Origin of the sequence: Rhabdothermincola sediminis (assembly GCF_014805525.1) — a bacterium.
Lineage (GTDB): Bacteria > Actinomycetota > Acidimicrobiia > Acidimicrobiales > Acidimicrobilacustridaceae > Rhabdothermincola > Rhabdothermincola sediminis.
The window spans coordinates 1-55,502 of sequence record NZ_JACFSZ010000004.1; the positions used below are offsets into that span (position 1 = coordinate 1).

Below are 55,502 nucleotides of genomic sequence, written 5' to 3' on the forward strand. Positions count from 1 at the left end.
GGAACGAGAACCCGACCCCGTTCGTGTGGACCAAGACCGCAGACGAGATCCTCGACAAACTCGCCCGCTACTGCACCGCAGTCACCAACACCGAATATGACGGCGCTTCAACCTGACAGGACACTAGAGACGGATCAATTTTCGCGGCGCCCGTGGGCGGCGCGGACCCACCCTCAGGAGACACCCCTCATGGACATCGACACCCTGCCCGACATGCTCCGGGTCGACGAGGCCGCGGCGGTGCTGCGGATCAGTCGCAGCCGGGCCTACGACGAGGTCGCCGCATTCCAGCGCACAGGCGGCGCCGAGGGCTTGCCCTCGATTCGCATCGGCCGCACGCTGCGGATCCCCAAGCGGGCGTTGCTCGCATGGATCGACGCGCAGCTCGGCACCACCGATGCTGCCTGAGCGTCGCCAGCTTCTGATCGACCTCGACACCGCCGCCGTGGTGCACGCTCAGGCCGGACCGATCAGCTGGCTCGTGCTCGAGGCCATCGCCGCGGACGCGCCACCCGGTCGTGCGGTGGTCGAGGTGCGGTGCAGCTCGCGGTCGCTCGCCGGGATCGTTGGCGTGTCGAAGGACTCGGTGGCGCGTGCGTTCCGGTGTCTCATCGACGCGGGGATCGTCGAGCGCGTCGACCACCGCGAGGAACGCTCCGGTCGGTTCTCGTCAACGACCTACCGCGTGGATCTCGCATCTGCGGGCCTCACCGTCGTCACCGTGTCGCACCACGCCGCCCCGGTAGCGACCGCCTCAGATCTGCCGCGCACTCCCGGTGACCAGCTCAGCCTCCTGGGCCCGGCGTAGCCACCCCTCGACGCGCTCCCGCTGCCACCTCGCGTCGAGCGTCGCCTCCCTTCGGTCCCGACGCCGTCCCAGACCCCCGAAGAACAGCCACGAACTTGCATCCCGATGCCGGGACCGTCCCGCTCCCGCGTCGCCTGCTCCGGCCAGGGCGTTGTGCGCCACGGCCGGGACTGACCTGAAAGGAGCACGCCTCGTGCTCTCCCTCGGCAAGATTCAGCTCTCCGGCGAGAGCTACTACCTCAACGCCGTCGCCGACGGCATCGACGAGTACTACCGCGGTGTCGGCGAAGCACCAGGTCGTTGGGTCGGCACCGCGAGTCACTCCCTCGACCTCGCTGGCGAGGTCGAAGCGAGTGACCTGCACGCCATCTGGGCCGGCCAGAACCCCGCCACCGCGGATCCGCTGGGGCGTTTCCCGAACCGCAAGGTCGCCGGGTTCGACCTCACCTTCCGCGCCCCGAAGTCCGTGTCGCTTCTCGCCGGACTCGGCGATCCCGACACGGCCCAGGTTGTACGCGAGTCACACGACACAGCCGTCGACGCGGCGTTCGCGTACATCGAACGCGAGGCAGCCCGATCCCGTACCGGCAAGAACGGCGTCAACCAGATCGAGGTGAACGGGTTGGTTGCCGCCGCGTTCCGGCACCGCACCAGCCGCGCTGGTGACCCGCATCTCCACACGCACGTCCTCGTCGCGAACATGGCCGAAGGTGCCGATGGGGCCTGGCGGACCCTCGACGGGCGATGGCTGTACCTACACGCGTCGACCGCCGGCTACCTCTACGAAGCCCACCTCCGCCACGAGCTCACCGTCCGCCTCGGTGTCGAGTGGGGACCGATCAAGGAAGGCATCGCCGATGTCGTCGGGATCGACGACGACGTGCGAGACCACTTCTCGGATCGCCGCAAGGAGATCGAGGAACACCTCGACGAGGTCGGGTTCCGCACCGCCCGAGCGGTCCAGCTCGCCACCCTCGCCACCCGTAAGGCGAAGAAGGCGACCCTCGACGAAGGGTCGATGCGCGACGTGTGGGAGGCGAAGGCCGCCGAGATCGGCTGGGACCCCGCCGATCTTGCCCTGGCTCTCGATCGGGTCCCGCGGGCCGCCGTCGAAGCCGACCTCGGAGAACTCGCCGACGACCTGATGAGCGCCGACGGCCTCACGAAGCAGGCATCGTCGTTCGACCGTCGAGACGTCCTGCGAGGCATCTGCGGCCGGCTCCCAGCAGGCGTGACCGTCGCCGAGATCGAGGCCATGGCGGACCGGGTCCTCGACCGGACCGAGGTCATCCGACTCGTTGAGACCGACGGGCCCGGCCTGTTGTCGTCGAACGTGATCCGCCGAACTGACGGCACGATCGTCGCCGCGTCGGGGGTCGGCGACATCCGCTGGTCGACGGCCGAGTTGATCGGGATCGAACGCCACGTCGTCGGCCGAGCCACCGCCCGGACCGACGAAGGCATTGCCATCGTGCCCGACGAGGTGCTCGCCGACGTGATGGAACGACGCCCGACGCTGGCCGCGGAGCAGGCCGAGATGGTCACCCGACTGTGTACGAGCGGCAACGGGATCGATGTCGTGTGCGCCGCCGCCGGGACCGGCAAGACCTACTCGCTCGACGCGGCCCGCGAGGCCTGGGAGGCCAGCGGCCACCGCGTGATCGGCGCCGCCCTGGCCGGGATCGCCGCGCAGGAGCTCCAGTCGACCGCTGCCATCGAGTCGATGACCCTCGCGATGCTGCAGATCAACCTCAACGCCAACCGTATCCGACTCGACGACCGCACCGTGGTCGTGATCGACGAAGCCGGGATGGCGGGGACCCGCAACCTTGCCCCCATCCTCAACGCCGCCGACGAGGCCGGCGCCAAGGTCGTGCTCGTCGGCGACCCTCACCAGTTGCCCGAGATCGACGCCGGAGGCGTGCTCAGCGGACTCGCCAAGCGGCTCGACCCCATCGAGCTGACCGAGAACCGCCGCCAACGCGCGCACTGGGAACGCGATGCGCTCGACGAGCTGCGCTGCGGCGAAGTCGACTCCGCGTTCGCCGCGTACCGGGACAACGACCGGATCGTGCAGGCACCAACGGCGATCGATGTCCGCCGGGCGATGGTGGCCGACTGGTGGTCACACCGACTGGCCGGCGACACCGTCGCCATGACCACCTACCGCCGCAACGACGTCGACGACCTCAACGGCCGAGCCCGCGCCTACCTCGTCCGATCCGGTGACGTGTCGGGCCCCGAACTCGTGCTCGACGACCGCCCGTACCAAGCCGGTGACCAGATCGTCTGCCTCAAGAACAACCGCCGGCTCGGCGTCTGCAACGGCACCCGAGCGACCGTCGAGGCGGTGGATCCCGATCGCGGGACGCTCACCATCACGCTCGACGACCGGCGCGTTCTGCTGCCCCGGGAGTAGCTCGACGAAGGCAACATCGCCCACGGATACGCCACCACCATCCACAAGACGCAGGGCGCCACCGTCGACCGCGGGTTGGTGTTGGGCACCGACGAGCTGTTCCGCGAACGCGGCTACGTCGCCCTCAGCCGCGGCAGGATCACGAACCACCTCTACCTCATCGGCGCGACCGAGATCGACGACTCGACCGGCCACGGCCCGCCACCTCTCACCGACGATCCCGTCGAGGTCGTCCAACATGCACTCCACCGCCAAGGCGACAAGCGCCTTGCCATCGACACCGGCGAACCCCTCGCGTTCTGGCCCATCGAGGATCTCGTCGCCGAGAAGCAACGCCTCTCTGCCGTGCTCGCCGCCTGCCCACCCGAGCGCAGCCATGACGTCACCGCCCTCAGCACCCGACGTGAGGAGGTCCAAGGCGAGATCGAACCACTCGTCTACCGGTACAACGAACTCGCCGACCGCAAGCTCCGAGGTCCCGGCACCCGCAGCGAGATGCGCGACCTACGGGACCGGATCCGCGAGCGGTCCGACGGCCTCGACCGCCTCACCGCCGAACTGGACGACGCTCGCAGCGGGATGCGTGAGCGCGAGCAGTTCGAGACGGACCACGCGCATGAGGCTGGCTTCCTCGACGCCGTCGACCACGAGCTCGACCGGCAACTGCGAAGCCGGGCGTGGCGGACCGCCGCCGATCCGACCGACTACCACCTTCACATCCTGGGACCGGTGCCCACCGACCCTGAGCACCAGGCCATCTGGCTGCGCGGCGCCACCATTCTCGATCGCCACTACCTCGGCCTCGACCGGGACCCGACCCGGCGAGACCGCTCGTCCCTCCTCGGCGGCCCACGGGAGAAGGCCGAGATGATGGCCCGTCTCGAAGTCATGGCCATCCCCCGGGAACGAGAACCCGTCCAGCGCACGATCGAGCACGACCTCGGCCTGGACTTGTTCGGGTGACGCCGTGGGAGGCTGATCGACGTGGACACGGCTGCCGGCTTCACCATCCATGCCACCAAGAAGCTCCTCGATCGGGTGAAGCAGCCCGTCGGTGATCCGGTCCAGCCGGCCACCGAGCTGGTGAACTGGTACGCCACCGCCTTGTTCTGGAAGCCCCAGGTGGCGCTCCTCGTCAACGAGCGCACGCTGCTCCCAGTGTTCATGCCTCTCGCACCTGCCACCACGCTGGCTCGACGGTTCCCGGGCGAGCTTCGGCGTGTGCTCGACGCTCACGGCATCGATCCGCGGTTCGTCGATCACGAGATCCGATCGATGGGTGAGGGCCACTACGCCAAGACCGCGAGCCGGAGTCTGCTCGGCGTCATGAACGAGTTCACCTTCCTCGGCAAAGTCCACCGCGAGGATCACGGCGCCGAGGATGACCTGGTCGCGCTCTCGGTCCGCTTGGCCGAGACCCCGATGAGCCCGCTCTACAAGAGCCACATCAGCCCCGACCACGAACTGAAGGCACTCGTCGAAGGGGCGATGCACTGAATCGACGAATCTGAGGATCTTCCTAAGATTCATCGACTTCGATCACCAGCTACTCGTCGTAGAGGTCCGCTGCTTCCCCCTCGGCAGTCATCTCATCAAGAGCAGCGCTCGCCGCCGCGTCAGACCGTTCGCGGAATGCCAGGACTTCGGCCGTGTCCAGGCAAGGGTCAACCCCAGCAGCCCCAGCCCCAGCGCCGTGCTGCCGCAGAGTCCCGCCTTCGATCAGCTCCGAGACGAAGGACGGCCTTACGTTGAGCAACTCTGCCGCTTCCTCGATGGTGAGTAGATCGTTCACCCTCGCAGTTCCCGCTCTACGCGACTGCGGCCCGACCGGGCCCGGGGCCGGGCTCGCCGGGTCGCTGCAGAAGTTCGATCATGGTGCCGTCGCCGAAGTGGAACTCGACCACGAGCGGATTCGACTTCGGTATGACGACGTCGGCGATCTCCTTGCCGATCACCTCCTCGATTCGAAAGCCGATCTCGGGCGACCGCAGGGAGTCGAGCCTTGCCAGAGCGAATCGCAGCTGTGCGCGGACCTCGTTGGACACGCACGCAAGCCTGGCGATGTCCAGACGATCGAGCGTGCAGCGGTAGGTGAGGTCGACAACCGCCTCGGGCACCAGCCCGTCGTCGCTGGCGGGGACCGGCAGGTAGCCCAGGATCCTCCCAGCCATGAGGTTTCCATGATCCACGTCGAGGTCCGCTGGGTCGAGCAGCGGGCTCGCGGTGAACGTCCGGTCCAGTGTCTCGTCTGCTTCGGCGAGGTCAATCGCCGAAGCCTCGTCGTACCCGTCCTTCATCAACTGCCGGACTCGCCGATTCCACTCCTTGTCGAAGTGGCAATCGTGTGATGTGACCATCACGAGCGCATGCCCCGCGGCAAGGTTCAGCGGAGGACGGGACGGGCTGTCACCCGGGACCTCGAGGTGGTGCTCGTCGAGAGCGTCCCACGCGGCTGGTGTGAAGCGATCGGGAGCAATTAGCCGGCTCACACCGGCGAAGAGGATGTCGCCCTGCTTCGGTGGTCCGTCGGCCGTCGCGTAGAAACGCTCGGAAGGCATCATCGGTATCCGCGTCTCCTCAGCGTGACGTCCTGGTCAACTTCCTCGAAGAGGCGTGCATCGTCAGGTTCGATCTCGTACGTGTCCTCGGGACGCAGCGTCGGTCGACGCTCTGGCGCAGTGAGCTTCCCTGCGAGAAGGGCGGCTAGAGCCGGTTCGTACAGCGAACGTCGTGTGGGACGTCGAGTCGTCACTTGGATCGAGTGCTGTGGCTCGCCTGCCACCCGGCTGCGCCAGTTGGCGGCGTCGGCGAGCCTTCCATCGGCAATAGCGTTGAACAGTGGCTCGCCACTTCCCGTACCGAGAAGGACATCGCGCGTTCGTCCCGGGAACTCGTTGTCGATCTCCTCGACGAGGTGCCACAGGAATCGCAAAGCCTCCACGCGTTCCTGGGTCGGCCTAATTGTGCCGTTCGCCCAACCCGTCAGTGATCTCCGATCAACGCCCAGGCAGCGCGCGACCTGCTGTCGGGTCAGCCCTCCACGAAGGCAGATGAGGTCGCGGAGCTCGACAACTTCGTCGCTGAGTTCCCGGCTCAGTCCCCGTGGCGCAGTTTGAGGCGCCCCGCCCGTCACGAAGAAGAGGCTCTCCGCTCGGAAGTCCTCCGTGAAGCCGGCTGAGGCCGACGTGCCGAACGTCGTTGCAAGGAGCAACGGTGTTGCCAGAAGTACCTTTCCGGTGCGGGTTTGGACGAGCTGCGTCACAGCTTGCCTCCGTGCTCAATGAGGAAATCATCCGTCACGGCCCATCGGAAGTACCGATAGATCCGTTCGCAGAAGATTCTGCTTCGTTCGACCAAGGTTTCGGGAGACCACTCCACCGGTTCAGTGGAGTACGCGTCCAGATCGAGAACCCAGCTTGCACTGTCCGCTGGCTCGATGCCGGGATCGAAAGTCGCTCCGGGCGGAACGAAGCCCCAGCGAGCGTGCAGCGCGGATTCGTCATGCAATCGGTAGAGGTGATCTGACAAGGCGTGCAGCTCTTCCACTGACGGCTCGCCCAGTCCCACGCGGGCCGCGCCCCGGATCGGTTCGTTCACGAGCCGATCGATCGAGGCGAGCTTGCCGTCGTCGGTAAGCCTGTCGACGTAGCGGATTCCCAGCCGAGTGCAGACCTTCGGTCCGATCGTGTCATCGAGCGCCACCAATAGACGCCTTAGACGGCTGAGGAAGTCGCCCCGGCTGGTGTACTCGTGGCTGGTGAGCGCGATGAAGTCCTTCGTCAGCGCTACCTGCCAGCCATCCTTGGGTTGGGAGAATCGCCAGACCCGATGACGCTCCCGCTGCACCGGGCCCTCGGCGCCGATCAGCACGGCGCTCTCCTCAACCTGATTGAGGATCGGGTACTCCTCGCGGATCAGTTCCTGGAACGAGGCGATGAATGCTTCGTTCGTCTCGATCGAGATGATCTGCGGGAACCGGACCTGCGCGAGGGCAAGCACGAGAGGCGTCCCTGGTAGCGGGATCTCCTCGACAGCGGGACCGAACGGAGTTTCGACATAGCTCGTCATCAGTTCCCACTTTACTTCCCTTCGTCAAGGATGGGAAGTAAGATGGGAAGTGCTCCATCTGGGGCGGGGGAAGCCCCCCGCCCCAGCGGAAGCGGAAGGTACCGCTTGCTTGGTGAGACGAGCAGTCTGCGACACCGCCGCCTCCGCTGCAAGGACTCGGGAGCGGGAAGGAGGTGATCGCCATGGCAAGGAACACCCGTCAGACGGGCACGAAGGCCGCCTCGGCCGCTGGCAAGGTTCTGTCGAACCCCAAGAGCACGAAGACCGAGAAGCAGGCCGCGGCCAGCGCGCTCGCGCAGGCTCCCAAGAAGAAGTGACCCCTTGGGGGCGGTGGCAGGCGTTGCCGACGCCACCGCCCCCGATGGACCATCATCCGCTCGTCGTCGCCCCTTCCGTTCCCGTCGGGCGCTGCTTGAGCTTTGCCTCGATGAGGCCGTTGAGCGCGTCGGCGATCTCGTGGTCGCGGCCCTGGGTGGCGTGCTGGTAGATGAGGGCCGCACGCGAGGTCGACTGACCGAACCTCGCCATCAGCTCCTTCGTGCTCGCGCCCGTCATCGCGGCGAGCGTGTTGCCGGTGTGGCGGAGGTCGTGGGGCTTCATGCCCTCGATGCCCAGCTCGGTCATCGTTCGGTTCCACGCTGAGTACCACGTTGCCCGGCGCAGCGGCTGCCCGTTCGCTCCACAGAACACGAGGCCCTTCTTGCCCGGCGCTGCGTAGGTGGCGAGGTGCGCCTCTAGTTCGGGCTTGAGCATCGCTGGGATGGCCACGGTGCGGATGCCGGCGTCGGACTTCGGCGGGCCCAGGATGTGCGTGCCGTCCTTCAGTTCCTGGTACTGCTCGACCACCTTGATGCGGCCGTGTAGCAGATCGATCCGCTCGCGGGTGAGCGCCAGCATCTCGCCGAGGCGCAGCCCGACGAAGGCACCGACGAGCACCATCGCCCGGAAGCGTGGCTCGATCGTGTCGGCGATCTCGAACACCTGGGGGATCGAGGCGATCGGCCGCTCGGGTGCCTTCTCCTGGCCGGCGCCCTTGATCACGCACGGGTTCCGCACGAGCAGCTCGTCGGCCACCGCCGTGTTCAGGATGGCGTGTAGCAGCCGGTAGCACTTTGCCACCGTGGTCGGGCCCGGCTTGCCGGCCTTGAGCATCCCCGAGTGCCAGTCCCGCACCTTGCTCGGCGTGATCTTCGCCAACTCGAGGTCGCCGAGCACTGGGAGGATGTGAAGCCGCAGCTCGCCCTCGTACAGCTCGACGGTGCGAGGTCGAAGATCCGGTCGTTGCTCCAGCCACTTCGTCGAGTACTCGCGAAGCGTCACCTTCCCGGCGATCGGGTTCACCCACGTCCCGCGCTCCATGTCGGCTCGCACCGTCGATAGGTACGCCTCGGCATCGCGCTTGGTCCGGAACGTCGTCGGCGCGGCGGCCATCTTCCCGTCGACCCGGTAGCGCGCCTGGTATCGCCCGGACGGCAGCTTGCGCACGCTGCCCCACGACGCCTTGGCCTTTGTCATGCGCCCGATCATGGCACGGCCGAAGCGGTGTGGCACGCATGTGGCACATGACCGCCGAAGACGACGAAACCCGCAGGCTGGAGACCTTCAGAAAGTGCCTCTGACCTGCGGATTTCTAGCGAGCGGGTGACGGGAATCGAACCCGCGTTCTCAGCTTGGGAAGCTGATGTTCTGCCTCTGAACTACACCCGCAGAGCCCGCCCATAGTAGGCGCCCCGCTCCCCTACCGACCACGCCGCCCGCGGGTGCTGCCCGTCACCGGCACCGGAGTTCGGCGCTCAGCCGTGCTCCGCCGCCGCCGAGTGGCCGAGCGGCGGTCCACTAGCCTCGCCGCCGTGATCCTGTCTGACCGCACCATCCGTGAGGAGATCGAGGCCGGCCGCATCGTCGTCGACCCCCTCGATCCGTCGTGCATCCAGCCCAGCTCGGTCGACCTGCACATCGACCGCTACTTCCGGGTGTTCCGCAACCACACGATGGGGTTCATCGACGTGAAGCAGAACCTCGAGGACCTCACGGAGCTGGTCGAGATCGGCGAGGATGACGTCTTCATCCTCCACCCCGGCGAGTTCGTGCTCGGAAGCACCAGCGAGCGTGTGGCCCTACCGAACGACCTGGTGGCGAGGCTGGAGGGCAAGTCGTCGCTCGGTCGCCTGGGCCTGCTCATCCACTCCACCGCCGGCTTCGTCGACGCCGGCTGGGACGGCCAGCTCACCCTGGAGCTGTCCAACGTGGCCAACCTGCCCATCACCCTCTACCCGGGCATGAAGATCGGCCAGATCTCCTTCATCCGCATGACCACCGAAGCGGAGAACCCGTACGGCTCGCCGGCCGTGGGCTCGAAGTACCAGGGCCAGAAGGGCCCCCGCCCGAGCCGCTACTGGGAGAACTTCGGCTGACCTCCCTCGCCGATCCCCGAACTGGCAGGGGGTTCGCGTGCTGGGGCACGCGTTTGACCTGCCGGTTCGCAAAGACCACCGAACTGGCAGGGGGTTCGCGTGCTGGGGCACGCGTTTGACCTGCCGGTTCGCAAAGACCACCGAACTGGCAGGGGGTTCGCGTGCTGGGGCACGCGTTTGACCTGCCGGTTCGCGGAGGCCGCCGAACCGGCAGCGGAAGGGATCAGCCGGTGGCGAGCTGCTCGGCGCGGAACGCGGCCCGCTCGTCAGGGGTGCGGGTGAACACCGCGTACAGCTCGTTCACCAGGTCGTCCGCGTGGAAGGGGCGCACCAGCAGCCCATCCGCCCCCGCCTGCCAGACCCGGTCCCGGTCGTAGCGGGACGCGGCGACCACCACCACGGCCACGTCGGCGACCTCGGGTCGCCGACGCACCTCCTCGAGCACCCCGAGAGCGGTTTCGGTGCCGGCGCCGACGAAGTCCAGCACCAGCGCCGTGAACGGGGGTTGCCCACCCACCAGCGCGCTCATCGCCTCTTCGGCGGAGTGGGCCCGGGCCGCACCCCAGCCGGCCGACTCGATGATGCGGGCCACGAGCTCGCAGGCATCGGGATCGTCGTCGACGACCAGCACCCGGGTGGGGCCGTGCGCGGCCTCGTCAGTCTTCGATCGCCGCAGCACCGACCTGCTCGCTCCCCCGGTCGCGCTTCTCGATCGCTTCGAGCACGTGCATGGCGATGTCGGCCACCTTCACTTGATCGTCGTCGAGGCCCTCACCCTTCACCCCGTCGTCGATCATGATGTAGCAGAACGGGCAGGCAGTGGCGATGCGGCCGGCGCCGGTGCGGATCAGCTCCTGCGAGCGTTCCACGTTGACCTGCTTGCCGACGTGCTCCTCCATCCACATGCGTGCCCCGCCGGCACCGCAGCACATGCCCTTGGTGCCGTTGCGGCTCGCCTCGACCACCTCCACCCCGCCGAGGGAGCCGATGACCTTGCGGGGCGCGAGGTACACGTCGTTGTGCCGGCCGAGGTAGCACGAGTCGTGGTACACGATGCGCTCGTCAAGGCGGGCGTCGGTGAGATCCAGCTTGCCGCTCTCGATGAGCCACTCCAGGAACTGGCTGTGGTGCACCACCTCGTAGGTGCCGCCGAGCTGGGGGTACTCGTTGGCCAGGGTGTTGAAGCAGTGCGGGCACTGGGTGACGATCTTGCGCACGCCCATGCCGTTGAGCGTCTCGATGTTCTGCATGGCCAGCATCTGGAAGATGTACTCGTTGCCCGAACGGCGGGCAGGGTCACCGGTGCACATCTCGGCCGGCCCGAGGATGGCGAAGTCGATGTCGGCCCGTTTCATGAGCTGGGCCATGGCCTGGGTGACCTTCTTGTTCTTGTCGTCGAAGGAGCCGGCACAACCCACCCAGTAGAGGTACTCGGCCTCCAGCGGGCTGGACCCGTCGACGATCTGGATGCCGTCGAGCTTCGCCGTCCAGTCAGCCCGCTCCCCTTGGCTCATCCCCCAGGGGTTGCCGCTGTTCTCCATCGAGCGGTAGGCGTTGCCGAGCTCGGTGGGGAAGTTCGACTCCATCAGCGACAGGTAGCGCCGCATGTCGAGGATCTTGTCGAGGATCTCGATGTTCACCGGGCAGTTCTCGTCGCAGGCCTTGCATGAGGTGCAGGCCCAGATCTCCTCGGGGGTGATGCGCTCAAACACCGAGTCGGCCGACACCGTGATCTCCGGATCGACACCGATGGGCGGCGAGACCGCCGGCGAGCCCGTGGCTGCCATCACCTCACCGGTCTTGAGCACGATCTCACGGGGGTCGAGCGGCTTGCCCGTCGCGTGCGCCGGGCACACCGACGTGCAGCGACCGCACATCGTGCAGGCGTCGGTGTCGAGCAGCTGCTTCCAGGTGAAATCCTCGATGGTGGAGGCGCCGAAGGTCTCGAGCTCGGTTTCCATCAGGTTCGGCATGGGCTTCATGGCGCCCTTCGGCCGGTCCCGGTCACGCAGGTACATGTTCAGCGGCGAGGTGAACATGTGACGCAGCATGGTGACCGGCAGGATGGCGAGGAACGCCAGGAACACGACCACGTGCACGATCCACCAGGTCTGGTGCCATCCGGCGAGGTGTGAGGTCCCGTCGACGAGCTGCGCGATCGGGTACCCGACGAAGGACCACTTCTCGAACTCGGGCGAGCCTTCCGCGGCGATCCGGTACCCCTCTGCCAGGAAGCCCGTGACGGGCAGGGCGAGCAGCACGCCGAGGATCACCGCGTGCTCGGGCTTGGACTTGATGCGGATGCGGTACGGCCGCTGCACGTAGCGGCGCACGATGGCCCACACCACACCGATGGTCAGGGTGACCCCGGCCGCGTCGCCGACGAAGGAGTACGCCTGGTACACCTGCCCGTGCAGGAACTTGAGCCCCTCGGGGAGCTGGTGGTTGATCTCGAGGATCATCGTGACCGCCAGCAGCACCAGGAAGCTGAAGTAGATGAGCGAGTGCATGATGCCCGCCGCCGGGTCCCGCAGCAGGGTCTGCATGTAGACCCCGGCACGGAAGTCGGCGAGGCGGCGCTTGACGTTCTTCGGGGTCGTCGCCCGGTTGTCGGGCTTGCCCCGCTCCCAGTTGCGGGTGCGGAACGAGAAGAGCACCGCGCCGTAGACGAGCAGGACCGGCACCACGATGTAGAAGGCCACCTTGAGCACGCTCGGGATCCCCCCGAACACCTCCCGGGTGATCGGGGAGTCGTCGTGCTGGTTGAACACCGCAGACGCCACGCCGGACAGGACGGTGAACACACCGATCAGGATCCCGATCGCGACGACGGCGTTGGACGCCTTGACGCGCGTGGAGGAGGTGCCCGCTGGGACGTCGCGTTCGCTGGTAGAGGCGCTCATAGCAGGCCCGAAACTACTCGCCGGTAGGCTCGGTCACCGCATTCCCGGGGTGCTCGCCCGCCGCTCGCGCTGGGGGAGCAGGCCGGCTGGGCGCGGGGCGTCAACCGTAGGCTTGCTGGTCGAGCGCCCGGATGGTCTGTGCCATAGAGGCCATCAGCTTGTGGGCCAGGCCGGGCAGTTCGTCGAGCACGCCGTTGAACTCACGCTGGCCGAGCACGAGCAGCGTCATCGGGGTGTCGGCCACCACCGTCGCGGTGCGGGGACCGCCGTCTAGCAGGGCCAGTTCACCGAAGTGGTCACCCGGCCCGAGGGTCGCTACCTTCCGGCCGTTTCGCTTGACGGTGGCGTGGCCGTCGATGATGACGAACGATTCCCGGCCCGTGGTGCCCTCCTCGACGAGCACCCGCCCGGCCTCCACCTCCACCTCGTCGGAGGCCTTGGCGATCTTCTGCAGGTCCCGCCTGGAGAACGAGGAGAACAGCCGGATCTGGGCCAGGTGGTCGAGGTACGACGAGCGTGCCATGCGCGGCAGCTTAGGTCTCGGCTGGGTGCGTGCGGCTGACTCGACGGTGAAGCTCATCGTGCTGCTCCCATCCCGATCGTTCACGAACCCGAAACCGTGCGGAAACGCCGGTTCCGTACGGTCGCTCGCCGTGGACGTGGTCCTCCTGCGATGGCCGCTGGAGCGGGAAAGGCGTGCTCACCTCGAGCGAGAGGGCCGGCCGCGACTGCTGCTGCTCGACGACGGGGTGGCTCCCCCGGCACCCGTCGATTGCCTGGAGGACTGGGTTCGGGTGCCTGCGGCGGCGGAGGACTTGCGCTCGAGGGTCGATGCCCTCGCCCAGCGCTTCCGGGCACATCACCGCGCCTCGCCGACGCTCGATGGCGATGGAGTCCTGCGTTGTGGCGAGCAGTGGGTGCTACTGCCTCCGGTCGAAGCCAGGCTGGTGGGCGCGCTGCTCGAGCGCATGGGCGCCGTCGTGAGCCGCGAACAGCTGTCGAGGGTGGGCTGGCCTGGTGGCTCGCCCGGGCGCAACGCGCTCGATGTACACGTGCTGCGCTCGCGGCGGCGCATCGCCCCGCTCGGCCTGGCGATCCGCACCGTGCGCTCCCGCGGCTACCTGCTGGAGCTCGGCCCCGGCGTAACGGCAGCCGGCGGCGAGGACGGATCGACGGCGTCAGATCCGTGTCAGGAAACCGTGCGGAACGCGTAACGGATCTCGCATCACCGGGAAACACCCCGTTCCTACCGTCGCAGCGTGGTCTCCGACGGGCCACTCGACAGTGAGGAGGACACATGCGAAGAAGGCTGCTCGCCGCTGCGGCGGTGATCGCGACCGTGCTAGCGATCAGCGCTGCGCCGGCACTCGCGCAGGAGGGCAACGAGGTGGTCGCGGAGCCGCTCACCGCCGATGCCGTCCAGGTCGCGCTCGACAACATCTGGGTGCTCATCGCCGCGGTGTTGGTGATCTTCATGCAGGCGGGCTTCGCGCTCGTCGAAGCCGGCCTCACTCGGGCCAAGAGCGTCGCCAACATCATGATGAAGAACCTGATGGACTTCTGCGTCGGCGTGCTGGCCTTCGCCGCGGTCGGGTTCGCGATCGCGTTCGGCACGGGCAACGATCTGTTCGGCACGTCGGGCTGGTTCCTCGATTCAGCGGAGTTCACCAAGAACTACCTGGCCGAATCGACGCTGAGCCTGCCGACGTTCTTCATCTTCCAGGTGGCGTTCGCCGCCACGGCGGCCACCATCGTGTCGGGGGCGATGGCCGAGCGGACCAAGTTCAAGAGCTACTTCGTGTACAGCTTTCTGATCACCGCCCTGGTGTACCCGGTGGTCGTGCACTGGACCTGGGGCGGTGGCTGGCTGGCGAACCTCGACACCCCCTACATCGACTTCGCCGGCTCCAGCATCGTCCACATGGTCGGGGGCATCGCGGCGCTCGTCGGTGCCGCCTACCTGGGTCCACGCATCGGGAAGTACGGCCCGGACGGCAAGCCACGGGCCATCCCCGGGCACTCCATCCCCTTCGCCATCATCGGGGTGTTCATCCTGTTCATCGGCTGGTTCGGGTTCAACCCCGGGTCGCAGCTCGCGGCTGACGGCGTCGTGCCCGCGGTGGCGGTCACCACGCTGATCGCCGGTGCCGCCGGCGGGGTGGCGGCGATGGCCGCCATCTGGCTGAAGACCGGCAAGCCCGACGTGGCCATGACGGGCAACGGGGTGCTTGCCGGACTGGTCGGCATCACCGCCGGCACCGCGCACGTCAACAATTGGGGCGCGGTGGCCATCGGAGCGATCGCCGGTGGCATTGTGGTCGCGGCGGTGCTGTTCTTCGACAGGGTCCGTATCGACGACCCGGTGGGGGCGGTGTCGGTGCACGGGGTTTGCGGAGCGTTCGGAGCCCTGGCGGTCGGGCTCTTCGCCACCACCGACGGCTCCCCACTCGGCGCCGACTCGGTCGACGGCCTCTTCTACGGAGGTGGGGCCAGCCAGCTCGCCACCCAAGCCATCGGCGTGGTGGCGATCGCGGCGTTCGTGGCGGTGACGATGGTCATCGTGTTCGGTGGGATCAAGCTGGTCCTCGGGCTGCGGGTCCCCGAGGAGGAGGAGCTCGCGGGCCTCGACGTCGCCGAGCACGGTGCGCCCGGCTACGGCCCGGACGTGCTCGGTGGCTCAGGGATCGGCGACTTCTCGCTGGTCGGTGTGCCCGTCCCGGCAGGAAAGTAGGTGCAGGTCATGCAACATCTCGTGACGGCCATCATCCGTCCCCATGCCCTCGACGAGGTCAAGGACGCGCTCAGGAACATCGGCGTCGTCGGGATCACGGTGAGCGAGGTCAGAGGCGTCGGCCGCCAGGGCGGCCACACCGAGACCTACCGCGGAGCCGAGTACACGATCGACCTGTTGCCCAAGGTGAAGTTGGAGCTGGTGGTACCCACCGAGGAGGCCGACAAGGTCGCCGAGGTGATCCAGCAGGCGGCGCGCACCGGCAAGATCGGCGACGGGAAGATCTGGATCACCCCGGTCGATCGGGTGATCCGCATCCGCACTGGTGAGCTGGGCGACGAGGCGCTCTGACCGGTCGGGTACACCGGACTGCCGAATTCTCGATCCCCCGACGGCGGAGGGACCCGACACTCAGCCGGGTCCCTCCGCCGCGTGCGGGTGTACAAGTGGTTCCGACCGCCTGCCGACGGCAGGTTCGCCTCAGCCGGCCTGGCGCGCCACCGCCTCGGCCGCCGCCTTGGCTGCCTCCACATCGCCCACCACCCGCTCCAGCACGGGCACGTCACGGGTGGGTCGCAGCGCCTCGTCGAGCTCGTAGAGCAGTGGCTTGCCCGTGGGGAGGTTGAGCTCGGCGATGTCGGAGTCGCTGATGCCGTCGAGGTGCTTGATGAGCGCTCGCAGGCTGTTGCCGTGGGCCACCACCAGCACGGTCGCCCCCGTTCGCAGATCGGGCACGATCGCGTCGTACCACCACGGCAGCATGCGGGCGACGACGTCTCTCAGGCACTCGGATGCGGGGAGCACATCCGGGGGGAGGTCCCGGTAGCGGGGGTCGAAGCGGGCGTGGCGCTCGTCGTCCCAGTCGAGCGGGGGCGGGGGCACGTCGTAGCTCCGGCGCCAGATCTTCACTTGCTCCGCGCCGTAGCGCTCGGTGGTCTCTCGCTTGTCCAGCCCCTGGAGAGCGCCGTAGTGCCGCTCGTTGAGCCGCCATGAGCGCCGCACCGGGATCCACAGCCGGCCCAGTTGGTCGAGGGCCAGGTTGGCGGTGCGGATGGCCCGGGTCTGCACGGAGGTGTGCACCACTTCGGGCTCGAGCCCTGCTCCGGCCAGGTCCTGCCCGGCCTGTACCGCCTCCTCCCGACCCCTCTCGGAGAGGTCGGCGTCGAACCACCCGGTGAACAGGTTGGCCTTGTTCCACTCGCTCTCGCCGTGGCGGAGCAGCACCAGCGTGTGCGTCATGGGTCCGACGCTAGGGAACAAACTCGTCGGCGGCCAAGTTGATAACTATGCACTCAACTTTTATCGTTGGGGTGAGTGAAGATCTCGGTGGCTCCCGCCACCCACCCTCGCGGTGACCAGTCGTAACCGGCCCCCGCGGCCGCCCCGGAACACAGGAGACGAGCACATGCCCAAGGCTGTCGGAATCGACCTCGGAACGACCAACTCGGTGGTCTCGGTCCTCGAGGGGGGTGACCCCGTCGTCATCCCCAACGCGGAAGGGTCCCGCACCACCCCGTCGGTCGTGGCCTTCGCCCGCAACGGCGAGGTCCTGGTGGGCGAGGTGGCCAAGCGCCAGGCCATCACCAACCCCGACCGCACCATCCGCTCCGTCAAGCGCCACATGGGCACCAACTGGACGATCGACATCGACGGCAAGGCGTACACGCCCCAGGAGATCTCCGCCCGGGTGCTCATGAAGCTCAAGCGCGACGCCGAGGCCTACCTCGGTGACACGGTCAACCAGGCCGTCATCACCGTGCCCGCCTACTTCGACGACGCCCAGCGCACGGCCACCAAGGAGGCTGGTCAGATCGCCGGGCTGGAGGTCCTTCGCATCATCAACGAGCCCACGGCCGCCGCGCTGGCTTACGGGCTCGACAAGGAGCACGACCAGACCATCCTGGTGTTCGACCTCGGCGGTGGCACCTTCGACGTGTCGGTGCTCGAGATCGGTGATGGCGTGTTCGAGGTGAAGAGCACCCACGGTGACACCCAGCTCGGCGGCGACGACTGGGACGAGCGGATCATCGACTGGCTGGTCGAGACGTTCAAGGGTGCTCACGGGGTCGACCTGTCGAAGGACAACATGGCCATGCAGCGGCTGAAGGAGGCCGCCGAGAAGGCCAAGATCGAGCTGTCCCAGGTGCAGCAGACCCAGATCAACCTGCCGTTCATCACCGCCACCGCGGAAGGTCCCCTGCACCTCGACGAGCAGCTCACCCGGGCCAAGTTCCAGGAGCTCACCGCGGATCTGCTCGAACGGTGCAAGGGCCCCTTCGAGCAGGCCATCGCCGATGCCGGCCTCAGCAAGGGGGACATCGACCACGTGGTGCTGGTCGGGGGCTCGACCCGCATGCCGGCGGTCGTGGACCTCGTGAAGGAGATGACTGGCCGTGAGCCACACAAGGGGGTGAACCCCGACGAGGTGGTCGCGGTCGGTGCCGCCATCCAGGCTGGTGTGCTGAAGGGCGAGGTCAAGGACGTCCTGCTCCTCGACGTCACCCCACTGTCGCTCGGCATCGAGACCAAGGGCGGGGTCATGACCCGGCTCATCGAGCGCAACACCACCATCCCCACCCGCCGCACGGAGGTCTTCACCACCGCGGAGGACAACCAGCCGTCGGTGGAGATCCACGTGCTGCAGGGTGAGCGGGAGATGGCGCAGTTCAACAAGACACTCGGCAAGTTCCAGCTCGTCGACCTACCACCCGCGCCGAGGGGCGTGCCGCAGATCGAGGTCACCTTCGACATCGACGCGAACGGCATCGTCCACGTGTCCGCCAAGGATCGGGCCACCGGCAAGGAGCAGTCGATGACCATCACCGGCCAATCGTCGCTCTCGAAGGAGCAGATCGAGCAGATGGTGCGCGACGCGGAGGCCCACGCGGAGGAGGACCGCCGCCGCAAGGAGGAGGCCGAGGTTCGCAACACGGCCGACACCCTCGTGTACCAGACCGACAAGCTCCTCAAGGAGCAGGGCGACAAGATCTCCGCCGAGGAACGCAAGGACGTGGAGGATCGGCTCAGCGAGCTGCGCGCGGCGCTCGGTGGTTCGGACGTGGAGGCCATCCGCACCGCCACCGAGCGGCTGATGAACGCCAGCCAGGAGTTCACGCAGAAGCTGTACCAGCAGGCCGCGGCGAGCGAGCAGCAGTACGCGTCGGCTGGTGGAGGGGCTTCGGCGCCGTCCGACGACGAGGTCGTCGACGCCGAGATCGTCGACGACGAGGGCCAGTGATGGAGCCGGCTGCCGGCGCGCCCGAGGGCCCGCTCGGCCCGGCCGAGGCCGCGACTGACGATGAGCTGCTCGAAGCGGCGGCGGTGGCGGAAGGTGAGCCGGCCGCCGCAGCCGCCCCGAGCGAGGAAGCCGAGGCCCCCGCAGCGGTGAGCGGCGCACCATCGGAGGGGGAGGAGGAGGCAGCTTTCGTCGATGGAACGGTCGGCCGGTCGGACCTCGCTGCCGAGCGCGACGAGTACCTCGAGGCCCTACAGCGGGTGAAGGCCGAGTTCGACAACTTCAAGCGGCGCACGTCGAAGGAGCGGGTGGAGCTGATCGATCGAGCCAACGCGCAGCTCGTCGACAAGCTCCTCCCGGTCCTCGACGCGTGCGAGGCCGCGCTGGGCCACGGCGCGGAGAGCGTCGAGCCCATCTACAAGTCGTTGCTCGACACCTTGGAGAAGGAGGGGCTCGAGCGCATGGAGCCGGTCGATCGCCCGTTCGATCCGAACTTGCATGAGGCCGTGTTGCACGAGCAAGGCGATGGCGGCGAGCCGGTGGTCGTGGAGTCGATGCGCACCGGTTACCTCTGGAAGGGTCAGGTGCTCCGCCCGGCGATGGTGAAGGTCAGGGACTGAGACGTCGATGGCGCCGCAGCGTGAGTGGTTCGAGAAGGACTACTACCAGATCCTGGGGGTGCCGGAGAGCGCGTCCCAGAAGGAGATCACGCGCGCCTACCGCAAGCTGGCTCGCGAGCTGCACCCGGACGCCAACCCGGACAACCCCAAGGCGGAGGAGCGCTTCAAGGAGGTGTCCGCGGCCTACGACGTCATCGGCGACGAGGCCAAGCGCAAGGAGTACGACGAGGTCCGCAAGCTCGGCCCACTCGGGGGCATGGGTTTCGGGGGTCCCGGCGGCGCGGGCGGGGCGACGTTCGACTTCGGGGCCACGGATCTCGGGGATCTGCTGGGCGGGCTGTTCGGCCGTGCCCGCCGCCCCGGCGGTCCCGGCCGGGGCACGGGCCCCCGACGGGGCGCCGATCTCGAGACGGACCTGCACCTGTCGTTCCGCGAGGCCGTGAAGGGCGTCACCACGACCGTTCCCCTCGTCAGCGATGCGCCCTGCTCGACCTGCCACGGCTCGGGCGCTCGCCCGGGCAGCGCCCCTCAGATCTGCCCGCAGTGCCACGGGCGTGGAGTCCTCGAGGAGAACCAGGGCCTGTTCTCGTTCTCCACTCCCTGCCCGGCCTGCGGCGGTCGGGGGACGATCATCGCCGACCCCTGCCCGACCTGCTCGGGGACCGGCGTGGAGCGTCGACGTCGGGAGGTGCGGGTCCGCATCCCGGCCGGGGTCGACGACGGCCAGCGCATCCGCCTGAAGGGTCGCGGTGGCCCGGGCCGTAACGGCGGGCCGCCGGGAGATCTCTTCGTCCGGGTGCACGTGGAGCGCGATCCGCTCTTCGGGCGGGCCGGTCGCAACCTCACCCTGACCGTGCCCATCACCTTCGACGAGGCGGCGCTCGGCACTCGCCTGACGGTGCCGACGCTCGACGGTGAGAAGGTGACGTTGAAGATCCCAGCGGGCACACCGTCGGGCAAGGTCTTCCGGGTGAAGGGTCGTGGGGTACCGGACCGCAAGGGCGTCGGTGACCTGCTGGTCACGGTGCAGATCGCGGTGCCCACCAAGCTCTCGCCCGAGCAGCGCGAAGCCGTGGAGGCCTTTGCGGCGGCGTCCTCGGGGTCTCCGCGCGAGCACCTGGGGGTGTGAGTCATCATGAAGGACATGAGGCGGAGGGGTGACCGATGAGCGCCGGCCGCGCCGGCCGTCGCGCGGATGGCCGAGCCGTCTACGTCATCTCGGTGGCGGCCGAGCTCGCCGGCGTGCACCCGCAGACGCTTCGCATCTACGAGCGCAAAGGCTTGCTGGAGCCGGCCCGCACCGAGGGTGGCAGCCGCCGCTACAGCGACGAGGACATCCGCCTGCTGCGCCGCATCCAGGACCTCACCGACGAGGGCCTCAACCTGGCCGGCGTGAAGCGGGTGCTCGAGCTGGAGGCCCGGATCGCCAGGCTCGAAGCCGAACTCGAGGAGGTGCGCCGCGAGGCCCACGCGGCCGTCGAGCGCACCCACAAGCAGTACCGGCGCGAGCTGGTGCCGATGCGCCAAGCGGTCGTGCGCTTCGGTGACGCTCGCCGCATCTTCGGGACGGGCTGATCCCGCAGCCCCGGAAGGGTCGGGCGCTCGGCGACCGAGGCCGGGCCGTCAGGCGTCGGCCAGCGATGACAGCGACACCGCGAAGTTGCCCGCGGGGTCGGTGAACCAGCGATCGAGTCGCAGGCCTGCAGACGCCAGTTCGGCGGTCACCCCGGCGCGGCGGAACTTGGCGCTGATCTCGGTGCGCATCAGCTCGCCGGCCGTGAACGGCACTTCGAGGTCGAGCGCGGCGATCCTCACGGTCTGCCCGCGGGTGGACCGGAGGTGCATCTCGATCCACTCGGCGCCGGGGTCGAAGAAGGCCACGTGCTCGAACGCATCGAAGTCGAAGTCGGCCACCAGCTCCCGGTTCAGGACCCGCAGCAGGTTGAGGTTGAACTCGGCGGTGACACCCTGGGGATCGTTGTAGGCGCGCTCGAGGCGCTCGGGGTCTTTCACCAGATCGGTGCCGAGCAGCAGTGAGTCGCCGGGACCCATCACCCCGGCCAGTTCGGACAGGAACTGCCTGCGCTCGAGCGGGGCGAAGTTCCCGATGGTGCTGCCGAGGAAGGCGATCATCCGCCGGCCGTCTCGGGGAAGCGCGGCGAGGTGGCGTTCGAAGTCCCCCACGACCCCGTGGACCTGCACGCCCGGGTAGTCCTGGATGATCGCGTCCGCGGCGGCGCGCAACGTGGACTCGTTCACCTCGAACGGCACGAACCGCTCGAGCCGACCTTCCCGCACCATGGCATCGAGCAGGGTGCGGGTCTTGTCCGAGGTGCCTGAACCCAGCTCGACGAGGGTGTCCGCCGCACTGGTGGCGGCGATCTCGGGGGCGCAGGCCCGCAGGATCGAGCGTTCGGTCTCGGTGGGGTAGTACTCGGGAAGGCGGGTGATGGCGTCGAACAGCTCGCAGCCCCGGTCGTCGTAGAACCACTTGGGTGGCACCGCCTTGGGCATGGCGGTCAACCCGGTGCGGACGTCGTCCCGCAGGGCCCGAGCCAGATCGGCAGGCGAGAGCAGCACTTCGATCTGCGGTCCCGCGCTCACCAGCGGTCCTCCCTGACGCAGCGGTCGGCGACGGTCAGCACGGTGCCGTCGGGTACCGGGGTCCATGCTCGGTCGTCGAGCGGTTCTGACGAGACGGTCACGCCGTCGCCTTGATGGACGTAGAGCGTCGTGCCGAGCCGGGTGGCGACCAGCGCCTCGGGGGTCATCAGCAACACGTTGTACCGGCCGCCCAGCTCGTGTTCGATCTCGGCCAGCACCCCGACGGCTTCGTTGGGCGGTTCGCCGGCTGCCAGGCGATCGAGCACCAGGGCGAACAGCACCTCGCTGTCGGTGTCACCCTCCACCATCGCCGCCCGCTCCGGCGAGAGTCGCGACCGCAGCAGGTCAGCCACCCCGTCGTGGAAGCCGGGCACGAACCCGTTGTGCGCGAAGAACGTGGCTGCGCCGTCCCAGAACGGGGCGCTGCCCGTCGGGTGCGTGGCGGCGCCGGGCGTCTTCTGGCGCACGTGCACCAGGAACCGCCCCGACGACACGGCTCGCAGGAGCTCCTGGCCCGAGACGTCCTCGGTCATGGGGAGCGCGCTGCGGTAGCGCCGGCCCTCGCCGGTGCCCTCGTTCCAACCGAACCCCCACCCGTCGAGGTTGTCACAGCCCCAGGGCATCTCGCGTGCCGCCTCGCACTGCACGAGCAGCGAGTGCGGTGCCTCCAACGCGACCCCGGCGAGCGGGCGGGCGGGACCCCAGTAGGCGGCGTGACGGCACACGGTCGCTCAGGCGTCCCGGGCGCAGCGGAATCCGGCGAAGATCTGCCGGCGGATCGGGTGGTCCCAGTTTCGAAAGGTGCCCCGCACCGCGAGCGGATCGGCCGCCCACGAGCCACCGCGGAGCACCTTGTAGTCCCCGCCGAAGAACACCTCCGAGTACTCAGGGTACGGGAACATCTCGTAGCCGGGGTACGGGACGAAGTCCGAGGAGGTCCACTCCCACACGTCGCCGATGAGCTGGTGGACCCCCGCTGCGCTGGCGCCTGAGGCCGTCGTGCCTGCTGGACAGGGCCCGTCGACGTGACAGCCCAGGTTGGCCCGGTCGGGGTCGGGGTCCTGGTCGCCCCACGGGTAGCGGGCCTTGGTGCCGCCGGGGTGCCAGGTGGCCGCCTTCTCCCACTCGGCCTCGGTGGGGAGGCGCTTGCCGGCCCAACGGGCGAAGGCGTCCGCCTCGAACCAGCACACATGCTGCACGGGGTCGTCGAGGTGCTCGGCGAGGTCGATCCTCCGGCCGAAGCGCAGGATCGACCAGGAGTTCGCCCCGTCACGCTGCCAAAACAGAGGATGCTCGAGCCCCTGTTCGCAGCGGAACGCCCAGCCCCGGGGGTGCCAGAGCTGCTCGTGCTGGTACCCCCCGTCGTCGATGAAGGCCAGGAAGTCCCGGTTGGTGACGAGGGTGCGGTCGAGGTGGAACGGAGGGACCTCGACCAGGTGGACCGGCCGCTCGTTGTCGTAGCTCCAAGGCTCGGAGGTGGTGCCCATGACGAACGGTCCACCGTCGATGAGCACCTCGCCGCTCGGGACGCGGGCCCGCTGGCCGAGCACCGGTCGGGCCCCGGGGACGCCGGGCGCCCGCTCCCCCATGAGCTGCCGGGTGGCGAGCATGGTCTCGTCGTGCTGGTGCTCGTGCTGGAGCACCATGCCGTAGACGTACCCGCCGCGAAGCAGCTCTGGTGCGTCCAGCTCGTCGACGGTCGCCAGCAGCCCGAGCGTCTCCTCGCGAACCGTCGCCAGGTAGGAGCGCGCGGCGACCGGATCGAGCAGCGGGAGGGTAGGTCGAGTCGAGCGTGGGTGCTCGAACGCGTCGTAGAGCCAGTCGATCGTCTCGTCGAGGGGTGGGCGACCGTCGAGTGCCCGTAGCAGCCACCGCTCCTCGTAGTTCCCCACGTGGGCCAGGTCCCACACCAGCGGGGACATGATCGGCGAGTGCTGCGCGCACTGGTCGCCGTCGCTCAGGTCGTCGACCAGCGAGAGCGTGCGCGCCCGTGCCCGGGCCAGCTCGCGCCTGATCGCATCCCGGTCGAAGCGCGAGGTCACGGCAGCACCGCCGAGAGGTCGAGGTCCTCCGCGTAGGGCACCGGTGAGGCTCGCGGCGGCCAGAAGGTGCCGTCCCGGTGCCAGGCATCGAGACGGTCATCGGCGGGTGAGCGCCCTCGAGCCACCCAGCGGTCGTGATAGGCCGCCGCCACGCCGGCCAGGGTGTCGGCCCGCTGGCGCTCCAGCGACTCGATGGCCAGCTCGAAGCACTGGCGCGCGGCCGACGCGAGGAGTGGATGGCCGAGTCCGAGTTGGGCGGCCTCGAGCCACAGGCCAGCGGTGCCGGCAACCGCCTCGCCGGCCGCCGCCGCGGTGTCGGGGTCGTCGAGCAGGGCCACCGCCACGGCGGTGGCCACGTGCCAGAACGGGGTCGGCAACGCGTCGAACATCCGCAGTTCGAGCCAACCCTTCGGGCGGACCGGGGGGAACAGTGTCGTGAGGTGGTACACGAGGTCGTCGATGGTGGGGAACCCGAGCTCATGGCCCTGATCGAGCCACTGGCCGAAGCTCATCGGGCGGCGCAGTGCCTGGAAGTCGTCGTCGCCGACCCGGATGAGCATCACCCGGGCATCGAGGGCGTAGCGGAGCCAGCGTTCGGCTGGGTCGCCGTCGATCGGGACGGGCGCCGACCGGGACGGGTCGAGCGTCCACCAGGTGCGCAGCCGGCTCGACTGCCAGCCGGTCGGTGCGCCGTCGGCGAACGGCGAGTTGGCGAAGGCGGCGATCAACGCGGGGCCGATCTGGTGGGCCAGCCGCCAGCGCTCCACCTGTTGTGCCGGATCCCCCAGGCAGAGGTTGATCTGCAGGGCGGCGGTGTTGCACATCATCGTGCGCCCGGCCGGCCCCAGGGCGTCGAAGTAGGACTCCATGGCCCGGTACCGGGGCGCGGTGACCACCCGTTCAGGGGCTCGCGTGGGGTCCTGCCCGAGGGCCACGAGCCCGATGCCGCGGGCCGTGCAGGCCTGGTCGAGGACGAGCAGGTCCGCGGCGGCTGCCGCGCAGGCCAGCGCCGCGTCGGGGAAGGGGGAGGTGCTCAACTCGATCTGACCGCCGGGTTCAAGCGAGAGGTGCCCGCCGGTGATGCCCGGGCTCGCCTCGGCGATGACGGCTTCGGCGTCCTCCAGCCGTAGCCGCCGGCCGGATGGGTCGAGGGTGAGCCATTCGAGCTCCAGCCCGACGGTCGTGGCCCGCCGGCCCTCGGCGAAGTCGTGCTCGCGGCAGTGGCGGGCGACCTGGTCTCGGCTCAGGCAGCGCTGCGGAGCGGGCATCAGTCCCTCCGGCCGGTCCGTGGAGGAGGAGGGGTGGTTGGGGTACGGGATGGGCAATGGTGCATCGCTCGATCCTCCATGCCCTCGATGGGCCGGCTCGGCACCCGGCTGATCGCGTGGTCACGGTACCGGGTGGGACCGGGGATGTCTCTGTTGGGAGGTGGGGCGGCAAGCGGATCGTGGGCGGCGGGAATGGATGAGCTCGCCGTAAAGTTGATACACTTGCTATCAAGTTTTCTGAGTCATTCCTCTCGGCACCTGCCGGTGCCGCCATCCGTCACCACAGGAGCACCGAGATCCCATGCCCCTTGACCCGAACCGCTGGACCCTCAAGACCCAGGAGGCCTTCAACACCGCCCTGAGCGCGGCCCGAGGCAACAGCAACCCCGAGGTCACGCCCGACCACCTCCTGCTGGCACTGCTCTCCCAGGAGGAAGGGGTGGTCCTGCCGATCCTGCAGCGGGTCGGGGTGGCGCCGTTGACCCTGCGTAACCGGGCGGAGGAGGCGGTGGCGAAGCTGCCGAAGGCCTACGGCGGCGAATCCCGGCTCGGCCGCCAGCTCACGGAGCTGCTCGACGCGGCGGATCGCCAGCGCGCCGAGCTGCGCGACGAGTACCTCTCCACCGAGCACCTGCTGCTCGCACTGGCGGACCACATCGGGGTGGACCGGGAGGATCTGCTCGCCGCGCTGGCCCAGGTCCGGGGCAGCCACCGGGTCACCAGCCAGAACCCGGAGGAGCAGTACCAGGCGCTGGAGCGCTACGGGCGGGACCTGACCGAGGCCGCGCGGGCCGGCAAGATCGACCCGGTCATCGGCCGTGACGACGAGATCCGCCGGGTCATCCAGGTGCTCAGCCGACGTACGAAGAACAACCCGGTGCTCATCGGTGAGCCGGGCGTGGGCAAGACGGCGATCGTGGAGGGTCTGGCTCGGCGCATCGTCGAGGGGGACGTCCCCGAGAGCCTGCGCAACAAGCGGCTGATCGCGCTGGATCTCTCGTCGATGGTGGCCGGCGCGAAGTACCGAGGCGAGTTCGAGGAGCGGCTGAAGGCGGTGCTCAAGGAGATCACCGACTCCGAGGGCGAGGTCATCACCTTCGTCGACGAGATGCACACCATCGTCGGTGCCGGCGCGGCCGAGGGCGCGATGGATGCCGGGAACATGATCAAACCGATGCTGGCCCGGGGCGAGCTGCGGATGATCGGCGCCACGACCCTCGACGAGTACCGCAAGTACGTCGAGAAGGACCCCGCGCTCGAGCGGCGGTTCCAGCCGGTGTACGTGGACCAGCCCTCGGTGGAGGACACCATCGCCATCTTGCGAGGCCTCAAGGAGCGCTACGAGGTGCACCACGGGGTGCGCATCCAGGACGCGGCACTGGTGGCCGCGGCGGTCCTCTCCGACCGCTACCTCACCGGCCGGTTCCTGCCCGACAAGGCCATCGACCTGATCGACGAGGCCGCCAGCAAGCTGCGCATCGAGATCGACTCGATGCCGACCGAGATCGACGTGGTCGAGCGGCGTATCCGCCAGTTGGAGATCGAGCGCGTGGCCCTCGCCAAGGAGACCGACCCCGCCTCCCAGGAGCGGCTCGCCGCCCTCGACGAGGAGCTCGCCAACCTCCGCGAGCAGGCCGCGGGTATGAAGGCCCACTGGCAGTCCGAGAAGGAAGCGATCACCCAGATCCAGGCCCTCAAGGAGCAGCTCGAGAACAAGCGGCTGGAGCTCGAGCGGGAGACCGATCTCGAGCGCGCCGCCGAGATCCGCTACGGGCAGATCCCCGAGCTCGAGCGGCAGGTCGCCGAGGCCAGCAAGCGGCTCGAGGACCTGCAGTCCCAGCAGAAGATGCTCAAAGAGGAGGTCGACGAAGAGGACATCGCCGAGGTCGTCAGCCGCTGGACCGGGGTTCCGGTCAGCCGGCTCATGGAGGGCGAGATGGCCAAGCTCGTCCGGCTGGAGGACGTCCTGCACGAGCGGGTCATCGGTCAGGACGAAGCGGTGACCGCGGTGGCGAACGCCATCCGCCGGAGCCGAGCCGGGCTCTCCGACCCGCACCGACCCATCGGCACGTTCCTCTTCATCGGCCCGACCGGTGTCGGCAAGACCGAGCTGGCCCGCTCGTTGGCGGACTTCCTGTTCGACGACGAGCGGGCGATGGTCCGCATCGACATGTCGGAGTACATGGAGAAGCACGCGGTGAGCCGCCTCATCGGTGCACCACCGGGCTACGTCGGCTATGAGGAGGGCGGCCAGCTCACCGAAGCGGTGCGCCGGCGCCCCTACTCGGTGGTGCTGCTTGACGAGATCGAGAAGGCGCACCCCGACGTGTTCAACGTGCTCCTACAGCTCATGGACGACGGGCGCCTCACCGATGGGCAGGGCCGCACGGTTGACTTCACCAACGTCGTGTTGATCATGACCTCCAACCTGCCGGGCGATCCGCGGGACTTCTTCAAGCCGGAGTTCATCAACCGGATCGACGACATCGTCCGCTTCCGGGAGCTCACCGAGGAGGACCTGAACCGCATCGTGCGCATCCAGCTCCGGGCGCTCGAGCAGCGACTCGCCGGCAAGCGCATCTCGCTGGTGGTCACCGATGCGGCGGCCGACGCCCTCGCTCGGGAAGGGTTCGATCCCGCCTACGGGGCCAGGCCGCTGAAGCGGGTGATCCAGCGCGAGCTGGGTGATCGCCTCGCGCTGGCGTTGCTCGAGGGCCGCTACTCGGAGGGCGACACGATCACTGTCGACGTGGATCCGTCCGGCGCCGTCGTGCTGAGCTGACAGCGCCGGCGGGGGGCCGCGGAAGGAGTGCCTGCCGCGGCAGGCCTGCGGCCGCCGCAGCACCTGCGGGCCGGACGCGGCAGGGTCGGGGACCCGTACCGACTACGCTTGCCGTGCAAGACGACGCCTCAGTTGAGGGGAGACACGCGTGCCTGCGACCGTCGTCGTCGGAACCCAGTGGGGCGACGAGGGCAAGGGGAAGTTCACCGATCTCGTCGCCAAGGAGATGCACCTCGTCGTCCGCTATCAGGGCGGGCACAACGCGGGGCACACCATCGTGGTCGACGGTGAGAGCTTCGCCCTCCAACTCGTGCCGAGCGGCATCCTCTACGACCACATCACCCCGGTGATCGGCAACGGGGTGGTGGTCGATCCGCGGGTCCTGCTCGACGAGGTCGACATGCTGGAGCGCAAGGGGGTCGACACCCGCCGGCTGAAGGTCAGCGGCAATGCCCATCTGATCCTCCCGTACCACCAGGAGATCGACCGGCTGACCGAGCGGCGCCTGGGGAAGAACAAAGTGGGCACCACCAAGCGCGGGATCGGCCCGGCGTACGCGGACAAGGCGGCGCGTGTCGGCCTGCGGGTGCAGGATCTGCTGGACCCGAAGATCTTCCGCCAGAAGCTCGACGTGGTCCTCAAGGAGAAGAACGCGGTGCTGGCCAAGGTCTTCAACCAGCTCCCGCTCTCCGCCGACGAGATCGCCGCCCAGTACCTCGAGGAGTGCGCTCCGCGCATGGAGCCGATGATCGGCGACACGGTCGCGCTGGTACACGAGGCGCTCGAGGCCGGCAGGCACGTCCTGCTCGAAGGGGCCCAGGCGACCTTCCTCGACCTCGATCACGGCACCTACCCGTTCGTGACCTCGTCGAACCCCGTGGCCGGCGGCGCCTGCACCGGCGCCGGCATTGGCCCCCGCTACATCGACCGGGTGATCGGGGTGGCCAAGGCCTACGTGACCCGGGTCGGCTCCGGGCCGTTCCCCACCGAGCTGCTCGACGAGGTCGGCGACCTGCTGGTCGAGCGTGGAGGCGAGTACGGCACCAACACTGGTCGTCGTCGCCGCACGGGCTGGTTCGATGCGGTGATGCTCCGCCACGCGGTACGCCTCAACTCGCTCTCCGAGCTGGCGCTGACCAAGCTCGACGTCCTCGACACGCTGCCCGAGGTCAAGGTGTGCGTGGCCTACGAGCTCGACGGTGAGCGCTTCGAGCACCTGCCGTACCACCAGTCCGTCCTCCACAAGGTGACCCCGATCTACGAGACGCTTCCCGGCTGGACCACCGATCTTTCGTCGGTCACCGAGCGTCGGCAGCTTCCGCCCCACGCGCTGGACTACGTGGCCTTCCTCGAACAGCAGGTCGGGGTGCCGATCCGGTTGGTGGGGGTCGGTCCCGGGCGCGACCAGTTCCTCCACTTCGCCGCATGAGAGCCGTCGTCGTCGGATCCGGTGGCCGGGAGCACGCGCTCGCCCACGTGCTGTCGCGCACGGCCGAGGTGGTGGTGACCCCGGGCAACGCCGGCATCCCCTGGTCGGTCGCCGCGCCGCCGGAAGACCTCGAGGCCGACCTGTTCGTCATCGGGCCAGAGGCACCACTCGTCGAGGGCCTCGCCGATCGCCTCCGCCGCCAGGGCAAGCGGGTCTTCGGTCCGGGAGCCGACGGTGCGCGACTCGAGGGCTCCAAGGCCTGGATGAAGGAGGTGCTGGTCTCCGCCGGGGTGCCGACCGCTCGGCACGGCACGTTCAGCGAGCCCGAGCCGGCGCTGGCCTTCCTCGAGAGCCTGCCGGGGCTGTACGTCGTCAAGACCGACGGTCTGGCGGCCGGCAAGGGTGTGGTGGTCACCGAGTCGCTGGCCGAGGCCCGCGAGACGGTGCGCGGCTACCTGTCGGGCGAGGCGTTCGGCGATGCCGGGCGCACCGTCGTGATCGAGGAGGGCTTGAGTGGCCCGGAGCTGTCGGTGCTCGCGATCTGCGACGGCCGTACCGCTGTGGCGCTAGAGCCCGCCCAGGACTTCAAGCGGGTCGGGGACGGCGACCGGGGCCCGAACACCGGCGGCATGGGTGCGTACTCACCGGTACCGGTGGCCGGTCCCGGGATGGTGTCCACGGTCATGGAGCGGGCCATCGAGCCGACGGTGGCAGCCCTGCGGGGCCGAGGCATCGACTACCGGGGCGTACTGTACGCCGGGCTGATGCTCACCGCCGAGGGTCCCAAGGTCTTGGAGTACAACGTCCGCTTCGGTGATCCCGAGACCCAGGTGGTGCTCCCCCGCCTCCGCAGTGATCTCGCGACCCTGCTGGCCGAGGCTGCCGATGGCTCGTTGCGGTCGATCCCCGAGTCCGACGACGGCGCCGCGGTCACGGTGGTCTGCGCGGCAGAGGGCTACCCGTCCGCCCCTCGCCTGGGGGACCCGATCAGCGGGATCGACGAGGCCAACGCGATCGAGGGCGTCACCGTGTTCGCGGCGGGGGTGCGCGCCGACGTCGGTGGGTTGGTCACCGCAGGTGGCCGGGTGCTGTCGGTCACCGGCCAGGGCCCGAACTTGGCGTCGGCGCGGGCCCGCGCCTATGAAGCCGTGTCGAAGGTGCGCTGGCGCGGGATGCACCATCGGACCGACATCGCCGAACGGGCAGCGAACGAGGAGATCGATCGATGAAGGTCGCCGTGCTGATGGGATCCGCGTCCGATCAGGACAAGATGCGCCCCGCATCCGAGACCCTGGCCCGCTACGGCATCGAGGCCGACGTGCGCGTGCTCTCCGCTCACCGGAACCCCGATCAGGTGGTCGAGCTGGTGTCGTCTGCCCGGGAGCAGGGCTACGTGGCCTTCATCTGCGGAGCTGGGATGGCCGCCCACCTGGCTGGTGTGGTGGCCGCGCACACCACGCTGCCAGTGGTGGGGGTGCCGCTGTCGGGAGGCGCGCTGAACGGCGTCGACGCGCTCTACTCGACGGTGCAGATGCCCAAGGGCATCCCGGTTGCCACCGTCGCGGTCGATGGGGCGATGAACGCCGCGTTGCTCGTGGTCGAGATGCTCGCCATCCGTGATGCGGAGTTGGCCGAGAAGCTGGCGGAGCACAGGCGGGAGATGGCGGGAGGGTGAGCGCGGCGAAGCCGTCGGGTCCGTGTTGTCGGTTCTCAGAACGCGACGCGTTCGCCGGAGCTCGGCAGGTGCTCCTCCAGCCAGTCCGGGGCCGCCGGCGCGCCCGGGCGGTCGGGGATCGACCAGTCCACCTCGACCGGCTTCACCTCCACCTTCTGCTTGGCCCTGGCTCGCTCCGCCTTCTGCCGCTCCTTGAGCCGCCGCTTGATCTCCCGCTTGGGTCGCGGAGGGTACGCCGCGTTCGATCGCACACCGGATGCGGCGAGCGCGCACGGCACGCAGTAGGGCGGTTGCTCGCGACCGAACGAGTAGACGAGGCACTCAGCGCAGAACTCGTAGCCACAGTTCCGGCACAGATCGACCGCCGCTTCGAACTGGTGGCGCATGCATCGCTCTTCCATACCGCTCGACCTCTCGGACCGGCTCCGGAACGTTCCTTCGGCGGCTGCTCACACGCAGCCGTCCCTCCATCTCCAGCTTCGACCAGTGACCGGTCCCTCTTTACGGTTCGACCTCGCTCCAGCCACAAATGGGCTGAATGGCCTATGCCGTGGCGGCCAGTGATGACGCTGCGTGGCGAGGGAGGCGGTCGGTGAGCGAGGTCCCCAACGTCCTGGCAGCCCGCTATGCCAGCCGGCCGTTGGTCGAACTGTGGTCTCCGCGCCAGAAAGTCGTGCTGGAGCGCGAGCTGTGGCTGGCCGTGCTGACCGCGCAACGTGATCTGGGAGTCGAGGTTCCCGACGAGGCCATCGAGGCCTACCGGGCGGTCATCGACCAGGTCGACCTCGAATCGATCGCCGAGCGGGAGCGTCGAACCCGCCACGACGTGAAGGCCAGGATCGACGAGTTCACCCAGCTCGCGGGCTACGAGCACATCCACAAGGGCATGACCTCCCGCGACCTGACCGAGAACGTGGAGCAACTGCAGGTGCGGCGCTCGCTGGAGCTGGTGCGGGACCGGGCGGTCGCCGCTCTCGCTCGCCTGGCCGAGCTCGCCGGTGAGCACGCCGCACTCGTCATGGCAGGGCGCAGCCACAACGTCCCCGCGCAGGCCACGACCCTCGGCAAGCGGTTCGCCAACGTCGGTGAGGAGCTGCTGGTGGCCTTCGAGCGGCTCGAGGCGCTCATCGAGCGGTATCCCCTGCGCGGCATCAAAGGACCGGTCGGCACCCAGCAAGATCAGCTCGAGCTGTTCGGTGGTGATGCCGCCAAGGTTGCCCAGCTCGAGCAGCTCGTCGCGCGTCACCTCGGTTTCGAGCGGGTGCTGGCCAACGTCGGCCAGGTCTACCCGCGCTCGCTCGACCTCGACGTGGTGTCCTGCCTTCTGCAGCTCGTGGCCGCGCCCTCGAGTCTGGCGCTCACCATCCGGTTGATGGCCGGCCACGAACTCGTCACCGAGGGATTCCGAGAGGGACAGGTCGGGTCGTCCGCCATGCCACACAAGATGAACACCCGATCCTGCGAACGCATCAACGGGCTGACCACTGTGCTGCGCGGCCACCTGACGATGGTGGCGGCCCTCGCCGGCGATCAGTGGAACGAGGGGGACGTCAGCTGCTCGGTGGTGCGACGGGTCGCGCTCCCCGATGCGTTCTTCGCCACCGACGGGGTGTTCCAGACTCTGCTCAACGTGCTCGAGGAGTTCGGCGTCTACCCCGCGGTCATCGAGCGTGAGCTGCGACGGTACCTGCCGTTCCTGGCCACGACCAAGGTCCTCATGGCGGCCGTCCAGCGCGGGGTGGGGCGGGAGCAGGCACACGAGGTCATCCGTGAGCACGCGGTGGCCACGGCACTGGCCATGCGACAGCAGGGTGCACAGGCCAACGATCTGCTCGACCGGTTGGCCGGCGACGATCGTCTCCGTCTGGCGCCGGCCGACCTGGAGGCGGTGCTGGCGGAACCGCTGGCGTTCGTGGGTGTCGCGCCGCAACAGGTGGCGGCCTTCATCGCAGCGGTCGAGCCGATCGTCAGCCGCTTTCCCGGCGCCACCGGATACCGACCGGACCCCATCTTGTGAGCAGGGCATCAGCGGAGGAGGACCCGTGACCGAGCTCAGACATCTCTACAGCGGCAAGGTCCGCGACATCTACGAACTGGACGAGGATCGCTTGCTGCTCGTCACCTCGGATCGGATCTCCGCGTTCGATGTTGTCATGGCCGAGCCGATCCCCGACAAGGGCCGGGTGCTGACCGCGATGTCGGCCTTCTGGTTCGAGCATTTCGCCGACGTGGTTCGCAGCCACCTGATCTCCACCGCGCTCGACGACCTTCCGCCTGAGTGTCGCAAGCCTGAGTGGGAGGGCCGCACGATGTTGTGCCGCCGCGCCGACATGCTGCCGATCGAGTGCATCGTTCGGGGCTATCTCACCGGGTCCGCTTGGAAGGAATACCGCAGCGCGGGAACCATGCATGGCACGCCACTGCCCGACGGGCTCCTCGAGTCCTCGCAGCTCCCGGAGCCGGTGTTCACCCCATCGACGAAGGCCGAAGAGGGGCACGACGTCAACATCTCGTTCGACGATGCCGTGGCTCTGGTCGGAGCCGAGCTGGCGGAGCGTGCCCGGGCCATCTCCCTCGAGCTGTACTCGAGGGGCGCAGCGTGGGCGGCGGAGCGCGGCATCATCATCGCCGACACCAAGTTCGAGCTCGGTCTCGTCGACGGCGAGTTGGTGGTGGCCGACGAGGTGCTCACCCCCGACTCATCCCGCTTGTGGCCCGCCGATCAGTGGCACCCAGGATCGGCTCCCCCGTCGTTCGACAAGCAGCCGGTGCGCGATTACCTCGACGCGCTCGACTGGGACAAGCAACCGCCGCCGCCCCCGCTGCCTGATGACGTGGTGAAGGCGACCCGCGACCGCTACGTCGAGGCCTACGAGCGCATCACCGGCCGGTCGTTCGATGATTGGCCCGGGGTGAGCCGGGTGGGAGACTGAGCGCATGCTGTTCTCGGTGCAGGTCGAAGTCCGGTTACGGGACGGGATCGCCGACCCGCAAGGCGCCACCATCGAACGGGCGCTTCCCACGCTGGGTTTCCCGGGGGTGCGTGACGTGCGGGTCGGCAAGAGCATCCGTTTCGTCATCGAGTCGGTGGATGAAGCCGCGGCGCGAGCCGAGGTGGAGGACATGTGCCGGCGGTTCCTCACCAATCCGGTCATCGAGGATTCGTCGATCCACCTGGAGCCGGTGGGGGTGACGACGGCGTGAGCGCCCGGGTGGGGGTGGTGCTGTTCCCCGGGTCCAACTGCGAGCAGGACGTCGTGGAGGCAGTGGAGGCCCTGGGTGGCCGAGCCGACATCCTGTGGCACGGCGATCCGTCGTTGCACGGCGTCGATGCGGTCGTGGTGCCCGGGGGCTTCGCCCACGGCGACTACCTGCGGCCGGGCGCCATCGCCCGCTTCTCACCGGTGATGTCAGCGGTGCGCGAGTTCGCCGACGCCGGTGGGCCGGTGGTGGGTATCTGCAACGGCTTCCAGGTGCTCACCGAGGCCGGGCTGCTGCCGGGCGCGTTGCAGAAGAATCGGGGACTCAAGTTCCTCTGTCGCATCGTGGAGCTGCGGGTCGAAACCACGAATTCGGTGCTGACGTCTGCGGGGGAGGCGGGTGCGGTGCTCCGGGTGCCGATCAACCACTTCGAGGGCAACTACACCTGCAGCCCGGAGACCCTGGCCGAGCTTCGGGGCGAGGACCGCGTGATCCTTCGTTATGTCGACAACCCGAATGGTTCGATCGACGACATCGCGGGTATCTGCTCGGCCGGGCGAAATGTGGTGGGGCTGATGCCTCATCCGGAGCGGGCGAGCCACCCGCTGCTCGGGAGCACCGACGGAGTGTCCTTGCTGCGCTCGTTGCTCGATGCGGCCGAACGGATGAGTTCGACCGCATCGAGCGGTGCTCTCAGGACGAGCCGCGGGTGATGCCGGCCGCCTGCAGCGTGGACGTGGGCACGCCGAGCTCGCGCCAGGCTGCGTAGCTGATCCCTTTTCGCTCCGAGTAGTCGCGGGCGACGGCCACGAAATCGGCTTCGAGCGCCGCGAGGTCGACCTTCTGATCGGCGGCCTCGAGCTGCTTCTGCAGGTTGAGACGCTCCTGCACGAGCTGCAGGCGCTTCAGCGGGTCGGCCGACGGCAGGGCACGTTCGATCTGCTCGAGCCGCTTTTGCATGGACTCGGTCGTCCGCTTGCGACCACGCTTGGGCTTGTTCGCCTCGAGGGCTTCGAGATATCGCCGGACCTTTCTTCCCTGTTCCCGCCCTTCTGCCAGCGCGGCCTTGTGGGTATCCGACATCTTCTTCGAGGCCTTCTTTGATGGTGGCATTTCACCATCGAAGCAGACCAGTCAATAGAGAGCAAGCACCCGGCGCCATACCAATTGGGGATCGTCACACGTGGTATGACCGATGGCTTGGCATGTCGAGGTGGGGACCCCACGCGGTCACCCGAGTGTCATCCCTCCAGCCAGCTCACCATCGTTCTGGCATGTCAAACGCGTGCTCGGGCACGCGTTTGACATGCCGGTTCGCTCGTGTCGCCGTCCTGGCATGTCAAACGCGTGCTGGGGCACGCGTTTGACATGCCGGTTCGGGAGGTGTCCGGTTCGGGAGGATGTCGCCGCTTTCGTCGCCCGCCGCCTTCGTGACCCCGGACGCCGGGGTCTCGGGCCGCGTCGGGGAGCCGGTAGCGTGCGGGCCAGGCGACGTCCGCGCACCGGGGAGCAGACATGGCTGAATCGATCCATCGCTCGTTGGGCCTGACCGACGGGGAATACGACGAGATCGTGCGCATACTCGGGCGGGAGCCGAACCACCTCGAGCTGGCCATGTACTCGGTCATGTGGTCGGAGCACTGCTCCTACAAGTCCTCTCGCATCCACCTGAAGCGGCTGCCGACCGAGGGTGAGGCGGTGCTGGTGGGACCGGGCGAGAACGCTGGCGTGGTCGACGTGGGCGACGGCATCGCGGCCGCCCTGCGCATCGAGAGCCACAACCACCCCTCCGCCATCGAGCCCTACCAAGGGGCGGCCACCGGGGCGGGCGGCATCCTGCGGGACATCTTCACCATGGGGGCTCGGCCGATCGCCCTCATGGACCCGCTGCGCTTCGGCTCCCTCGACGACGCCCGGAGCCGCTGGATCGCCGAAGGGGTGGTGAGTGGCATCTCCGGCTACGGCAACTCCGTGGGCGTGCCCACCGTGGGAGGCGAGACCGTCTTCGACGAGACCTACTCCGAGAACCCGCTGGTCAACGTGCTGTGCTTGGGGCTGCTGCCGGTCGACAGACTGGTCCTCGGCCAGGCGACGGGGGTCGGCAACCTCGCCGTGCTGCTCGGGGCGACCACCGGCCGTGACGGCATCGGTGGCGTCAGTGTGCTCGCCTCGGCGGGCTTCGGCGATGCCGAGTCGGATGCGGCGAAGCGCCCGAGCGTCCAGGTCGGCGACCCGTTCGAGGAGAAGCGCCTGATCGAGGCCTGCCTGGAGCTGCTCGACCGGGGTCTGGTCGTCGGTATCCAGGACCTCGGCGGCGCGGGGCTGACCTGCGCGACGAGCGAGACGGCGTCGCGCGGCGGCATGGGCATGGATGTCGACGTCCGGTCGGTGCCGCTGCGCGAGGAGGGTATGGCGCCCTTCGAGATCATGACCTCCGAGTCCCAGGAGCGGATGCTGGCCATCGTCGAACCGGAGCATCTCGACGAGGTCCTCGAGATCTGCAATCGCTGGGAAGTGCGGGCCAGCGTGGTCGGCAAGGTCACGCCCGGGCCTGCAACCGGGGCCCGCGACGGCGGCCGTCTCCGGATCCTCGACGGCTGGGATGGGGAGGTCCTCGCCGACATCCCCGCCGCCTCCCTCCATGAGGACGCCCCCCTCTACGACCGGCCGTGCACGGCGCCGGGCTCTTTCGACGAGAACCTCCGGGTGCGCTCGGCCGCGCCGCTGCCGGACTCCAAGGACCCGGCCGGTGACCTGCTCGATCTGCTCACCGACACCTCGTGGGTCTGGACCCAGTACGACCACCAGCTCTTCCTCAACACCGTCGAGGGTCCGGGCGGTGACGCCGTGGTGCTGCGCCTGAAGCACCCCCGCACCGGTGTCGACACCGGCCGGGGGCTCGCGCTCACCACCGACGGGAACCACCGTTGGTGCGCGGTGGACCCCCGCGCCGGGACAGCGCTGACCGTCGCCGAGTCGGTGATGAACCTGGCTTGCGTCGGGGCCCGCCCGGTGGCGGTGGTCAACTGCCTCAATTTCGGCAACCCCGAGCATCCCGAGGTGATGTGGCAGTTCTCCGAGGCGGTGGACGGCATGGCGGAGGCATGCCGTGCGTTCGGGCTGCCGGTGATCGGCGGGAACGTGAGCTTCTACAACGAATCCAGCGGCGCCGACATCGACCCCACCCCGGTCATCGGGATGCTCGGGTTGATCGATCGCCTCGACCGCCGGCCGCCCGGCGTGGGATTCGTCGAAGGGGGGCGCCTGCTCGTGGTCGGCGTCACCCAGCCTGAGCTGAGCGGCAGCGCGTGGGCGCGGGCCAAGGGACACCGTGGCGGGCACCTGCCTGCTCTCGACCACTCCCACCACCTGGCGGTGGCCGCGGTGGTGCGCACCCTGGTGGCCGGTGGCCTGCTGGCGGGGGTGCACGACGTGTCCGGCGGTGGCCTGGGGCTGGCCCTGGCGGAGATGGCGGTGCGCTCGGGCATCGGTTTCCAGGCGGCTCGGATCGCTGATCATCGGGAGCTGTTCAGCGAGTCACCGTCGAGGGCGGTGCTGTGCGTCGTCCCCGAGCTGGTGAGCGCGGTCGAGAACGTGTGCGCCGAGGCCGGCGTCCCGGTGCAGCGGGTCGGCGTGGCCACGGGCGACCGACTCTCGGTGAAGGGGTTGTTCGAGGTGGGCCTGGAGGAGGCGACCGGTGCGTGGCGAGACCGCCTCCCGGTCGCCCTGGGCTCAGGCACGACCCAGGGCTGAGGCCGCCTATGCTGGACGGGTGAGCCAGCCCGCCCATGACGCTCTCGCTGAGGACGGCGCGCTCTCCAGCTCCGACTGCGACGGCGACACGCCGAAGGAGGCGTGCGGCGTGTTCGCCGTGTACGCACCGGCTCAGCCGGTCGCCCACCTGTCCTACCTCGGTCTCTACGCCCTCCAGCACCGCGGCCAGGAGTCTGCCGGCATGGCGGTCAGCGACGGCCAGACCATCACCGTGGTGAAGGACATGGGGCTGGTGTCGAACGTGTTCGACGAGCGCACCCTGGCGGCTCTCGACGGCCACCTGGCCATCGGCCACACCCGGTACAGCACCACGGGTTCGAGTACGTGGCGCAATGCCCAGCCGGTGTATCGCGATGTGGGCGAGCACACGTTCGCACTGGGGCACAACGGCAACCTGGTGAACACGGAGGCGCTCGCCGAGGGAGCTGGCATGCTGCCCGGCACGGTGACCAGCGACAGCGACCTGGTGGCCGAGCTGGTCGCCGCCGAGCTGGCCCGGGAGCCCTACCAGTCCTCCGATGGCCGAGCCCTGGAGCGGGCGCTGACGAAGGTGCTGCCCAGGCTCCGCGGCGCCTTCTCGTTCGTCCTCATGGACGAAGGTCACGTCATCGGGGTCCGAGACCCCAACGGCTTCCGCCCGCTGTGCCTCGGCAAGCTGGACCACGGCTGGGTGCTCGCCTCGGAGACCCCTGCGCTCGACGTGGTGGGCGCCCACTTCGTCCGTGAGCTCGAACCGGGCGAGATGGTGGTCATCGACGCCACCGGCTGCCGGTCGGTCCGGGTGTTCCCGCAGGAGGAGATCGACCCGAAGCTCTGCCTCTTCGAGTTCGTGTACTTCGCCCGCCCCGACAGCATGCTGTACGGCCAAGGCGTGCATGCGGCTCGGGTTCGCATGGGCGAAGAGCTGGCCGACCAGGCTCCCGTCGAAGCCGACATGGTCATGGGTGTTCCCGAGTCGGGCCTGCCGGCGGCCGAGGGCTACGCACGGCGCAGCGGCATCCCCTTCGGTCAGGGGCTGGTGAAGAACCGCTACATCGGCCGCACCTTCATCGCGCCGAACCAGTCGATGCGCGCTCTCGGGGTGCGCATGAAGCTGAACCCCCTGCGTGAGAACATCGCCGGCAAGCGCCTGGTGGTGGTCGACGATTCGATCGTGCGCGGCACCACGACCCGGGCGATGGTGCAGATGCTGCGCGAAGCGGGGGCCAAGGAGATCCACCTGCGGGTGTCGTCGCCTCCCTACAAGTGGCCGTGCTTCTACGGGATGGACACCGGCCAGCGCGGCGAGCTCATCGCGGCGAGCCTGAGCGTGGAGGAGATCCGCGACTACATCGGCGCGGACACGCTCGCCTACCTGTCGCTCGATCGGCTCATCCACGCAACGGGTGCGGTGGGGGCGGGGTTCTGCACGGCATGTCTCACCGGTGTCTACCCGGTTGCGGTCCCCGACCAGCTCACGAAGACCGTGCTCGAGCCGGCGACGCTGGCCGCCCCCGAGCCGCAGGCGGTGACCCTCGGTGCGGTCTTCGAGTCCGATGTCGGCCTTCCCGCCAGGCAGGCGGCGGGCATCGAGGAGTGACACCCGCCGGGATGGGGGAGACCTACGAGTCCGCGGGCGTGAGCATCGACGCGGGCGAGGAGGCCGTCGAGCGCATCAAGGACAAGGTCCGCTCCACGTTCCGTGCCGAGGTGATCGGGGACATCGGTGGCTTCGGCGGGCTGTTCGCCTTCGACCCGTCCCGCTACCGCCAACCGGTCCTGGTCTCGTCCACCGATGGCGTGGGCACCAAGGCGCTGGTGGCCCGGGCCGCCGGCCGCTTCGACACCATCGGTGTCGACCTGGTCGCGATGTGCGTCGACGACCTGGTCTGCCAGGGTGCCGAGCCCCTCTTCTTCCTCGACTACATCGCGGTCGGCAGGCTCGACCCCGATCACATCGAGCAGCTCGTCGAGGGCGTGGCGGAAGGCTGCCGCCAAGCAGGGTGCGCACTCATCGGCGGTGAGATGGCCGAGCACCCCGGCGCGATGGAGCCCGGCGAGTTCGACCTCGTCGGTTTCGCCGTCGGGGTGGTCGATCGTGACCTGCTCGTCACCGGCGAGCGCATCGAGCGCGGCGACGTGCTCATCGGATTGCCGTCGACCAACCTGCGCTCCAACGGCTACTCGCTCGCTCGCCGCATCCTGTTCGAACGTGCGGGCCGAACGCTCACCGACCCCGCCTTCGACGGTGCGCACCACTCGGTCGCCGACGAGTTGTTGAAGCCTTCGGTGATCTTCGCGCCGGCGGTGCGGGCACTGATCGGGGCGGTCGATGTGCGGGGCGTGGCCCACGTCACCGGCGGCGGCATCCCGGGAAACCTGGCTCGGGTGCTCCCCGACAACGTCAGCGCCGTCGTCGAGCGGGGGGCCTGGGAGCCACCACCGATCTTCGCCGAGCTGCAGCGCCTCGGCGAGGTCAGCGATGCCGAGATGGCGAAGGTCTTCAACCTCGGCATCGGCATGATCGTCGTGGTGCGGGAGCAGGACGCGTACCGGTCACTCGATGTGCTGCGGTCGTTCGGGCACCGGGCGTCGATCATCGGCCAGGTCGTCGCCGGCGACGGCTCGGTCGAGCTCGTCTGAGCCCACCCCCGACCGTCTCCAGCCGAGGAGGTGCCCCCAGATCGGTCAGCCGTTCCAGTCGATGGCGCACCACTGGTGGCGGTGGCACGCGGGGCAGCGCATCCAGTGCGGGTGCCGGCGGGCCGGCAGCCAGACGGAGATGCTGAGCAGGCGGACGCCGACGTCGATGAGGCTCACCCGGGTGCGGGCCAGGCACGAGGAGCAGGCCACGACCACGGTGCCCACCTGCCTCGGGCCGCTGGAGTACAGCGCTGCTCGCCCTTCCTTCTGGTTCCCGGGACCGAGTTGATCGCGGGCGGCCTGGACCGGAGCGGAGAAGAGAGCGTGCTTGCCGGTGGGGTCCATGCGCCGGTCGCTGTGAGGCCTTCGAGTGCCGTCCACGGTCAGTGCACCGCGGCGGCGAGGAGTTGGGGAGCGAGCTCGCGGTAGGCACCGGCCACCTTCGAGGACGGCGCGTGGGTGAGGATCGACGCGCCGAGCGCGGGGGCTTCGGCGACGCGCACCGACTTGGGGACCGGCGGATCGAGCACCCGCAGGCCGTAGTGCTCGCGCACCTCGTCGACCGTGCGACCCGCCAGCTTGGTGCGCCCGTCGTACATGGTGGCGATCACACCCAGGATCCGCAGGTCCGGGTTGGTGTAGGCCCGTACGTCTTCGATGGTCTGGAGCAGCTGGCCGACGCCACGGTGGCTGAGCGTCTCGCACTGCAGGGGGACGAGCACGTCGTCGGATGCCGTGAGCCCGTTGATGGTGAGGATGCCGAGCGAGGGTGGGCAGTCGATCAGCACGACGTCGTAGTCGTGCTGCACCGACGAGAGCGCGCGGCGCAGCACGTACTCCCGGCCGGTGCGGGAGAGCAGGTGGATCTCCGCTCCGGCGAGATCGATCGATGACGGGAGGAGGTGGAGGTCACCGACCTTGTGCAGGGCCTCGGCGACGGAGGTTCGCTCGAGCATCACGTCGTGCATCGACAGCGGGAGCGAGTCCGGGTCGATGCCGTTGGAGAACGTGAGGCAGGCCTGAGGGTCGAGATCGGCCAGCAGCACGCGCTGTCCCTGCTCGGCGAGGGCGACGCCGAGCGCGTGCGCCGAGGTCGTCTTGGCGACGCCGCCCTTCTGGTTCGCCAACGCGATGACCCGTGCCATGTCTTCGGGAGTGTATGAGCGTCCCCTGGAGAATCACAGTGTGGAGGCGCGTTCTGAACGGCCCCGCGATCACGCTTGGTAGCGTCGACCGCGATGCGTGGTTCCGCCGAACATGACGCACTCGTCAGGCACCTGCTCGAGTACTCGGTCAAGCGCGGGACCTTCACGTTGAAGTCCGGTCGGGTCAGCAGCTGGTTCATCGACTCCAAGCAGACGATCTGCCGTCCAGAGGGCATCGCGTTGATCGCGGACCTGGCACTGCCGCTGATCGACGATGACGTCACCGCCATCGGAGGCTTGACCCTCGGGGCGGATCCGGTCGCCTACGGCGTCGCCGCCATCGGCGCCACCCGAGGCCGTCGGTTGCGGTCGTTCACCATCCGCAAGGAGGCCAAGGACCACGGCATCGAAGGGCGGTTGGCCGGGCCGCTGCTGCCGGGGGACCGGGTGGTCGTCACCGAGGACACGGTGACCCGCGGCACGTCGCTCCTGGAGGCCGCTCGGGTGGTCCGTGAGCTCGGCGCTGAGCCGGTTATGGCCTTGGCGGTGGTCGACCGGGGCGGCACCTGCGCGGCGATGGCCGCCGCCGAGGGGATCCGATTCGAGGCGCTGGTCACCGCACCGGAGCTGGGTTTCGACTACGAGGGCGGCTGAGGGACCGGTTGGGGAGCGACCGGGCGGCTCCGCTACCGTCGTGAGGGTGTCCGAGACTCCGACCGCTGCGTTCTCGCTCCGCATCCGCGTGCGCTTGGCCAACCAGCCTGGCACGCTCGGCCGGCTGGCGGTGGCGATCGGCGAGGTAGGGGGGAACATCGCCGCGCTCGAAGGTTTCGAGGCCAAGCAGAGCCACCTCGACGAGGACATCATCGTCAACTGCTCCTCCGAGGCTCACCAGCAGGCGGTGCTGGAGCACATCCGGGGTCTCGAAGGCATCGAGGTGCTGGAGTACGACGATCGCACCTTCGCCATGCACCAGGGAGGCAAGATCGAGGTCCTTCCGCTGATGGCCGTCGGCGACCGTGACGACCTCTCCATGGCGTACACCCCCGGCGTGGCGAGGGTGTGCAAGGCCATCGAGGCCGATCCGTCGCTGGCACACGAGCTGACGATCAAGAAGAACACCGTCGCCATCGTGAGCGACGGAACCGCGGTGCTCGGCTTGGGCAACATCGGCCCGCAGGCGGCCATGCCGGTCATGGAGGGCAAGGCGCTGCTCTTCAAGGAGTTCGCCGGTGTCGACGGGTTCCCCATCTGCATCGACACGTCCAGCGCGGACGAGATCGTCGAGACCGTCCAGCGCATCGCCCCCACCTTCGGTGGCATCAACCTCGAGGACATCGCCGCCCCGCAGTGCTTCGAGGTCGAGGAGCGACTCAAGGAGCTGCTCGACATCCCGGTCTTCCACGACGACCAGCACGGCACTGCGGTGGTGGTGCTCGCGGCGCTGAACAACGCCCTCAAGATCGTGGACAAGAAGATGGCCGACATCAGTGTGGTCATCGCCGGGGTGGGAGCCGCCGGGGTGGCGTGCGCCAAGATCCTGATGGAGGCCGGTGTCGCCCAGGTGGTGGGTGTCGACCGCAAGGGCGCGATCTGGGCCGGTCGCGACGACCTGAACCCGGCGAAACGCTGGTTCGCCGAGCACACCAACCCCGACAAGTTGCAGGGCACCCTCGCGCAGGTCCTGCCCGGGGCGGACGTGTTCATCGGCGTGAGCGGCCCGAACCTGATCACCCGTGACGAGCTGGCCACGATGGCCCACGATCCTGTGGTCTTCGCCCTCGCGAACCCCGACCCGGAGATCCGCCCGGAGCAAGCCGCGGGGATCGCGGCGGTGATCGCCACCGGGCGCAGCGATTACCCCAACCAGATCAACAACGTGCTCTGCTTCCCGGGCATCTTCCGTGGCGCCCTGGATGCCGGGGCTACTCAGATCACCGAAGGCATGAAGCTGGCCGCTGCCGACGCGATCGCCTCGGCGGTCGGCGACGGCGAGCTGGCGCCTGACTTCATCATCCCGTCGGTGTTCGACAAGCGGGTCGCTGTGCTCGTGGCTCGCGCAGCTGCCGAGGCCGCGGTGCGCGACGGAGTGGTGCGCCCAGCCCGCGCATGATCGGGCCCGTCGACGTCGTCACGTTCGACTTCTGGAACACGCTCGTCGTCGCGCAAACCCAGGGCACCCGTGAGCGGCGGCGCTCCTCCCTGCTCGCCGTGCTGATCGAGCACGGCTATGACGAGATCTCGGAGGAGACGCTCGACGGGGTGTTCGACCAGACGGTGCGAGCGTTCAACGAGGCCTGGCGCTCGAACCGGCAGTTCACCGCGCGCGATGCTGCTGAGCACGTGGTCGGGTCGCTGCCGCGCGACCTCTCGACTCAGGCCCGCCTGGCCCTCATCGAGGCATTCGTGGAAGCGGGCAGCGGTGTGGACGTCCAGCTCGCGCCCAACGTGGCGGCGACGCTGGCCACGCTCGACGACGCTGGTGTCCGGCTGGGCATCATCTGCGACGTGGGCATGACGCCCTCGACCGTGTTGCGCTCCTACCTCGAGCGCCATGGCGTGCTGCGCCACTTCGACCACTGGTCCTTCTCGGACGAGGTCGGGGTCTACAAGCCGGATCCTCTGATCTTCCGGCATGCACTCGAGGGGCTCGGCGAGGTCGATCCCTCCCGAGCGGCGCACGTCGGAGACCTGCGGCGCACCGACGTGCGGGGTGCGAAAAGCATGGGCATGACGGCCGTGCGATACCGGGGGGTGCAGGACGATGCCGGTGACGACGCGCACGAGATCGAGGCCGACCACGTGCTCGACGATCACGCGGAGCTGCCGTCGGTGCTGGGCCTCTAGGGGCCCGAGTGTCGTGTGGTGGTCGGGACCGGCGTCGATCCGGTGACCTTCCGCTTTTCAGGCGGACGCTCTGCCAACTGAGCTACCCGACCGTGCCTCCGTAGGGCGGTGCCCACGGTGGTGGCGGTCCCGACGGGATTTGAACCCGCGACCTCCGGCTTGACAGGCCGGCGTGCACTCCAAACTGCACCACGGGACCTCGATGTGGAGGCCTTGCACCCCCAACGGGATTCGAACCCGTGTTACCTGCGTGAAAGGCAGGCGTCCTAGGCCGCTGGACGATGGGGGCTCCGCTTCCCTTGAGGGCCGAGTCACCATAGCAGCCGCTCCGGGTGCCCCCTCAACGAGAAGCGGTGTTGGCTACGGTGTAGCGACCTCCCGGGAGCACCATGAGCGACCAGCAACCCCTTCCGCCGTTCGATCCGCTGACGGCGCCACCCGAGATCGGCGGGGTCGTGCCTCCGGTGCCCGGATCCCCTCCGGCGGTGCCGGCGGGCGAGGGAGGCGGCGGTGGGCCCCGGTGGCTCCTGCTCGGGTTCGCGGTGCTCCTGTGGGGCGTCGTGGCGGGGGGCGCGGTCCTCGGGTGGCTCGCGCTGCGAGAGGAGGCACCTGCCTACCCCGACGCCTGGGACGACCGGGTGGTGGCCATAGCGGCGTTCGTCGAAGACGAGCGAGGGCTCGATTTCGAGCATCCCGTGTACGTCGACTTCCTCCCCGAGGACGAGTTCCGGGAGAAGGTCACGACCTCGAAGGAGGAGCTCACCGACGATGATCGGAAGGAGATCGAGCAGGCCACCTCGCTCCTGCGTGCGCTGGGGCTCGTCGAAGGCGACCTCGACCTGTTCGAGGAGCAGAACCAGCTCAGCGGCGACGCGACCCTCGCGTTCTACGACCCCGACACCAAGCGGGTGACCGTCCGTGGCACGGAGCTGACCCCGTCGGTCGAATCCACGCTGGCCCACGAGCTCACCCACGCCCTCCAGGACCAGCATTTCGACCTCGAGACAGTGAGTGAAGAGGCGGGCGAGGACCGCACCCTGGTCTACCGGGCCTTGGTGGAAGGCGACGCCATGAACGTCCAGCAGGCGTTCAACCAGTCCGAGTTGACCCGCACCGAGCGGCAGGAGGTCGAGCGGAAGGACCAGGAGGCGGGCGATCGCGCTTATAGCGACCGGGAGCCTGCGCTGGTCGCCTTCATGGCCGCGCCGTACGCCATCGGACCGACGTTCGTCTCGCTCGTGGAGGCCGATGGTGGGCGTCGGGCATTGGACCGCTTGTATCGGGAGGGGCTTCCCCACGAGGTCGCCCTGCTCGACCCCACCCGCCTCGAGGACGAACCGCGGGAGGTCGAGCTCCCCTCGGTCCCCGACGGCGCGGAGATGATCGACGACGGAGAGTTCGGCGCGTTCGGCTGGTTCGTGGTGCTCGCGGCGCGGCTGGACGCGCAGGCGGCGCTCGCCGCGATCGACGGGTGGGGTGGGGACTCGTACGTGAGTTACGACGACGGGGGGCGAGTGTGCGTCGAGGCTCGCTACCGAGGCACGAATCGGAAGGTCACCGAGGCGATGGAAGGTCTGCTCGACGAGTGGGCGGCATCGATGCCGAGTGGGGCTGCGTCCGTGGGCTCCTCGGGCGACGTGGTCGAGTTGCGGTCCTGCGATCCCGGTGGGGACTCCACGGCCGAGCCCAACGACGTCGTGGAAGCACTGCAGTACCCGGTGGGCAGGTTGGTCACCGCCCGGCAGCTGCTCGATCAGTACGGCGGGCAGTTCGATCTCGACCAGGTGTGGTGTGTATCGAAGCGGATGTTCGACGAGCTCACGATCGAGCAGCTGAACAGCACGACGCCTGACCCCGAGGTGATCCGAGAGGTGCAGAACCTCACCCTCTCGTGCCTTCGCGGTGGCTGAGACCCACTCGCGGTGGTCAGTCGATGCTGAGCGCCTGCACGATCCGTGCGAGCAGGGCTGAGAGCACGTCGTAGGCGAGATAGGCGCCGTAGTCAGGATCGTCCTCGTCGATGTCGGGGCGCCAGTCGTCCTCGGTGATGTCGAGGCGGGTCCCGAGCACCAGGCGCAGGGCGTTCACCGCGGTCATCCACTGTGACAACTCATCGGCCGACAGCGTCGATGCGTTCGCCGTCTGCTCGATGGTCCGGAGCGCCGCGAGGTGCCTCTCTCGCAGCTCGTCGCGCACCATCTGTTGGTAGAAGGCCTCTCGTTCCGCGTCGTGCGGGTACGCCGTGGGGAACAGCCGGCGGAGGAGGAGATGGTCGGTCCCCCGGGTCATCAGCTCTCGTAGCTCCCCGCACAGACCGATCAGGAACCGGCGTTCGACCGCGCTGGCGAGGAGATCGAAGTTCCCGTCGGGGCGTGCCACGAGCAGCAAAGCCGGTCAATCCTGCTGCATGGTGGCCCACAGGCCGTGTTCGTGGAGGCGGAAGACGTCCAGCTCTGCCTTCTCTCGCGAGCCACTCGACACCACGGCCTTGCCCTTGAAGTGGACATCGAGCATCAACTTCTCGGCCTTCTCGTGCGAGTAGCCGAAGAGCTTCTGGAACACGTAGGTGACGTAGTCCATCAAGTTGATGGGATCGTTCCACACGATCACGACCCACGGGCGGTCGACCTCGATCTCGCCGCCCAGGTCCGGCTCGTCGACCTCCACCGGCGCGGTCAGCGGTGCCGGGCTCATCCTCGGATGGCGGCCGGGTGCGCCCGCATCGGAAGACCGGCTCGGAGATCGAGGTCCCTGAGAGGGGTGGGCTCTGCCGGGGCGAACAGCGCGAGGTGGAAACGCAGGGTGGCGACCCACACCACGACCGCGCCGAGGACGTGCAGCCCCACCAGCAGCGGCGGCACGCCAGTGAAGTACTGCGTGTAGCCGATCACGCCCTGGATCACGATCGCGCCGACGAGCACGGCGCCCCGACGGCGCACCCCGGTGGGTACCCCGGAGCGGTAGGCACGCCACAGCATCGTCATCGCGAGGACGAGGAACAACCAGGCGGCGATGGCATGGAGCCGGGTCACCTCGGAGATCTCGAGCTGCAGGCGTTCGGCCCGCTCGTCGCCGCCGTGCGGACCGGTGGCAGTGACGATCGTTCCCGCCACCACGACCGCGAGAGCCGCGGCGACGGTCGCTCGGCCGAGTGCGATCGTGCTCGTGGGGACGAGTGGACGGGTGGCAGGCGCGGGATTCGATGCCCGCTCGTGGAGCACCACTGCGTTCCACAGCAGCACGATCGAGAGCAGGAAGTGCCCGATCACCGACAAAGGCGCGAGATGGAGGAGGACCACGATCCCACCGAGCACGATCTGCGCCAGCACGCCAGCGACGAGCCCTAGCGACCACCAGGTGAGATCTCGACGTCTCGGCTCGCGCGCCAACGAGCCGAGCACGGCCAGGATCACCGCGACCGATACCACCCCGGTGATCGTGCGGTTCACGAACTCGACCATCGCGTGGTATTCGAGTGGTGCGACGAGTCGTCCCTGCTCGCAGGTCGGCCAATCCGAGCACCCCAGCCCTGAGCCGGTCAGGCGCACGGCGGCGCCGGTCACGACGATGAACGCCAGCGCCAGCAGGGCGAGCAGCGTGATGCGCTGATAGGCCCGCGGCGACAGTCGAGGCAGGCGCCGGAGCGGTGCGTACACGTCCCGATGCTACGGCTCGGGAGCGGCGAGCCCAAAGCCCCGGGCGTGTCGGGATCACCGGCCTTCCGGGATCGGGCCGGGCCGGCAGGCGGTTTCGCCGTGAGGGATGGACCGCTCTACGCTCGGGGAGCCATGGCCACCACCGCCGCTCCCCCGGCCAGCCTCACCTGGCAACGCCGTGTCGGGGCGTACGTGGCGCTGACCAAGCCACGCATCATCGAGCTCCTGCTCGTCACCACCGTTCCGACCATGATCGTGGCCGAGCGGGGCCTGCCATCACTGGGGCTGATCGTCGCCACGGTCGTCGGGGGCACACTGGCGGCGGGCGGGGCCAACGCCGTCAACATGTACGTTGATCGCGACATCGACGCGGTCATGCAGCGGACCAAGAACCGCCCACTCGTCACCGGGGCGGTGGCACCGCGTCAGGCTCTGGGTTTCGCGGTGGCGATCGAGGCGGTCGCCTTCTTCTGGCTGTGGGGGCTGGTGAACCTGCTGAGCGCGGTGCTGGCGCTCGCTGCCTGTCTCTTCTACGTCTTCGTCTACACCCTCTGGCTCAAGCGCACCTCGACCACCAACATCGTCATCGGCGGCGCGGCCGGCGCCGCTCCGGTCCTCATCGGCTGGTCCGCGGTGACCAACCAGCTCTCCTGGGCCCCTCTCGTGCTGTTCGGTGTCATCTTCTTCTGGACGCCGCCACACTTCTGGGCCCTGGCCATCCGCTACCGCGACGACTATGCCTCGGCCGAGGTGCCCATGCTGCCGGCCGTCCGCTCACTCCACGCCACCGCGGTGCGGATCGTCGTCTATGCGGTCGCGGTCTGGGTCCTCACGCTGGTGTTCGCCCCGGTCGCGGGCATGGGGACGGTCTACACGATCGCCGCGGTCGTCCTCGGCGCCCTGTTCACCGGGCTCTCCGTGGGCGTGCTGCGCACCGAGTCACCCTCGGTGGCGATGCGGTTGTTCTCGTTCTCGATCTCCTACGTCACGCTGCTGTTCGCGGCGATCGCGGTGGACGTGCTGGTCCGGTTCGGCCTGTGAGCGGACGCGGTGACGGAGCAGCCCACGAGGCACGGTTCCGTTCGTTTTTCGCCCCGATTGGCAGGTGTGTAGAGTCCCGAGCCGTACTGTCGTTCCGGGAGGAGGCGTTCGCGCCCTGACGCCGACGCCCGTGTGCCGAGGTGCACGGCTGTCACCGTCGCGAGCTCACGAACTGAGATGGCGATCACCGAGACCAGACCCGAAACCGCCACCGAGACGCACACCAACCCCTGGGACACCGGCGAGGAGTACCCGGCGGTGGCGGTGGTGCTCGGGACCGGCGACCACAAGACCCTGGGCCGCTTCTACATCGGCTTCGCCCTGCTGTTCGGCATCGTGGCCTGGGTGCTCCAGGGCCTGATCACCCTCGATGCCGCTGGCACCGACGTCCTTGGTGCCGACACCGCGTCGCAGGTCTTCACACTCGGACGGCTGAGCCTAGCTCTGCTGTTCGCCATCCCACTGCTCGTCGGTGTCGCGACGGTGGTGGTACCTCTCCAGGTTGGGGCGTCCACCATCGCCTTCCCGCGCGCTGCGGCCGCCGCCTTCTGGACCTGGCTGCTCGGCTCGGTGCTCCTCCTGATCGCCTACTCGGTGAACGGTGGTGTCGGTGGCGGGCGCCCGAAGGGTGTCGATCTCGCCTACCTGGCGATCGGCGTGACGATCGTGGCCCTGCTCCTGGCCTCGATCTGCGTCATGACGACGGTCGTCGCTCTCCGGGCTCCTGGTATGTACCTCGACCGGGTTCCGATGTTCTCGTGGGGGATGTTCGTCGCTGGTGCCATCTGGCTGCTCAGCCTGCCGGTGTTCCTCGCCAACGTGCTGTTGATCTACGTCGACCACCATTTCGGTCGGCCCACGGATTTCGGCGTCGCGCTCAACCAGTGGCCGCAGCTCGGCTGGCTGTTCGAGCAGCCTCAGGTGTTCGCGTTCGCCATCCCCGTGCTCGGCGCGCTCGGCGACATCGTCGCCACCTCAGCCGGGGTCCGGCAGCGGAACCGGGGCTTTCTGCTGGCCGCGATCGGCGCGTTCGGGATCCTGTCGTTCGGTGCATTCGCCCAGCCCTACTTCAACGAGGACGTCTGGGAACAAGTCCTGTTCGTGGTGGTGGGCGTGGTGTTGCTCATCCCGCTCCTGTTGCTGATCGCCGGCTGGGCCACCACGATGACGCAGGGCCGGCCCCGGATCACCACCGCCAGCGTCGGCGCCTTGCTCGCTGCCCTGGTCCTGATCCTGGCGGCCCTCGGCAGCGCCCTCTACGTCATCCGTCCACTGCGACTGCAGGCGAACGACCGCCTCGATCTCCCACTGGCGAACGCCTTCCAGACGGGAATGCTGGCGCTGGTCGTCGGCGCGGTGAGCGTGGGCGCCATCGCCGCGCTGCACTTCTGGTCCCCGAAGGTCACGGGCCGGCTGGCCAACGACGGCCTCGGCAAGATCCTGGTCCTGGTGGGTTTCGCCGGCTCGGTGCTGGCCGGGCTGCCGCTGTGTGTCCTCGGTTTCGCCAACCGCTGGGACCGGCTGGCGGACGCGGCCGACGCCCTGTACCTGGTGTCCACCGCGGGCGCTGCGTTGTTGGCCGTCGCCGTGCTCCTCGCCGGGTTGAACATGCTGGCTGCCAGTCGTGGACCCCGGGCGGAGGAGGATCCGTGGGGTGGGCAGACCTTGGAGTGGGCAACCCCTTCACCCCCACCCACGGGCAACTTCGGTGAGCTCCCGCCTATCGAGTCCGCCGAACCGCTGCTCGACGTCAAGGAGGCTGGGTCCTGATGGCGGTCACGCATGCACTCCCACCGGCGCCTCCGCTCCAGCGGCCGCGGGTGTTGATGGTGGCGTCGGGGTTCGCGTCCGCCGCGGCGCTGATGCTGTTCGGGGGGCTGCTCGGCATCTACCTCACCCGGCGAGCGGAGTTGCTCCAAGCGGGGGACACCTGGCTGCCCGAAGGGGTGACCATCCCGCTCCAGCAGCCGAACGTGATGCTCTTCACCCTCCTGGCCTCGGCCATCACCATGCAGTGGGCGGTCTACGCGGTGGCCCGTGACGATCGAGTCAACACCTACATCGCGCTCGGGCTCACGTTCGTTTTCGGCATCGCGTACGTCAACATGCAGTCGTACCTCTACACGTTGATGAAGTTCGATGTCATCGCGAACCAGCAGGCGGTGCTCGTCTACACGATCACCGGAGCGCACCTCGCCATGCTCGTTGCCGCGATGATCTTCACGGCCGTGATGGCGTTCCGCGCTCTCGGCGGCCGGGAGACGAGCCGCCAGCACGACGGTGTCTCCGCTGCCGCATTGTTCTGGCACGCCATGGTCGTGGCGTACGCCATCCTCTGGTACGCGATCTACATCACCAAGTAGGCGCCATGCTCTCCTTCGTCCGCTCCCGCATGTTCACGACGGCGTTCCGGTTCTTCGCCGCGCTCGCCGTGTTCGGCTGGCTGGGCGCGCTCACCCAGGCGTTCACCAGCGGTCAGTCCGTCATCAATGCCGTCGTCGGGCCGCTGTCCATCGGCTGGAAGGGTGGGGTCGGCAACCACTTCACCTATACCGTGCTGATGTCGCTGACGCTCGTGGCAGCAGCTATGGCGGTGCTGCTCATCGCCTTCCGCGACGCCGACCCCGAGGCAGAAGCCCAGGTCCTGCACGCGGAGAGCGTCCCGCTGACCCGCGCTCCGTCGGGAGCCAACTTCATCCCGATGGTGGGAGCGTTCGCGGTCGGCGTCCTGGTGATCGGGCAGATCACCAACAAGTACGTGACCCTCGCGGGTCTGGGTTTGTTGGCGGCGGTCATCGGCGTGTGGATGCTTCGTGCCTGGGCCGAGCGGGCCACGGGTGACGATGAGGTCAACCGCGAGATCTACCAGCGCTTCATCGAGCCGTTCCGGGTACCCATCCTCGCGGCGATCGGTATCGCCATCGTGGTCCTCGCCCTCTCGCGGGTGTTGCTCGCGGTCAGCGAGACCGCCTCGGTCGCGGTCTTCGCGGGCGTCGGCGCGGTGTTCCTCCTCGGCACGGCACTGATCGCCGCCCGCCCGCAGATCAGCAGGAACGCCATCACGCTGCTCCTGTTCTTCGCCGCCATCGCGGTGATCGTCGGTGGGATCGTGGCGGCCGTGCAGGGCCAACGTGATTTCGAGCATCACAGTGGCGAAGAGAATGGCGCGGTCACCGAGAGCGGCGCCCACTCGACGAGCGGTGAGAGCGAGGGCAGCCTCGGTCCTGTGGTCGCTGAGCCCCGAGGACAGGCCGACGCATGATGCCTCGGTCCTGCGCCCTCGCTCCGCCCGCCGAGCTGGCAACGCGCCCGCTGGCCGCGGGACACTGCGTCTCGATAGGTCGAGGAGACTGAATGCCCCGTCGCTCGCTCTTTCTGAAGGTCTTCGGAACGGCGTCCTTCACCATCGTCGCCGTCCTGTACGTGGCCCTGATCGTCGCCGTCTTCCGGAACGACGACAAGCCACTGACCACGCTCGCCCCGAAAGGGGTCAATGCCCAGACCATCCAGAACCTCGTCGCGCCGGTGTTCGGCGTGGCCGGGGTCATCTTCGTAGCGGTCTTCGGAGCGGTGCTCTACATCACCTGGCGCTTCCGGGACCGTGACGACGACACCCCGATGCCGAGCCAGGTGCACGGCAACTCCGTGCTGGAGGTCGGCTGGACGGCCTTGCCCGCACTGATCCTGGCAGCGATCGCGGTGTTCACCGTCATCACCATCATCAAGCTCGAGCAACGGTCCGATGACGCCCTCGCGGTCCGCGTGTACGGCCAGCAGTGGTGGTGGAGCTACCAGTACGACGTCGACGGCGACGGCAGCTACGACGGTCAGGGCGACATCACCACCGCGAACGAGCTGGTCATCCCCGCTGGGCGTGAGGTGTCGTTGACCATCAGCTCGCACGATGTCATCCACAGCTTCTGGATCCCGGCCCTGAACGGCAAGAAGGATGCGGTGCCGGGCATGGACAGCCACTGGAAGATCGAAGCGGATCAACCGGGTGTGTACATGGGGCAGTGCACCGAGTTCTGCGGTCTCTCGCACGCCAACATGCGCATGGTGGTGCGGGCATTGGATCCCGCCCAGTTCGACGAGTGGGTCGCCAATCAACAGCGTCCTGCTCGATCGCCGGAGCCGGGCTCCCTCGCCGCAGCCGGTGAGGCCCAGTTCGGCAACCTCTGCGCGCAGTGCCACGTCGTGAACGGCAAGTTCGAGAAGGCCGAGGAGACACCGCCACCATTGCTCTCGGGCGTCGCGCCGAACCTCACCCATCTCATGACCCGTGGCACGTTCGCCGGCTCCATCTTCAACCTCTACTACCCCCAGCAGCCCGGCGCCCCCGTTCCGACGCCGGGGGACCCGACGGACGCGTCGACACCCGGTGATCCGGGTGACGCGCTCTTCGGGGGAACGAGCGCGTACCCGGTCAATCGGGTGACGCTCGAGGCATGGCTCCGGAACCCGCCGGCGATGAAGCCTGCTGCCGCCACGCAGAAACGGGGCATGCCGAACCTCGGCCTGAGCGAACAGCAGATCGACGAACTGGTCGCGTACCTCGAGACCTTGAAGTAGCGCCCACATGACGAACGACACCGCCGTCCCGGAGCAAGATCATGGCCCTCACTGAGTCCCGCCCGCTCGCCCTGCCCTCAGGCGAGCCGACCGAGGTGGAGTTCCATCCGATCGGTGTGTTCGAGCGCCCCAAGTCCAAGCGGGGTTGGCGTTCGTGGTTGACCACCGTCGATCACAAGAAGATCGGCATCATGTACGGCGCCGCGGCGCTGTTCTTCCTGCTCATCGCGGGGAGTGAAGCCCTGCTGATCCGGGCGCAGCTGTGGTCCCCACGCGGCACGCTGCTCTCGGCGGATGCCTACAACCAGGTGTACACGATGCACGGCACGACCGCCGTCTTCTTGGTGGTGATGCCGTTGGGCGCGGCGTTCGCCAACTACCTGATGCCGCTGCAGATCGGCGCCCGGGACGTCGCCTTCCCGCGCATCAACGCCTTCAGCTTCTGGTGCTTCCTCGTCGGTGGCATCTTCCTGAACACGTCGTGGTTCCTGGGTGGCGGCGCCGATGGTGGCTGGTTCATGTACGCACCGAACAACGGCGTGCTCTACTCGCCGAGCCACGGGATCGACTTCTGGAACCTGGGCCTCATCATGACCGGCATCGGTTCGCTGACCGGCGCCATCAACCTGATCGTCACGGTGCTCAACATGCGGGCACCCGGCATGACGCTCATGAAGATGCCGGTCTTCACCTGGATGACGCTGGTCACGCAGTTCCTGCTGCTCTTCGCCATCCCCGTGCTCACGACCGCGCAGTTCCTGCTGCTGTTCGATCGGCTCTTCGATGCCAACTTCTTCAACGTGGCGCAGGGTGCGAACCCGTTGCTGTGGCAGCACCTCTTCTGGATCTTCGGGCATCCCGAGGTGTACCTGATGATCCTGCCGGCGTTCGGCCTCGTCTCCGAGATGCTGCCCGTGTTCTCCCGCAAGCCGATCTTCGGCTACCCGTTCATCGTCTTCTCCGGTGTCGCCATCGGCTTCATGGGCTGGGGCGTGTGGGCTCACCACATGTTCGTGTCCGGTATCGGGCCGATCTCGGTGACGACCTTCTCGCTGACCACGATGTTCATCGCGGTTCCCACCGGGGTGAAGATCCTGAACTGGACCGCCACCATGTGGGGCGGGAAGCTCCGGTTCACCTCGCCGATGCTCTTCTCCATCGGGCTGATCCTCATGTTCACCCTCGGAGGGCTGTCCGGCGTCAGCCACTCGATCGCACCGGCCGACACTCAGCAGACCGACACCTACTACATCGTCGCCCACTTCCACTACGTGCTCTTCGGCGGAGCCTTCTTCGGGTTCATGGGTGCGCTCTACTTCTACTGGCCGAAGGTGTTCGGCTACATGCTCGACGAGCGCATCGGCAAGGCGAACTTCTGGCTGCTGCTCGCCGGCTTCAACCTCACGTTCGCACCCATGCACGTGCTCGGCCTCCAGGGCATGTCGCGGCGGGTGTACACCTACGACGCGGGCTTCGGCTTCGAGATCTGGAACAAGGTGGCGACGATCGGGGCCTTCACCATCGCTACGAGCGTTCTGCTCTTCATCGTGAACATCTTCCTGAGTCGCAAGCGTGCCAAGGACCTGCCGCCCCCGGGGGCAGATCCGTGGGATGCCCGGACGATCGAATGGATGGTGCCCTCCCCG

At 68.5% G+C, this 55,502-nt stretch carries 55 protein-coding genes and 4 tRNA genes (1 of these 59 running past the window's edge); 35 read left to right on the forward strand and 24 right to left on the reverse strand.

Features of this window, described 5'->3' with window-relative positions; translation table 11 throughout:
• Positions 1-189: 189 nt before the first annotated feature.
• The 5 genes from HZF19_RS04025 to HZF19_RS04045 all read left to right on the forward strand — a co-directional run bounded on the left by HZF19_RS04025 (position 190) and on the right by HZF19_RS04045 (position 4,724).
• Positions 190-408 (forward strand): helix-turn-helix domain-containing protein, encoded by a 219-nt coding sequence (locus HZF19_RS04025; RefSeq protein WP_208027467.1) that lies wholly within the window; start codon positions 190-192, stop codon positions 406-408.
• Complete coding sequence (locus HZF19_RS04030) at positions 398-808, forward strand: hypothetical protein (protein ID WP_208027468.1); 411 nt, start codon at positions 398-400, stop codon at positions 806-808. The genes HZF19_RS04025 and HZF19_RS04030 overlap by 11 nt, the downstream gene beginning before the upstream one ends.
• A gap of 193 nt (positions 809-1,001) precedes the next feature.
• Complete coding sequence (gene mobF / locus HZF19_RS04035) at positions 1,002-3,227, forward strand: MobF family relaxase (RefSeq protein ID WP_208027469.1); 2,226 nt, start codon at positions 1,002-1,004, stop codon at positions 3,225-3,227.
• A gap of 78 nt (positions 3,228-3,305) precedes the next feature.
• A complete protein-coding gene (locus tag HZF19_RS04040) occupies positions 3,306-4,190 on the forward strand; it encodes a hypothetical protein (RefSeq protein WP_208027470.1) in 885 nt (294 codons plus the stop codon).
• Between the two features lie 21 nt (positions 4,191-4,211).
• Entirely contained in the window at positions 4,212-4,724 is a 513-nt protein-coding gene (locus HZF19_RS04045) for a DUF6933 domain-containing protein (protein WP_208027471.1), read from the forward strand.
• A 49-nt stretch (positions 4,725-4,773) separates the two neighbouring features.
• Here the strand turns inward: HZF19_RS04045 and HZF19_RS04050 are convergent, their stop codons facing one another.
• Genes HZF19_RS04050 through HZF19_RS04065 form a run of 4 tightly spaced genes read right to left on the reverse strand, consistent with a single transcriptional unit; the run spans position 4,774 to position 7,295 of the window.
• On the reverse strand, positions 4,774-5,019 hold the full coding sequence (locus HZF19_RS04050; protein ID WP_208027472.1) for a helix-turn-helix domain-containing protein: 246 nt from the start codon (positions 5,017-5,019) through the stop codon (positions 4,774-4,776).
• 16 nt (positions 5,020-5,035) lie between these two features.
• Positions 5,036-5,788, reverse strand: coding sequence for a hypothetical protein (locus tag HZF19_RS04055; protein ID WP_208027473.1), 753 nt, complete (start codon positions 5,786-5,788; stop codon positions 5,036-5,038).
• Positions 5,785-6,489 (reverse strand): helix-turn-helix domain-containing protein, encoded by a 705-nt coding sequence (locus HZF19_RS04060; RefSeq protein ID WP_208027474.1) that lies wholly within the window; start codon positions 6,487-6,489, stop codon positions 5,785-5,787. Before HZF19_RS04060 ends, HZF19_RS04055 begins: the two co-directional genes overlap by 4 nt.
• Positions 6,486-7,295 carry a TIGR04255 family protein gene (locus HZF19_RS04065; protein ID WP_208027475.1) on the reverse strand — a complete coding sequence of 270 codons (810 nt, stop codon included), beginning with the start codon at positions 7,293-7,295 and terminating at the stop codon, positions 6,486-6,488. Before HZF19_RS04065 ends, HZF19_RS04060 begins: the two co-directional genes overlap by 4 nt.
• Before the next feature lie 182 nt (positions 7,296-7,477).
• On the opposite strand from HZF19_RS04065, the gene HZF19_RS16750 reads away from it, so the two are divergent.
• Entirely contained in the window at positions 7,478-7,612 is a 135-nt protein-coding gene (locus tag HZF19_RS16750; RefSeq protein ID WP_268962758.1) for a hypothetical protein, read from the forward strand.
• Between the two features lie 52 nt (positions 7,613-7,664).
• Here HZF19_RS16750 and HZF19_RS04070 read toward each other — a convergent pair whose 3' ends face one another.
• Together HZF19_RS04070 and HZF19_RS04075 are read right to left on the reverse strand one after the other, a co-directional pair.
• Positions 7,665-8,810: a tyrosine-type recombinase/integrase gene (locus tag HZF19_RS04070; protein WP_208027476.1), complete on the reverse strand. Its 1,146-nt coding sequence runs from the start codon at positions 8,808-8,810 to the stop codon at positions 7,665-7,667.
• 121 nt (positions 8,811-8,931) lie between these two features.
• A tRNA-Gly gene (locus tag HZF19_RS04075) sits at positions 8,932-9,002 on the reverse strand.
• Positions 9,003-9,145: 143 nt separating this feature from the next.
• Between HZF19_RS04075 and dcd the strand changes: the two genes are divergently transcribed.
• Positions 9,146-9,709 (forward strand): dCTP deaminase, encoded by a 564-nt coding sequence (gene dcd / locus HZF19_RS04080; protein ID WP_208027477.1) that lies wholly within the window; start codon positions 9,146-9,148, stop codon positions 9,707-9,709.
• 223 nt (positions 9,710-9,932) lie between these two features.
• Here the strand turns inward: dcd and HZF19_RS04085 are convergent, their stop codons facing one another.
• The 3 genes from HZF19_RS04085 to HZF19_RS04095 form a co-directional block, all read right to left on the reverse strand.
• A complete protein-coding gene (locus tag HZF19_RS04085; protein ID WP_208027478.1) occupies positions 9,933-10,388 on the reverse strand; it encodes a response regulator in 456 nt (151 codons plus the stop codon).
• Positions 10,366-12,612 (reverse strand): heterodisulfide reductase-related iron-sulfur binding cluster, encoded by a 2,247-nt coding sequence (locus tag HZF19_RS04090; RefSeq protein WP_208027479.1) that lies wholly within the window; start codon positions 12,610-12,612, stop codon positions 10,366-10,368. The genes HZF19_RS04085 and HZF19_RS04090 overlap by 23 nt, the downstream gene beginning before the upstream one ends.
• Positions 12,613-12,712: 100 nt before the next feature.
• Positions 12,713-13,135: a cyclic nucleotide-binding domain-containing protein gene (locus HZF19_RS04095; protein ID WP_208027480.1), complete on the reverse strand. Its 423-nt coding sequence runs from the start codon at positions 13,133-13,135 to the stop codon at positions 12,713-12,715.
• 130 nt (positions 13,136-13,265) lie between these two features.
• On the opposite strand from HZF19_RS04095, the gene HZF19_RS16755 reads away from it, so the two are divergent.
• From HZF19_RS16755 to HZF19_RS04110, 3 genes are all read left to right on the forward strand, one after another.
• Positions 13,266-13,826 carry a helix-turn-helix domain-containing protein gene (locus tag HZF19_RS16755; RefSeq protein ID WP_208027481.1) on the forward strand — a complete coding sequence of 187 codons (561 nt, stop codon included), beginning with the start codon at positions 13,266-13,268 and terminating at the stop codon, positions 13,824-13,826.
• Positions 13,827-13,909: 83 nt separating this feature from the next.
• Positions 13,910-15,343 (forward strand): ammonium transporter, encoded by a 1,434-nt coding sequence (locus tag HZF19_RS04105; protein WP_208027482.1) that lies wholly within the window; start codon positions 13,910-13,912, stop codon positions 15,341-15,343.
• Positions 15,344-15,352: 9 nt separating this feature from the next.
• Positions 15,353-15,694, forward strand: a complete 342-nt coding sequence (locus HZF19_RS04110; RefSeq protein ID WP_208027483.1) for a P-II family nitrogen regulator — start codon at positions 15,353-15,355, stop codon at positions 15,692-15,694.
• Between the two features lie 129 nt (positions 15,695-15,823).
• Here the strand turns inward: HZF19_RS04110 and HZF19_RS04115 are convergent, their stop codons facing one another.
• Positions 15,824-16,582: a phosphoglyceromutase gene (locus HZF19_RS04115; RefSeq protein WP_208027484.1), complete on the reverse strand. Its 759-nt coding sequence runs from the start codon at positions 16,580-16,582 to the stop codon at positions 15,824-15,826.
• A 166-nt stretch (positions 16,583-16,748) separates the two neighbouring features.
• Here HZF19_RS04115 and dnaK point away from each other — a divergent pair, with 166 nt between their 5' ends.
• From dnaK to HZF19_RS04135, 4 genes are read left to right on the forward strand one after another with little or no spacing between them, the layout of a single operon-like run.
• The gene (dnaK, locus tag HZF19_RS04120; protein WP_208027485.1) at positions 16,749-18,581 is read left to right on the forward strand and encodes a molecular chaperone DnaK; all 1,833 of its coding nucleotides are present in this window, start codon (positions 16,749-16,751) and stop codon (positions 18,579-18,581) included.
• On the forward strand, positions 18,581-19,198 hold the full coding sequence (locus tag HZF19_RS04125; RefSeq protein ID WP_208027486.1) for a nucleotide exchange factor GrpE: 618 nt from the start codon (positions 18,581-18,583) through the stop codon (positions 19,196-19,198). Before dnaK ends, HZF19_RS04125 begins: the two co-directional genes overlap by 1 nt.
• A 7-nt stretch (positions 19,199-19,205) precedes the next feature.
• Positions 19,206-20,327 (forward strand): molecular chaperone DnaJ, encoded by a 1,122-nt coding sequence (gene dnaJ, locus HZF19_RS04130; RefSeq protein WP_208027487.1) that lies wholly within the window; start codon positions 19,206-19,208, stop codon positions 20,325-20,327.
• A 35-nt stretch (positions 20,328-20,362) separates the two neighbouring features.
• Positions 20,363-20,773 (forward strand): heat shock protein transcriptional repressor HspR, encoded by a 411-nt coding sequence (locus HZF19_RS04135; protein WP_208027488.1) that lies wholly within the window; start codon positions 20,363-20,365, stop codon positions 20,771-20,773.
• A gap of 48 nt (positions 20,774-20,821) precedes the next feature.
• Here the strand turns inward: HZF19_RS04135 and egtD are convergent, their stop codons facing one another.
• The 4 genes from egtD to egtA are packed head-to-tail and all read right to left on the reverse strand — an operon-like array spanning position 20,822 to position 25,112.
• A complete protein-coding gene (gene egtD, locus HZF19_RS04140; RefSeq protein WP_372443436.1) occupies positions 20,822-21,805 on the reverse strand; it encodes an L-histidine N(alpha)-methyltransferase in 984 nt (327 codons plus the stop codon).
• A complete protein-coding gene (locus HZF19_RS04145) occupies positions 21,799-22,527 on the reverse strand; it encodes a class II glutamine amidotransferase (RefSeq protein ID WP_208027490.1) in 729 nt (242 codons plus the stop codon). Before HZF19_RS04145 ends, egtD begins: the two co-directional genes overlap by 7 nt.
• A gap of 6 nt (positions 22,528-22,533) precedes the next feature.
• The gene (egtB, locus tag HZF19_RS04150) at positions 22,534-23,844 is read right to left on the reverse strand and encodes an ergothioneine biosynthesis protein EgtB (RefSeq protein ID WP_208027491.1); all 1,311 of its coding nucleotides are present in this window, start codon (positions 23,842-23,844) and stop codon (positions 22,534-22,536) included.
• Complete coding sequence (gene egtA / locus HZF19_RS04155) at positions 23,841-25,112, reverse strand: ergothioneine biosynthesis glutamate--cysteine ligase EgtA (protein ID WP_208027492.1); 1,272 nt, start codon at positions 25,110-25,112, stop codon at positions 23,841-23,843. Before egtA ends, egtB begins: the two co-directional genes overlap by 4 nt.
• 301 nt (positions 25,113-25,413) lie before the next feature.
• Here egtA and clpB point away from each other — a divergent pair, with 301 nt between their 5' ends.
• The 4 genes from clpB (at position 25,414) to purE (ending at position 30,998) form a co-directional block, all read left to right on the forward strand.
• The gene (clpB, locus tag HZF19_RS04160) at positions 25,414-27,894 is read left to right on the forward strand and encodes an ATP-dependent chaperone ClpB (RefSeq protein ID WP_208027493.1); all 2,481 of its coding nucleotides are present in this window, start codon (positions 25,414-25,416) and stop codon (positions 27,892-27,894) included.
• 148 nt (positions 27,895-28,042) lie between these two features.
• Positions 28,043-29,323, forward strand: a complete 1,281-nt coding sequence (locus HZF19_RS04165) for an adenylosuccinate synthase (RefSeq protein WP_208027494.1) — start codon at positions 28,043-28,045, stop codon at positions 29,321-29,323.
• Complete coding sequence (gene purD, locus HZF19_RS04170; protein WP_208027495.1) at positions 29,320-30,552, forward strand: phosphoribosylamine--glycine ligase; 1,233 nt, start codon at positions 29,320-29,322, stop codon at positions 30,550-30,552. Before HZF19_RS04165 ends, purD begins: the two co-directional genes overlap by 4 nt.
• Positions 30,549-30,998 carry a 5-(carboxyamino)imidazole ribonucleotide mutase gene (gene purE / locus HZF19_RS04175; RefSeq protein WP_208027496.1) on the forward strand — a complete coding sequence of 150 codons (450 nt, stop codon included), beginning with the start codon at positions 30,549-30,551 and terminating at the stop codon, positions 30,996-30,998. The genes purD and purE overlap by 4 nt, the downstream gene beginning before the upstream one ends.
• Positions 30,999-31,033: 35 nt before the next feature.
• Here the strand turns inward: purE and HZF19_RS04180 are convergent, their stop codons facing one another.
• Positions 31,034-31,399 (reverse strand): hypothetical protein, encoded by a 366-nt coding sequence (locus HZF19_RS04180; protein ID WP_208027497.1) that lies wholly within the window; start codon positions 31,397-31,399, stop codon positions 31,034-31,036.
• Between the two features lie 191 nt (positions 31,400-31,590).
• Between HZF19_RS04180 and purB the strand changes: the two genes are divergently transcribed.
• The 4 genes from purB to purQ are packed head-to-tail and all read left to right on the forward strand — an operon-like array spanning position 31,591 to position 34,912.
• Entirely contained in the window at positions 31,591-33,015 is a 1,425-nt protein-coding gene (gene purB / locus HZF19_RS04185) for an adenylosuccinate lyase (protein ID WP_307781135.1), read from the forward strand.
• Positions 33,016-33,040: 25 nt separating this feature from the next.
• Positions 33,041-33,931 carry a phosphoribosylaminoimidazolesuccinocarboxamide synthase gene (locus tag HZF19_RS04190; protein WP_208027499.1) on the forward strand — a complete coding sequence of 297 codons (891 nt, stop codon included), beginning with the start codon at positions 33,041-33,043 and terminating at the stop codon, positions 33,929-33,931.
• 4 nt (positions 33,932-33,935) lie between these two features.
• Positions 33,936-34,202 (forward strand): phosphoribosylformylglycinamidine synthase subunit PurS, encoded by a 267-nt coding sequence (gene purS, locus HZF19_RS04195; RefSeq protein WP_208027500.1) that lies wholly within the window; start codon positions 33,936-33,938, stop codon positions 34,200-34,202.
• Positions 34,199-34,912, forward strand: coding sequence for a phosphoribosylformylglycinamidine synthase subunit PurQ (purQ, locus tag HZF19_RS04200; protein WP_208027501.1), 714 nt, complete (start codon positions 34,199-34,201; stop codon positions 34,910-34,912). Before purS ends, purQ begins: the two co-directional genes overlap by 4 nt.
• Here the strand turns inward: purQ and HZF19_RS04205 are convergent.
• Positions 34,893-35,312 carry a hypothetical protein gene (locus tag HZF19_RS04205; RefSeq protein WP_208027502.1) on the reverse strand — a complete coding sequence of 140 codons (420 nt, stop codon included), beginning with the start codon at positions 35,310-35,312 and terminating at the stop codon, positions 34,893-34,895. The genes purQ and HZF19_RS04205 overlap by 20 nt on opposite strands.
• A gap of 402 nt (positions 35,313-35,714) precedes the next feature.
• Here HZF19_RS04205 and purL point away from each other — a divergent pair, with 402 nt between their 5' ends.
• The 3 genes from purL to purM are packed head-to-tail and all read left to right on the forward strand — an operon-like array spanning position 35,715 to position 40,595.
• Entirely contained in the window at positions 35,715-37,952 is a 2,238-nt protein-coding gene (purL, locus tag HZF19_RS04210) for a phosphoribosylformylglycinamidine synthase subunit PurL (protein WP_208027503.1), read from the forward strand.
• Positions 37,953-37,971: 19 nt separating this feature from the next.
• Positions 37,972-39,552: an amidophosphoribosyltransferase gene (gene purF, locus HZF19_RS04215; RefSeq protein ID WP_208027504.1), complete on the forward strand. Its 1,581-nt coding sequence runs from the start codon at positions 37,972-37,974 to the stop codon at positions 39,550-39,552.
• A gap of 11 nt (positions 39,553-39,563) precedes the next feature.
• Positions 39,564-40,595, forward strand: coding sequence for a phosphoribosylformylglycinamidine cyclo-ligase (gene purM / locus HZF19_RS04220; RefSeq protein WP_208027505.1), 1,032 nt, complete (start codon positions 39,564-39,566; stop codon positions 40,593-40,595).
• Positions 40,596-40,640: 45 nt separating this feature from the next.
• Here the strand turns inward: purM and HZF19_RS04225 are convergent, their stop codons facing one another.
• Positions 40,641-40,940 carry a hypothetical protein gene (locus HZF19_RS04225; protein WP_208027506.1) on the reverse strand — a complete coding sequence of 100 codons (300 nt, stop codon included), beginning with the start codon at positions 40,938-40,940 and terminating at the stop codon, positions 40,641-40,643.
• Between the two features lie 38 nt (positions 40,941-40,978).
• Entirely contained in the window at positions 40,979-41,740 is a 762-nt protein-coding gene (locus tag HZF19_RS04230) for a ParA family protein (RefSeq protein ID WP_208027507.1), read from the reverse strand.
• A 93-nt stretch (positions 41,741-41,833) separates the two neighbouring features.
• Here HZF19_RS04230 and pyrE point away from each other — a divergent pair, with 93 nt between their 5' ends.
• The 3 genes from pyrE to HZF19_RS04245 are packed head-to-tail and all read left to right on the forward strand — an operon-like array spanning position 41,834 to position 44,587.
• Positions 41,834-42,394: an orotate phosphoribosyltransferase gene (gene pyrE / locus HZF19_RS04235; RefSeq protein WP_208027508.1), complete on the forward strand. Its 561-nt coding sequence runs from the start codon at positions 41,834-41,836 to the stop codon at positions 42,392-42,394.
• 46 nt (positions 42,395-42,440) lie between these two features.
• Complete coding sequence (locus tag HZF19_RS04240; protein ID WP_208027509.1) at positions 42,441-43,853, forward strand: NAD-dependent malic enzyme; 1,413 nt, start codon at positions 42,441-42,443, stop codon at positions 43,851-43,853.
• Complete coding sequence (locus tag HZF19_RS04245) at positions 43,850-44,587, forward strand: HAD family hydrolase (RefSeq protein ID WP_208027510.1); 738 nt, start codon at positions 43,850-43,852, stop codon at positions 44,585-44,587. Before HZF19_RS04240 ends, HZF19_RS04245 begins: the two co-directional genes overlap by 4 nt.
• Before the next feature lie 16 nt (positions 44,588-44,603).
• Here the strand turns inward: HZF19_RS04245 and HZF19_RS04250 are convergent.
• The 3 genes from HZF19_RS04250 to HZF19_RS04260 form a co-directional block, all read right to left on the reverse strand.
• A tRNA-Phe gene (locus HZF19_RS04250) sits at positions 44,604-44,679 on the reverse strand.
• Between the two features lie 29 nt (positions 44,680-44,708).
• Positions 44,709-44,786 (reverse strand) — tRNA-Asp (locus HZF19_RS04255).
• A 17-nt stretch (positions 44,787-44,803) separates the two neighbouring features.
• Positions 44,804-44,876 (reverse strand) — tRNA-Glu (locus tag HZF19_RS04260).
• 100 nt (positions 44,877-44,976) lie between these two features.
• On the opposite strand from HZF19_RS04260, the gene HZF19_RS04265 reads away from it, so the two are divergent.
• Positions 44,977-46,497: a hypothetical protein gene (locus HZF19_RS04265; RefSeq protein WP_208027511.1), complete on the forward strand. Its 1,521-nt coding sequence runs from the start codon at positions 44,977-44,979 to the stop codon at positions 46,495-46,497.
• Between the two features lie 16 nt (positions 46,498-46,513).
• On the opposite strand, the gene HZF19_RS04270 is transcribed toward HZF19_RS04265, so the two are convergent.
• From HZF19_RS04270 to HZF19_RS04280, 3 genes are read right to left on the reverse strand one after another with little or no spacing between them, the layout of a single operon-like run.
• Positions 46,514-46,966 (reverse strand): DUF2017 family protein, encoded by a 453-nt coding sequence (locus HZF19_RS04270; RefSeq protein ID WP_307781139.1) that lies wholly within the window; start codon positions 46,964-46,966, stop codon positions 46,514-46,516.
• A 15-nt stretch (positions 46,967-46,981) separates the two neighbouring features.
• Complete coding sequence (gene clpS, locus HZF19_RS04275; protein ID WP_208027513.1) at positions 46,982-47,281, reverse strand: ATP-dependent Clp protease adapter ClpS; 300 nt, start codon at positions 47,279-47,281, stop codon at positions 46,982-46,984.
• On the reverse strand, positions 47,278-48,243 hold the full coding sequence (locus HZF19_RS04280; RefSeq protein ID WP_208027514.1) for a COX15/CtaA family protein: 966 nt from the start codon (positions 48,241-48,243) through the stop codon (positions 47,278-47,280). The genes clpS and HZF19_RS04280 overlap by 4 nt, the downstream gene beginning before the upstream one ends.
• 132 nt (positions 48,244-48,375) lie before the next feature.
• Here HZF19_RS04280 and HZF19_RS04285 point away from each other — a divergent pair, with 132 nt between their 5' ends.
• The 6 genes from HZF19_RS04285 to ctaD form a co-directional block, all read left to right on the forward strand.
• Complete coding sequence (locus HZF19_RS04285; RefSeq protein ID WP_208027515.1) at positions 48,376-49,284, forward strand: heme o synthase; 909 nt, start codon at positions 48,376-48,378, stop codon at positions 49,282-49,284.
• 177 nt (positions 49,285-49,461) lie between these two features.
• Positions 49,462-51,054 (forward strand): cbb3-type cytochrome c oxidase subunit I, encoded by a 1,593-nt coding sequence (locus HZF19_RS04290; RefSeq protein ID WP_208027516.1) that lies wholly within the window; start codon positions 49,462-49,464, stop codon positions 51,052-51,054.
• Positions 51,054-51,647 (forward strand): cytochrome c oxidase subunit 3, encoded by a 594-nt coding sequence (locus tag HZF19_RS04295; protein ID WP_208027517.1) that lies wholly within the window; start codon positions 51,054-51,056, stop codon positions 51,645-51,647. The genes HZF19_RS04290 and HZF19_RS04295 overlap by 1 nt, the downstream gene beginning before the upstream one ends.
• Before the next feature lie 5 nt (positions 51,648-51,652).
• Entirely contained in the window at positions 51,653-52,546 is an 894-nt protein-coding gene (locus tag HZF19_RS04300; RefSeq protein WP_208027518.1) for a hypothetical protein, read from the forward strand.
• Positions 52,547-52,638: 92 nt separating this feature from the next.
• Positions 52,639-53,856: a cytochrome c oxidase subunit II gene (gene coxB, locus HZF19_RS04305; RefSeq protein ID WP_208027519.1), complete on the forward strand. Its 1,218-nt coding sequence runs from the start codon at positions 52,639-52,641 to the stop codon at positions 53,854-53,856.
• 41 nt (positions 53,857-53,897) lie between these two features.
• On the forward strand, positions 53,898-55,502 hold the 5' portion of the coding sequence (gene ctaD, locus HZF19_RS04310) for a cytochrome c oxidase subunit I (protein ID WP_208027520.1). 429 nt of this gene lie beyond the right edge of the window; only the first 1,605 of its 2,034 coding nucleotides appear in the window; the start codon lies at positions 53,898-53,900; its stop codon lies beyond the right edge, outside the window.

What these genes read in the sequence shown, in the direction of transcription:
- HZF19_RS04025 (WP_208027467.1), top strand. Translation starts at nt 190, where the DNA reads ATGGACATCGACACCCTGCCCGACATGCTCCGGGTCGACGAGGCCGCG.
- HZF19_RS04030 (WP_208027468.1), top strand. Translation starts at nt 398, where the DNA reads ATGCTGCCTGAGCGTCGCCAGCTTCTGATCGACCTCGACACCGCCGCC.
- HZF19_RS04055 (WP_208027473.1), bottom strand. Translation starts at nt 5,788, where the DNA reads ATGATGCCTTCCGAGCGTTTCTACGCGACGGCCGACGGACCACCGAAG.
- HZF19_RS04065 (WP_208027475.1), bottom strand. Translation starts at nt 7,295, where the DNA reads ATGACGAGCTATGTCGAAACTCCGTTCGGTCCCGCTGTCGAGGAGATC.
- HZF19_RS16750 (WP_268962758.1), top strand. Translation starts at nt 7,478, where the DNA reads ATGGCAAGGAACACCCGTCAGACGGGCACGAAGGCCGCCTCGGCCGCT.
- HZF19_RS04070 (WP_208027476.1), bottom strand. Translation starts at nt 8,810, where the DNA reads ATGACAAAGGCCAAGGCGTCGTGGGGCAGCGTGCGCAAGCTGCCGTCC.
- HZF19_RS04090 (WP_208027479.1), bottom strand. Translation starts at nt 12,612, where the DNA reads ATGAGCGCCTCTACCAGCGAACGCGACGTCCCAGCGGGCACCTCCTCC.
- HZF19_RS04095 (WP_208027480.1), bottom strand. Translation starts at nt 13,135, where the DNA reads ATGGCACGCTCGTCGTACCTCGACCACCTGGCCCAGATCCGGCTGTTC.
- HZF19_RS04105 (WP_208027482.1), top strand. Translation starts at nt 13,910, where the DNA reads ATGCGAAGAAGGCTGCTCGCCGCTGCGGCGGTGATCGCGACCGTGCTA.
- HZF19_RS04110 (WP_208027483.1), top strand. Translation starts at nt 15,353, where the DNA reads ATGCAACATCTCGTGACGGCCATCATCCGTCCCCATGCCCTCGACGAG.
- HZF19_RS04115 (WP_208027484.1), bottom strand. Translation starts at nt 16,582, where the DNA reads ATGACGCACACGCTGGTGCTGCTCCGCCACGGCGAGAGCGAGTGGAAC.
- dnaK (WP_208027485.1), top strand. Translation starts at nt 16,749, where the DNA reads ATGCCCAAGGCTGTCGGAATCGACCTCGGAACGACCAACTCGGTGGTC.
- HZF19_RS04125 (WP_208027486.1), top strand. Translation starts at nt 18,581, where the DNA reads ATGGAGCCGGCTGCCGGCGCGCCCGAGGGCCCGCTCGGCCCGGCCGAG.
- dnaJ (WP_208027487.1), top strand. Translation starts at nt 19,206, where the DNA reads ATGGCGCCGCAGCGTGAGTGGTTCGAGAAGGACTACTACCAGATCCTG.
- HZF19_RS04135 (WP_208027488.1), top strand. Translation starts at nt 20,363, where the DNA reads ATGAGCGCCGGCCGCGCCGGCCGTCGCGCGGATGGCCGAGCCGTCTAC.
- egtA (WP_208027492.1), bottom strand. Translation starts at nt 25,112, where the DNA reads ATGCCCGCTCCGCAGCGCTGCCTGAGCCGAGACCAGGTCGCCCGCCAC.
- clpB (WP_208027493.1), top strand. Translation starts at nt 25,414, where the DNA reads ATGCCCCTTGACCCGAACCGCTGGACCCTCAAGACCCAGGAGGCCTTC.
- purD (WP_208027495.1), top strand. Translation starts at nt 29,320, where the DNA reads ATGAGAGCCGTCGTCGTCGGATCCGGTGGCCGGGAGCACGCGCTCGCC.
- purE (WP_208027496.1), top strand. Translation starts at nt 30,549, where the DNA reads ATGAAGGTCGCCGTGCTGATGGGATCCGCGTCCGATCAGGACAAGATG.
- HZF19_RS04180 (WP_208027497.1), bottom strand. Translation starts at nt 31,399, where the DNA reads ATGGAAGAGCGATGCATGCGCCACCAGTTCGAAGCGGCGGTCGATCTG.
- purS (WP_208027500.1), top strand. Translation starts at nt 33,936, where the DNA reads ATGCTGTTCTCGGTGCAGGTCGAAGTCCGGTTACGGGACGGGATCGCC.
- HZF19_RS04205 (WP_208027502.1), bottom strand. Translation starts at nt 35,312, where the DNA reads ATGCCACCATCAAAGAAGGCCTCGAAGAAGATGTCGGATACCCACAAG.
- purL (WP_208027503.1), top strand. Translation starts at nt 35,715, where the DNA reads ATGGCTGAATCGATCCATCGCTCGTTGGGCCTGACCGACGGGGAATAC.
- purM (WP_208027505.1), top strand. Translation starts at nt 39,564, where the DNA reads ATGGGGGAGACCTACGAGTCCGCGGGCGTGAGCATCGACGCGGGCGAG.
- HZF19_RS04225 (WP_208027506.1), bottom strand. Translation starts at nt 40,940, where the DNA reads ATGGACCCCACCGGCAAGCACGCTCTCTTCTCCGCTCCGGTCCAGGCC.
- HZF19_RS04230 (WP_208027507.1), bottom strand. Translation starts at nt 41,740, where the DNA reads ATGGCACGGGTCATCGCGTTGGCGAACCAGAAGGGCGGCGTCGCCAAG.
- pyrE (WP_208027508.1), top strand. Translation starts at nt 41,834, where the DNA reads ATGCGTGGTTCCGCCGAACATGACGCACTCGTCAGGCACCTGCTCGAG.
- HZF19_RS04245 (WP_208027510.1), top strand. Translation starts at nt 43,850, where the DNA reads ATGATCGGGCCCGTCGACGTCGTCACGTTCGACTTCTGGAACACGCTC.
- HZF19_RS04265 (WP_208027511.1), top strand. Translation starts at nt 44,977, where the DNA reads ATGAGCGACCAGCAACCCCTTCCGCCGTTCGATCCGCTGACGGCGCCA.
- clpS (WP_208027513.1), bottom strand. Translation starts at nt 47,281, where the DNA reads ATGAGCCCGGCACCGCTGACCGCGCCGGTGGAGGTCGACGAGCCGGAC.
- HZF19_RS04285 (WP_208027515.1), top strand. Translation starts at nt 48,376, where the DNA reads ATGGCCACCACCGCCGCTCCCCCGGCCAGCCTCACCTGGCAACGCCGT.
- HZF19_RS04290 (WP_208027516.1), top strand. Translation starts at nt 49,462, where the DNA reads ATGGCGATCACCGAGACCAGACCCGAAACCGCCACCGAGACGCACACC.
- HZF19_RS04295 (WP_208027517.1), top strand. Translation starts at nt 51,054, where the DNA reads ATGGCGGTCACGCATGCACTCCCACCGGCGCCTCCGCTCCAGCGGCCG.
- HZF19_RS04300 (WP_208027518.1), top strand. Translation starts at nt 51,653, where the DNA reads ATGCTCTCCTTCGTCCGCTCCCGCATGTTCACGACGGCGTTCCGGTTC.
- coxB (WP_208027519.1), top strand. Translation starts at nt 52,639, where the DNA reads ATGCCCCGTCGCTCGCTCTTTCTGAAGGTCTTCGGAACGGCGTCCTTC.